The sequence below is a fragment of the Aurantimonas sp. C2-5-R2 genome (genome assembly GCF_036549495.1).
Taxonomy (GTDB): domain Bacteria; phylum Pseudomonadota; class Alphaproteobacteria; order Rhizobiales; family Rhizobiaceae; genus Aurantimonas; species Aurantimonas coralicida_A.
In genome coordinates this window covers 57,320-98,182 of sequence record NZ_JAZHLJ010000013.1, presented here as the reverse complement: position 1 = coordinate 98,182, position 40,863 = coordinate 57,320, and the positions used below count along the sequence as shown (strand labels likewise).

General features: G+C 64.4%; 37 protein-coding genes (1 of these 37 running past the window's edge). 15 read left to right on the top strand and 22 right to left on the bottom strand.

Features of this window, described 5'->3' with window-relative positions:
- Window positions 1–326 precede the first annotated feature (326 nt).
- Window positions 327–1,889 carry a trimethylamine methyltransferase family protein gene (locus VQ044_RS08855; RefSeq protein WP_442872888.1) on the bottom strand — a complete coding sequence of 521 codons (1,563 nt, stop codon included), beginning with the start codon at window positions 1,887–1,889 and terminating at the stop codon, window positions 327–329.
- 442 nt (window positions 1,890–2,331) lie between these two features.
- Between VQ044_RS08855 and VQ044_RS08850 the strand changes: the two genes are divergently transcribed.
- Window positions 2,332–2,973, top strand: a complete 642-nt coding sequence (locus tag VQ044_RS08850; protein ID WP_327646576.1) for a corrinoid protein — start codon at window positions 2,332–2,334, stop codon at window positions 2,971–2,973.
- A gap of 162 nt (window positions 2,974–3,135) precedes the next feature.
- Here the strand turns inward: VQ044_RS08850 and VQ044_RS08845 are convergent, their stop codons facing one another.
- Window positions 3,136–3,282 (bottom strand): hypothetical protein, encoded by a 147-nt coding sequence (locus tag VQ044_RS08845; RefSeq protein WP_327646573.1) that lies wholly within the window; start codon window positions 3,280–3,282, stop codon window positions 3,136–3,138.
- 90 nt (window positions 3,283–3,372) lie between these two features.
- Between VQ044_RS08845 and VQ044_RS08840 the strand changes: the two genes are divergently transcribed.
- From VQ044_RS08840 to VQ044_RS08795, 10 genes are all read left to right on the top strand, one after another.
- A complete protein-coding gene (locus VQ044_RS08840) occupies window positions 3,373–4,035 on the top strand; it encodes a DUF1638 domain-containing protein (protein WP_327691005.1) in 663 nt (220 codons plus the stop codon).
- Between the two features lie 244 nt (window positions 4,036–4,279).
- Complete coding sequence (locus VQ044_RS08835; RefSeq protein WP_327626349.1) at window positions 4,280–4,924, top strand: exopolysaccharide biosynthesis protein; 645 nt, start codon at window positions 4,280–4,282, stop codon at window positions 4,922–4,924.
- Between the two features lie 234 nt (window positions 4,925–5,158).
- Complete coding sequence (locus VQ044_RS08830) at window positions 5,159–5,458, top strand: virulence factor (protein WP_327625108.1); 300 nt, start codon at window positions 5,159–5,161, stop codon at window positions 5,456–5,458.
- Window positions 5,455–6,354, top strand: a complete 900-nt coding sequence (locus VQ044_RS08825; RefSeq protein WP_327625107.1) for a methylenetetrahydrofolate reductase — start codon at window positions 5,455–5,457, stop codon at window positions 6,352–6,354. Before VQ044_RS08830 ends, VQ044_RS08825 begins: the two co-directional genes overlap by 4 nt.
- Window positions 6,355–6,406: 52 nt before the next feature.
- Window positions 6,407–7,360, top strand: a complete 954-nt coding sequence (locus VQ044_RS08820) for a methyltetrahydrofolate cobalamin methyltransferase (protein WP_327646569.1) — start codon at window positions 6,407–6,409, stop codon at window positions 7,358–7,360.
- A gap of 175 nt (window positions 7,361–7,535) precedes the next feature.
- The gene (locus tag VQ044_RS08815) at window positions 7,536–7,895 is read left to right on the top strand and encodes a hypothetical protein (RefSeq protein ID WP_327646568.1); all 360 of its coding nucleotides are present in this window, start codon (window positions 7,536–7,538) and stop codon (window positions 7,893–7,895) included.
- Window positions 7,896–8,012: 117 nt separating this feature from the next.
- Window positions 8,013–10,082, top strand: a complete 2,070-nt coding sequence (locus VQ044_RS08810) for an ASKHA domain-containing protein (protein WP_327646566.1) — start codon at window positions 8,013–8,015, stop codon at window positions 10,080–10,082.
- A gap of 106 nt (window positions 10,083–10,188) precedes the next feature.
- Window positions 10,189–10,557: a DUF6481 family protein gene (locus VQ044_RS08805; protein WP_327625103.1), complete on the top strand. Its 369-nt coding sequence runs from the start codon at window positions 10,189–10,191 to the stop codon at window positions 10,555–10,557.
- Between the two features lie 21 nt (window positions 10,558–10,578).
- Entirely contained in the window at window positions 10,579–10,773 is a 195-nt protein-coding gene (locus VQ044_RS08800) for a hypothetical protein (protein ID WP_327646565.1), read from the top strand.
- 368 nt (window positions 10,774–11,141) lie between these two features.
- Window positions 11,142–12,137, top strand: coding sequence for a GlxA family transcriptional regulator (locus VQ044_RS08795; protein ID WP_327625101.1), 996 nt, complete (start codon window positions 11,142–11,144; stop codon window positions 12,135–12,137).
- A gap of 26 nt (window positions 12,138–12,163) precedes the next feature.
- Here the strand turns inward: VQ044_RS08795 and VQ044_RS08790 are convergent, their stop codons facing one another.
- The 13 genes from VQ044_RS08790 to VQ044_RS08730 form a co-directional block, all read right to left on the bottom strand.
- Entirely contained in the window at window positions 12,164–13,060 is an 897-nt protein-coding gene (locus tag VQ044_RS08790; protein ID WP_327625100.1) for a DUF1194 domain-containing protein, read from the bottom strand.
- 110 nt (window positions 13,061–13,170) lie between these two features.
- Window positions 13,171–15,684, bottom strand: a complete 2,514-nt coding sequence (locus VQ044_RS08785; RefSeq protein ID WP_327646564.1) for a GcvT family protein — start codon at window positions 15,682–15,684, stop codon at window positions 13,171–13,173.
- A 79-nt stretch (window positions 15,685–15,763) separates the two neighbouring features.
- Window positions 15,764–16,984, bottom strand: coding sequence for a hypothetical protein (locus VQ044_RS08780; protein ID WP_327646562.1), 1,221 nt, complete (start codon window positions 16,982–16,984; stop codon window positions 15,764–15,766).
- Window positions 16,985–17,048: 64 nt separating this feature from the next.
- Complete coding sequence (locus VQ044_RS08775; RefSeq protein WP_327646560.1) at window positions 17,049–18,503, bottom strand: aspartate aminotransferase family protein; 1,455 nt, start codon at window positions 18,501–18,503, stop codon at window positions 17,049–17,051.
- 17 nt (window positions 18,504–18,520) lie between these two features.
- Window positions 18,521–19,534, bottom strand: coding sequence for an NAD-dependent epimerase/dehydratase family protein (locus VQ044_RS08770; protein ID WP_327646558.1), 1,014 nt, complete (start codon window positions 19,532–19,534; stop codon window positions 18,521–18,523).
- Complete coding sequence (locus VQ044_RS08765) at window positions 19,531–19,968, bottom strand: transporter (protein ID WP_327625094.1); 438 nt, start codon at window positions 19,966–19,968, stop codon at window positions 19,531–19,533. Before VQ044_RS08765 ends, VQ044_RS08770 begins: the two co-directional genes overlap by 4 nt.
- A 181-nt stretch (window positions 19,969–20,149) precedes the next feature.
- Window positions 20,150–21,466 (bottom strand): FAD-binding oxidoreductase, encoded by a 1,317-nt coding sequence (locus VQ044_RS08760; protein ID WP_327625093.1) that lies wholly within the window; start codon window positions 21,464–21,466, stop codon window positions 20,150–20,152.
- The gene (locus VQ044_RS08755; RefSeq protein WP_327646557.1) at window positions 21,459–22,895 is read right to left on the bottom strand and encodes a UbiA family prenyltransferase; all 1,437 of its coding nucleotides are present in this window, start codon (window positions 22,893–22,895) and stop codon (window positions 21,459–21,461) included. The genes VQ044_RS08760 and VQ044_RS08755 overlap by 8 nt, the downstream gene beginning before the upstream one ends.
- A gap of 220 nt (window positions 22,896–23,115) precedes the next feature.
- Window positions 23,116–24,162 carry a histone deacetylase family protein gene (locus VQ044_RS08750; protein WP_327646556.1) on the bottom strand — a complete coding sequence of 349 codons (1,047 nt, stop codon included), beginning with the start codon at window positions 24,160–24,162 and terminating at the stop codon, window positions 23,116–23,118.
- A gap of 132 nt (window positions 24,163–24,294) precedes the next feature.
- The gene (locus tag VQ044_RS08745) at window positions 24,295–25,731 is read right to left on the bottom strand and encodes a coniferyl aldehyde dehydrogenase (RefSeq protein ID WP_327646555.1); all 1,437 of its coding nucleotides are present in this window, start codon (window positions 25,729–25,731) and stop codon (window positions 24,295–24,297) included.
- A 171-nt stretch (window positions 25,732–25,902) separates the two neighbouring features.
- Window positions 25,903–26,976, bottom strand: a complete 1,074-nt coding sequence (locus VQ044_RS08740; protein ID WP_327625087.1) for a DUF3618 domain-containing protein — start codon at window positions 26,974–26,976, stop codon at window positions 25,903–25,905.
- The gene (locus VQ044_RS08735; RefSeq protein ID WP_327625085.1) at window positions 26,973–27,368 is read right to left on the bottom strand and encodes a phage holin family protein; all 396 of its coding nucleotides are present in this window, start codon (window positions 27,366–27,368) and stop codon (window positions 26,973–26,975) included. The genes VQ044_RS08740 and VQ044_RS08735 overlap by 4 nt, the downstream gene beginning before the upstream one ends.
- A complete protein-coding gene (locus tag VQ044_RS08730; protein ID WP_327646554.1) occupies window positions 27,358–28,083 on the bottom strand; it encodes a hypothetical protein in 726 nt (241 codons plus the stop codon). The genes VQ044_RS08735 and VQ044_RS08730 overlap by 11 nt, the downstream gene beginning before the upstream one ends.
- A gap of 436 nt (window positions 28,084–28,519) precedes the next feature.
- Between VQ044_RS08730 and VQ044_RS08725 the strand changes: the two genes are divergently transcribed.
- Window positions 28,520–29,218 (top strand): CBS domain-containing protein, encoded by a 699-nt coding sequence (locus VQ044_RS08725; RefSeq protein WP_327625082.1) that lies wholly within the window; start codon window positions 28,520–28,522, stop codon window positions 29,216–29,218.
- A gap of 98 nt (window positions 29,219–29,316) precedes the next feature.
- On the opposite strand, the gene VQ044_RS08720 is transcribed toward VQ044_RS08725, so the two are convergent.
- Window positions 29,317–31,536, bottom strand: a complete 2,220-nt coding sequence (locus VQ044_RS08720; protein ID WP_327625080.1) for a RelA/SpoT family protein — start codon at window positions 31,534–31,536, stop codon at window positions 29,317–29,319.
- A 109-nt stretch (window positions 31,537–31,645) separates the two neighbouring features.
- On the bottom strand, window positions 31,646–32,056 hold the full coding sequence (rpoZ, locus tag VQ044_RS08715; protein ID WP_327646553.1) for a DNA-directed RNA polymerase subunit omega: 411 nt from the start codon (window positions 32,054–32,056) through the stop codon (window positions 31,646–31,648).
- 256 nt (window positions 32,057–32,312) lie between these two features.
- On the opposite strand from rpoZ, the gene VQ044_RS08710 reads away from it, so the two are divergent.
- Together VQ044_RS08710 and VQ044_RS08705 are read left to right on the top strand one after the other, a co-directional pair.
- Window positions 32,313–32,909: a LabA-like NYN domain-containing protein gene (locus VQ044_RS08710; RefSeq protein ID WP_327625076.1), complete on the top strand. Its 597-nt coding sequence runs from the start codon at window positions 32,313–32,315 to the stop codon at window positions 32,907–32,909.
- 35 nt (window positions 32,910–32,944) lie between these two features.
- Window positions 32,945–33,598 (top strand): uracil-DNA glycosylase, encoded by a 654-nt coding sequence (locus VQ044_RS08705; protein WP_327625075.1) that lies wholly within the window; start codon window positions 32,945–32,947, stop codon window positions 33,596–33,598.
- 37 nt (window positions 33,599–33,635) lie between these two features.
- On the opposite strand, the gene VQ044_RS08700 is transcribed toward VQ044_RS08705, so the two are convergent.
- The 3 genes from VQ044_RS08700 to dapA all read right to left on the bottom strand — a co-directional run bounded on the left by VQ044_RS08700 (window position 33,636) and on the right by dapA (window position 35,809).
- Complete coding sequence (locus tag VQ044_RS08700; RefSeq protein WP_327625074.1) at window positions 33,636–34,196, bottom strand: peroxiredoxin; 561 nt, start codon at window positions 34,194–34,196, stop codon at window positions 33,636–33,638.
- A 169-nt stretch (window positions 34,197–34,365) separates the two neighbouring features.
- Complete coding sequence (gene smpB, locus VQ044_RS08695; protein ID WP_327625073.1) at window positions 34,366–34,839, bottom strand: SsrA-binding protein SmpB; 474 nt, start codon at window positions 34,837–34,839, stop codon at window positions 34,366–34,368.
- Between the two features lie 88 nt (window positions 34,840–34,927).
- The gene (dapA, locus tag VQ044_RS08690) at window positions 34,928–35,809 is read right to left on the bottom strand and encodes a 4-hydroxy-tetrahydrodipicolinate synthase (RefSeq protein ID WP_327625109.1); all 882 of its coding nucleotides are present in this window, start codon (window positions 35,807–35,809) and stop codon (window positions 34,928–34,930) included.
- Between the two features lie 452 nt (window positions 35,810–36,261).
- Here dapA and VQ044_RS08685 point away from each other — a divergent pair, with 452 nt between their 5' ends.
- Window positions 36,262–38,316, top strand: coding sequence for a lytic transglycosylase domain-containing protein (locus tag VQ044_RS08685; protein ID WP_442872887.1), 2,055 nt, complete (start codon window positions 36,262–36,264; stop codon window positions 38,314–38,316).
- A gap of 725 nt (window positions 38,317–39,041) precedes the next feature.
- Here VQ044_RS08685 and VQ044_RS08680 read toward each other — a convergent pair.
- Together VQ044_RS08680 and VQ044_RS08675 are read right to left on the bottom strand one after the other, a co-directional pair.
- Window positions 39,042–40,412, bottom strand: a complete 1,371-nt coding sequence (locus VQ044_RS08680; RefSeq protein ID WP_331827662.1) for a porin — start codon at window positions 40,410–40,412, stop codon at window positions 39,042–39,044.
- A 193-nt stretch (window positions 40,413–40,605) separates the two neighbouring features.
- Window positions 40,606–40,863 carry the end of an AAA family ATPase gene (locus tag VQ044_RS08675; protein ID WP_331827661.1) on the bottom strand. The gene runs 2,385 nt beyond the window's last position, so only the last 258 of its 2,643 coding nucleotides appear in the window; the start codon falls outside the window, past its right edge; the stop codon is at window positions 40,606–40,608.

Sequence of the window (40,863 nt, the reverse complement as noted above, 5' to 3'; positions counted from 1 at the left end):
AACATCTGCGACCTGTTCGAGCCCGAAGAATGTTGGAACTACCTCAAGGCCGCTGGCTATGTTGCAGATTAATCGCCTGACGCTCTAGCCCAGCAGAAGGAAACGCTTGTTCACCGAGATCCCTGGAGCCGCCCGGTCAGCTTGCCGCCCGACGAACATAACCGATCAACGGTTCATCGCAACCGTTCCGTGTGAGCTTGTATAAGCATGGCTAAGGCGGGCCCAAATCAGCTCTGCAGCCCCTTCCAAACCGCACGGTGAATCGTCGCGCCAACTTTCGCGGCGGCGTTCGCTTCGCTTGCGGCGGCCGGGTCCGCCTGTCCCTTTCAGGCGAAGGCGTCGGGCTCGGACTCCTTGCGCTTGGCGATGAAGCCGGAAAGCGCCTCGGCGACGCCGGGATCGAGCGCGGGCGCCTCATAGGCATCGAGCCAGCGCCGGCAAAGCTGGTTGGCCCGGTTCTCGGCGCGCAACGCGCCCTCGGCCGACCACTGCTCGAAGGAATTGTTGTCGGCGATGGACGAGCGATAGAACGCCGTCTGAAAATTGTCCTGGGTGTGCTGGCAGCCGAGGTAATGGCTGCCCGGCCCGACCTCGCGGATCGCCGACATGGCCTGGCCGTTTTCGGACAAGTCGACCCCGCGCGCCATTGCCTGCATCATGCCGAGCTGATCGCAATCCATGACGAATTTCTCGTAGCAGGCTGCCAGCCCGCCCTCGAGCCAGCCGGCAGCGTGCAGCACGAAGTTGGTGCCCGCCAGCACCGTCGAGTTCAGCGTGTTGGCGCTCTCGTAGGCTGCCTGGGCATCAGGCACCTTGGACGCGCAGAGTGACCCACCGGTGCGGAACGGCAGGCCGAGCCGGCGCGCGAGCTGCGCCGCGCCATAGGAGACCAGCGCCGGCTCTGGCGATCCGAAGGTCGGCGCGCCAGACTGCATCGAGATCGACGAGGCGAAAGTGCCGAACACGACCGGCGCGCCCGGCCGGCAAAGCTGGGTGAAGGCGGCGCCCGCCAGCACCTCTGCGAGCACCTGCGTCAAGGTGCCGGCGACCGTCACCGGGCTCATGGCCCCGGCCAGGATGAAGGGCGTGACGATGCAGGCCTGGTTCGCCCGGGCATAGACCTTCAGCGCGCCCAGCATGGTGCCGTCGAAGGTCATCGGCGAATTGGCGTTGATCAGGTTGATGACAACGGTGTTCTGATCGACGAAATCCGAGCCGAACAGGATGCGGCACATCTCGATCGTGTCGGCGGCCCGTTCCGGCGCCGTCACCGAGCCCATGAAGGGCTTGTCCGACAGCGTCATGTGCGCATGCACCATGTCGAGGTGACGCTTGTTCACCGGGATGTCGACCGGCTCGCACACCGTGCCGCCCGAATGGTGGATCGACGGTGCCATATAGGCGAGCTTCACGAGGTTGCGGAAATCCTCAATCGTTGCGTAGCGCCGCACGCCGTCGAGGTCACGCACGAAAGGCGGACCGTAGACCGGCGCGAACACCGTGGCCTTGCCGCCGATCTCGACCGAGTTCTCCGGATTGCGGGCGTGCTGGGTGAAAATCCGCGGCGCTGTCTTCAACAGTTCGCGGCAAAGCCCCTTGGGAAAACGCACCCGCTCTCCGGACACGTCGGCGCCCGCTTCCTTCCACATCGCCAGCGCTTCCGCGTCGTCGCGAAATTCGATGCCGATCTCCTCAAGCACCGTGTCTGCATTCGCCTCGATCAGGGCCAGACCTTCCTCGTCGAGCACCTCGTATTCCGGAAGCGACCGGCGGATATAGGCAAGTTTTGGTCCCGACCCGGACTGGGTGCGGGCCGCGCGCCGAGCCGATGCGCCGCCGCCACCGCCGCGCCCGCGTCGTCCGCCCGCCGCACCGCTCTCGGCTTCCATCGCCTCGGGGGCCTGTCCGGTCACGTCGCTCATCCGTCGTCTCCTGGCATTGTCCGCTGGCGCCGGCCGGGCTCTGCACCCTCCCCGGCCGACATCCTCCCGCGAGCATACGCGGCAATCACAGCCGATTGTAAAAGGACAAATCCCGCTCGCCGTTCCGGATGCGAAGATCGGTGACGCGCGAAGGACAGTCGCCGGGCTGGCTCGGCAAGCGTATCCGTGGCGCGGACGTCGTTTTCGGCATCGGCAATGTCGCAGCCGGAAGATTTGTTTACCGCCCTTTGCCCTACTCTCGATCGTGATGCGGTGCGAAGCGCCCGACATGCGCCGACACCGTTCCCTAATAAGGCCTCGGGAGAGGCCGCTGGTGAGGAGTGCCATCACGGCGGATGACGACGAGATCGTACTGGCCGAGCTCTCCGACGACGACCTCGTCGCCCAGATGAAGGACGACCTTTACGACGGGCTGAAGGAGGAAATCGAGGAAGGCACCAACATCCTCCTCGGACGGGACTGGACACCCTACGACGTCCTGACCAAAGCGCTCGTCGGCGGCATGCAGATCGTCGGCGAGGATTTTCGCGACGGCATCCTGTTCGTGCCTGAGGTGCTTCTCTCGGCCAATGCCATGAAGGCCGGAATGAAGATTCTGCGGCCGCTGCTGGTCGAGACCGGTGCGCCGAAACAAGGCAAGATGGTCATCGGCACTGTCAAGGGCGACATCCACGACATCGGCAAGAACCTCGTCGGCATGATGATGGAGGGCGCCGGCTTCGAGATCGTCGACCTCGGTATCAACATCGACGTCGACAAGTACCTCGCCGCGCTCGACGAGCACCAGCCGGAATTCCTTGGCATGTCGGCGCTGCTGACGACGACGATGCCCTACATGAAGGTGGTGATCGATACGTTGGTCCAGAAGGGTCGCCGCGACGACTATATCGTCCTTGTCGGCGGCGCGCCGTTGAACGAGGATTTCGCCAATCAGGTCGGCGCCGACGCCTATTGCCGCGATGCGGCTATTACGGTCGAGATCGCCAAGGAGCTGATGGCGCGCAAGCACAATCAGCTGCGACCGGCATGACGCCGGTCATCCAGCCTGCCCCTCATGCCGACGCTGACACGGCGTGCATTGGCCGGCAATGAACAGGTCGGATATCTCGCCGCTCCCCGCTCGCACCGCCCATGAGAACGGCGCGGCGGCCCGAAGGCTCCGCGCCGGTTCATCGTCGCGCTCGCCGGCTGTCTACTCGGCGACGTCCCTCACAGCCGCCCCGGTTGCGTCGACGGTATTGCCAAGATCGCGGCCGACCCCGCGCACCGTGTTGGCGCAACCGGAAAGTAGAAGCGCCCCGACAAGAACCCCGGACAATATTACGATGCGTTGGGCCATGCTGTTTTCTCCGTTTCGAGAATGTGACGGAAAAACGGCTGAGACTTACGCCGGTTCCGCTCCCTCGCGACATTTTCATCTGGAAGGCTGATGTTCGACGGCCCCGCCCACGCCACCGCGCCCTCCCGTGACAATGTCGAGCGGCTCACGGTCATCGCCTGCGGCGCCATCGCGCGGGAGATTGTCGCCATCCTCACTGCCAACGGCCTCGACCATGTCGACCTCACCTGCCTGCCGGCCGTTCTTCACAACGCGCCGAAAAAGATCGCGCCAGCCGTCGAAGCAGCCATCCTCAAGGCCCGGAACCGGGGCGCGTCCAGGATTTTTATCGCCTATGCCGATTGCGGCACTGGCGGCCATCTCGACGCGGTCTGCGAACGCCAGGGCGTCGAGCGCATTGCCGGCCCGCATTGCTATTCCTTTTTCCTCGGCAATGACCGCTTCGCCGCCGAAGGCGATGCCAACATGACCACCTTCTGGCTTACCGATTTTCTCGCCCGTCAGTTCGACGCGTTCATCGCCAAGCCGTTTCGCCTCGACCGTTATCCCGAAATGACGGCGATGCTGTTCGGCAATTACGAACGCGTCGTCCACATTGCCCAGACCGACGACGCCGAGCTCGATGCCCGCGCACGCGCGATCGCCGATCGTCTCGGGCTCGCGCACGAGCGGCGCTTCGTCGGCTATGGCGATCTCGTCGACGCGATCGCCACCGCAGCCGGCGCCGCCCGGCCCCAGCTTGCGACGGGCTGACGCGGATCTCGCAAAGCGCCTCGAGGGGTATCGATTAGTCACATCGACATGGGAATCGGTTGGCGACCAGCCAACGCAGCCGCTTGATGTTTGCCAACGAAACGCCGATTTAATATCCACCCCGTCATAGTGTTTGCGGACTCCTTGATTAAGGGGGAGGCCGTGTCGGCGGTTTGGCATTGCCTGCCTCATGCCATTCAGCTCCGCGATCCGTTCCGCAAACCCAGTTTACCGAGTATCCACCGTGTCACCCGCCGCCTTCTCAAACATTCGACGATCGCTGCGGCGACGCGGGGTCAAGCGGCAACGACGCATCTCCGCCATTCTGCGGGGCTACACCCATCGCGACCGGACCGGTCCAACGCTGGGCGAATTGTCCCAGGCCTTCGATTCGCGAGCGTATGGGGCATTCTTCATTCTGCTCGGCGGGCTCAATCTGGTTCCGCTCCCGCCGGGCGCCTCGCTGCTCTTCGGGATACCGCTCATGCTGTTCGCCCTGCAGCTTGCGATCGGCCGCCACCGGCTCTGGCTGCCTGGCCGTATCCATCGGATCCGCCTCAGCGCCGACACGCTCGGCATGGGGATGCGCAAGATCGGACCGACGCTGCGCTGGATCGAGCGCCTCGCACGGCATCGCTATTGGCCCGAGCCTGAATGGGTGCTGCTTGTCGCGGTCGGCTGGTTCTGCTTTCTGATGGCGGCACTGGTGGCGCTTCCCTTTCCACTGACCAACATGGCGCCCGGCGTCGCTATCGCTCTCGCCGGAGTGGCGATCACCGCCCGCGATGGTCTCTGGCTGATTGCCTCCATCCTTCTCGGGGTGGCATCGGTCGCCGTTCTGGGCGGTGTCTACGGTGCCGCAGCCCTCGCGGTCATGCAGATTTTCTGACCGATCCGGCCGCATGGCGCGTGCCGGACAGGGTCGAATTTGGCACTGGTTGGGTCGGGGTCCTTGGCTAAGCAGCGGATGCGTCGATGCGGTCGAACGATCGCTCCCGATCCTCAAAAAATTCTCCAGATCGCCCGTCAGGCGCCGAATGTCGCAAAGCCGCCGCGCGTCGTCGCGTCCGGCATATCCTCCGACAGCGTCTCCCGGCACATTGCCGGGCGTGGGAGATGCGGCATGGCCGAAACGCAAATCGTCTATTGGCGGGATATTCCCGCCCAGGTGATCGTCCGCCAGGGACGCAAGGCGGCGCGTCGCGAATTGCCGATACGCTTCATCGAGGCGATCGACCGCTGCGCCATGCGCGTCGGCGCCCAGGATTCCGAGGCCTATCTCGCCGAATGGCGGCGCGAAAGCGCGGCCTGCGAAGCGGACGACCTCGAAGCCGAGGCCACGAACAGATTGTCCGAACTCGATCAACGCTACGACCGGGACCGCCTCGCGGCGCTGGTCGCAAACGAGGGGCGCGAGCCATGATACAGGATCTGCCGTTGCCGCGGCATCATATCCCCGCCTCGATCGAAGTCGCTCCCAAGCAGGCGCTGGATTCGCGCGAGCTGCCCGATCTGTTTCCCGCCGGAACCAAGGTCTATCTGACCGATGTCGGTGTCGACTCCGTCAAGGATTTCATCCGCGCGGTGAAACGAATTTCCGACCTCGGCTATGCGCCGGTCCCGCATATTCCGGCGCGCCGCATCCGCAGTCGCGACGAATTGGAGACCCGTATCCGGGCCTATGCCGAAGAGGCCGGCGTCGACGACATGCTGGTGATCGGTGGCGGCCTCGATCGTCCGGCCGGACCGTTCACCTCGACCATGGAGATTCTGGAGAGCGGCCTCTTCGACCGCTACGGAATCCGCGATGTCGGTGTCGCCGGCCATCCCGAGGGCTCGCCCGACTTCTCGGCCGCGACCGCCGAAGAGGCGTTGCGGCTCAAACGCGATTTCGGCGAGCGCACCGGGGCGCATATGCGCATCGTTACCCAGTTCGGTTTCGATGCGGACGAGTTCATCAACTGGTCGCTGGCCATCAAGGAAGCTGGCATCGGCCTGCCGATCCATTTGGGCGTCGCCGGACCCGCCAAGATCACCACGCTGATCAAATACGCCGCGATGTGCGGTGTCGGCAACTCCGTCGCCTTCCTGAAGAAGCGTGCGTTGGCGCTGACCGCGCTCGCCACGACCCATTCGCCGGAAGCTGTGGTCGGGCCGATCGAGCGGCATTGGCAGGCGACGCTGGACTCGCCCGTCCGGCAGATTCATGTCTTTCCCTTCGGCGGTCTGGTGAAATCCGCCGAGTGGCTGACCGAACGCGCCTCCTGGCCAAACCAGGCCTCGTCCTTCAGCCGCGACATCAAGCGCCAGCACGGCTGATCCCCAGCCGAACCGAATCATCCTTGAGCCCCCGTCACCCGAAAGACCGCCCATGACCCGTACCGTCGTCGCCTCCGCCAAGAGGGAGATCGTAATCGGCTTCGACGAACCATTCTGCGTCATCGGCGAACGGATCAATCCGACCGGGCGCAAGAAGCTCGCGGCCGAGATGGTGGCCGGCAATTTCGACACCGTCACCAGGGACGTGCTGGAACAGGTTGCCGCGGGCGCGACCATGCTCGACGTCAATGCCGGGGTCACGGCCGTCGACCCGAACGTCTCGGAGCCGCCGCTGCTGGTCCAGACCATCCGCCTCGTCCAAAGCCTCACCGATCTACCGATCTCGATCGATTCCTCGGTGTCCTCCGCCATCCGGGCAGCGCTGGAGGTCGCCGAGGGGCGGCCCTTGGTCAACTCCGTCACCGGAGAGTTGGAAAAGCTCGAGGCGATCCTGCCCCTGATCAAGAAATACGACGTGCCGGTCGTCGCCATCTCCAACGACGAAACCGGAATTTCCGAAGATCCGGACGTGCGCTTCGAGGTCGCGAAGCGGATCGTCCGGCATGCCGCCGACTACGGCATCAAGCCGTGCGACATCGTCGTCGACCCGCTGGTCATGCCGATCGGTGCGATGGGCACGGCGGGCCGGCAGGTCTTCGCGCTGGTGCGTCGCCTGCGCGAGGAGCTCGGCGTCAATACGAGCTGCGGCGCCTCCAACATCTCCTTCGGCCTGCCACACCGCCACGGTATCAACGCCGCCTTCTTGCCGATGGCGATTGCCGCCGGCATGACCTCGGCGATCATGAATCCCTGCCGGCCGCAGGAGATGGAGGCGGTTCGCGCCGCCAACGTTTTGATGGGCAACGATCCGTCCTGCGGAAGCTGGATCCGCAACTACCGCGATGTCCAACCAGCCGCGACGATGGTCGCAGCCGGTTCAGCCGCCGCGCCATCCGGCAGCGGCCGGCGACGCGGCGGTCGGGAAGCCCGGATGGCGCAGTCCTGATGGGGGCCGGCGGCTCGGCGAGCGCCGCATCAAAGGCTACGGACCGTCCGCGACCGGCGTTATTCTTTTCGCAAGTGCGAAATAAACTTGGCCGCTGCTGCGACTGTTTGGTGTCGCCGAACGTTTCTCGCGGGACAGTCCCGACCGAAGGGACACCCCGAAAGGAATTCGCTTGATGACCCGCCGCCGCCTGTCGCTTTCCGTTGCTCCAAAGAGCAGCTCCGAAATGTCGACGCTGATGATGCTGTCACCCTTCGTGATCGGCAACCGCATGATGCAATTCTGGATGTCGGCCGCTTCCCCGACGGCCACGGACCGCGATGAGATTTCGCGCATGGTCGGCGAGAAGGTGCAGGCGGCGGGCGAATCGCTTGTCGCCATGAACATGGCCGCGATGGAAGCCATCACCGAGGCCACGCTCGGCGCCGTGACGGGACGCGGCAGCCACTCCAACCATGGCGACGCGATCCTGTCCGCGGGCCTGAAACCCTATACCAAGCGCGTGCGCGCCAATCGCAAGAGATTGTCGAAGTGACATGTCCGCGGCTTTCCGGCGCTGATGGCGCGTCCGTCAGCGCCCTCATCCTGAGGTGCGAGCGCAGCGAGCCTCGAAGGGCGAGGGCCGGCACGGTTCCAGGCTGATGGCGGCACGATGACCCAGCAAGATCCCCTCGTCCTGTTCATGCCGTCCGGCCAGCGCGGCCGCTTCGCGAAAGGCACGCTGGTCATCGAGGCGGCGCGTTCGCTCGGCGTCTATGTCGATAGCGTCTGCGGGGGGCGCGGCATTTGCGGCCGCTGCCAGATCGAGGTCGCCGAGGGTATCTTCGCCAAGCACAAGATCACCTCGGCGGCCGATCACCTCTCGGCCTGGTCGGCCAAGGAAGAGCGCTATGCCGCCAAACGCGGCCTGAAGCCCGGCCGCCGGCTCTCCTGCTCCACCACAATCGAAGGCGACCTCGTAATCGACCTGCCGTCCGACATGGCGGTCAACGCGGCGGTCGTCCGCAAGGCGGTCGACACGCGCGAATTTCCGCGCGACCCGGCGATCAGGCTGCTTTACGTCGAGGTCGTCGAGCCCGACATGCACGCGCCGCTGGGCGATCTCGATCGCATTTTCGTGGCGCTGGAAAAGGATTGGGGCATCTCGGCGCCGATCGTCGATCCGGGGATTCTTCCCCATGTCCAGAAGACGCTGCGCGACGGCGCCTGGAAGGTCACCTGCGCAATCGCCCAGGATCGCGACGACGAACGCCCACGCCTGATGGGACTCTATTCCGGTCTCAAGAACGAGGCCTACGGCATCGCCGTCGATATCGGCTCGACGACGATCGCGCTGCATCTGTCGTCGCTCTTGTCGGGCGCGACCATTGCCTCGGCCGGCACGCCCAACCCGCAGATCCGCTTCGGCGAGGATCTGATGAGCCGCGTCTCCTATGTGATGATGAACCCCGGTGGCCGGCCGGAAATGACCAAGGCGGTGCGCGAGGCGATCCAGAGGCTGGTCGAGGAGGTCGCGACCGAAACCAACGTAGACACGGCCGACATCATGGATTGCGTCTTCGTCGGCAATCCGATCATGCATCATCTCTTCCTCGGCATCGATCCCACCGAACTCGGCCAGGCGCCCTTCGCGCTGGCCGTGTCGGGCGCTCTGGCCGTGCCGGCCAGCGACCTCGATCTCAGCCTGCATCCGGCGGCCCGCGCCTATCTCCTGCCCTGCATTGCCGGCCATGTCGGCGCGGACGCGGCGGCCGTCACGCTCTCGGAAGGCCCGCATCGCCAGGACGAGACGATGCTCGTCGTCGATGTCGGCACCAATGCCGAAATCGTGCTCGGCAACCGGCAGCGGCTTCTGGCCGCTTCCTCGCCGACCGGTCCGGCCTTCGAAGGCGCAGAAATTTCCTCCGGGCAGCGTGCCGCGCCGGGCGCCATCGAGCGCGTTCGCATTGATCCGGAGACGCTGGAGCCCCGCTTCAAGATCATCGGGGTGGATGGCTGGTCCGACGATCCGGGCTTTGCCGCCGCCGCGCAATCGACCGGCGTCACTGGCATTTGCGGCTCCGGAATCATCGAGGTGATCGCGGAAATGTTTCTCGCCGGCATCATCACCGAAGACGGAATCATCGACGGATCGCTTGCCGCCCGCTCGTCCCGCATTGTCCCGGAGGGGCGCACCTTCGCCTATGTCCTCCACGCGACGTCCGCCCGGACGATCAGCATCCTGCAAACCGACGTGCGCGCTATCCAGCTCGCCAAGGCGGCGCTTTACGCCGGCATCAAGCTGCTGATCGACAAGTTCGGCGCTGCAGGTGAGTCCGACACCATCGACCGCATCGCGCTGGCCGGCGCCTTCGGCTCCTTCATCGAGCCGAAATACGCCATGGTCCTCGGACTGGTGCCCGACTGTAACGTGGAAAAATGTGGCTCGGTCGGCAATGCGGCGGGCGCCGGCGCGCGCATGGCGCTGTTGAACCGGTCCTATCGCCGCGAGATCGAGGCGGTGGTCAAGCGCATCCAGAAGGTCGAGACCGCGCTGGAGCCCGCCTTCCAGGATCATTTCGTCGCCGCCATGGCGTTTCCGAACAAGCGCGACGCCTATCCCGAACTGGTCAAGGTGCAGAGGCTGCCCAACCGCGATGCCGAGGGCCGGCCGATCCGGCGCTCCGGCGAAGCCGAAGGTGACGCGCCCCGGCGCCGTCGCGGCGGTCGCCCTCCCCGTTGAACCAGACCGTTGCGATTGACGCGGCGCCGCTGGCGGCTTATCCCCCAAGGCGTCGACGCCCGAAAAACGAGCGAGCGAACCCTTTTCCACGAATTACGATTGGTCCATGTCAGTTTTGAAACCCAAGGGTGCGGATTTCGTCGAACGCCGCACAGCCGCGCAAGAAGCGAAAGCCGCCCTTCTCGAAAAGATGAAGGCGAAGCAGAACGACCCCGCCGCCGAAGCCCGCCGCGCCGAGCGCGCCGCCATCGTCGCGGCTCGCGAGGAGCGTCAGGCCAAGAAGCGCGCCGAGGCCGAAGCCAAAGCCCGCGAGGCAGCCGCTCGCAAGGCCGAGAAGGAAGCCGAGCGCCTGGCCGCGGAAGAAGCCGCCAAGGCCGAGAAAAACCGGCCGATGGCGCAGATGGTCGCCGACGAAGCCGCCCGCAAGGCGGCCCGCGACGCCAAATACGCCGCTCGCAAGGCCCGCAAGAAGTAGAGTAGCGATGAGGCTTTTGCCATGACCCTGCTGGGAGCATTGTCGAATATCGCGGCAATCCTCACGGCGACGGTCGCGGTATGGGCTTTTGGTCGATACGTGTGGGAACGCCGTCAGAAGCGTCTGCGCCTCGAGCAGTATCTGCCGACGAAAAGACGGCTGGCGGCGGTCAGGGCAAACGTACGCTCCTGCATCTCGTGGCTCATCTGGGAATGAGCGAATCCGAGCTCATGGACGCCGCCTTTCGCAGCAGATGTGTCAGGCGACGCCTCGGCGTCGATGCCCAAGGCCGCGCCGACCGATGCTGCTCGAATATGACAGCGGCAATCCCGAAGACGATCTGCCGGGATAATCAGCCCACCGACAATTTGGCTATGCTCCGGCCTGAAAGTGAAAGACGTCGCTTGCGCGCGGAAACAATCCCGCGCAATCTCGCGCGATTCGACCGCGTGGTCGCAATGTCGTGGAAGCGAGACCATCGCCGGTCGCGTTAGGGTCGGAGGCATTTGCCGATGAGGATCGCGTCAGCCCCGACTGGTCAGCCGCGCTTTGGGAGCGGCCAAACGACCAGAATTGACGATACGATGAGCGAGGCCGCGCCCAAGCGGACCATCGTGTTTCTGCTCGTTCCGAATTTCTCCATGATCGCCTTCGCGACCGCGATCGAGCCGCTGCGGATCGCCAACCGCATCGTTGACCGCGAGATTTATCGCTGGCGCCTCGCCTCGACCGACGGCGCGCCGGTGCGCGCGTCGAACGGCGTCGAAGTGGCGGTGACAAGTTCCGTGGAGGCTGAGCGCCGGGCGCTGCCCGGCGAAAGACGGCCATCCATGGTCTTCGCCTGCTCCGGCGTATTGGTCGAGGATTTCTCCGACAAGGCGGCCTTCTCCTATCTGCGCGAGGCCCATCAGCGCGGCATCTCTGTCGGCGGCCTGTGCACCGCCGCCTGGATTCTCGCGCGGGCGGGTCTCCTCGCCGACCGCCGCTGCGCCATCCATTGGGAGAACATGCCGGGCTTTGCCGAAGCCTTCCCGCGCGCCGACGTCTATGCCGATCTCTTCGAGATCGACCACAACATCTACACTTGCGCCGGCGGCACGGCCTCACTCGACATGATGCTCGCCCTGATCGGCGAGGACCAAGGCGAGGACGTGGTCAACCGGGTCTGCGAGCAGGCGCTGACCGACAGAGTGCGCGGCCCGCAGGACCGGCAGCGACTGCCGCTGCGCGCGCGGCTCGGCGTTCAACATGCCAAGGTTCTGCGGGTGATCGAAATCATGGAAGCCAATCTCTCCGATCCGCTGTCGCTGGTCGAGATCGCCCGCGCCGTCGGCCTCTCCCGCCGGCAGGTCGAGCGTCTCTTCGACAAGGAGATGGGCCGCTCGCCAGCGCGTTACTATCTGGAGATTCGGCTCGATCGAGCCCGGCACCTGCTGATGCAATCGCAACTGCCGATCGTCGAGATCGCCGTCGCCAGCGGTTTCGTCTCCGCGTCGCATTTTTCCAAATGCTACCGCGAACTCTATTCGCGCTCGCCGCAGCAGGAACGGGCCGGACGCGCCGCGCCATCTCCGGCCTGATCGGGGGCGCCTCCCCCGGCCCTGCCCTACTGGAAATCCTCGATCCAACGTTGCTGGCGCTGTTGCCACAGCCGTTCGCCGATCAGACAGTCGGCGGCCGAGGCGTTCTGCGCTGGAATAACGGTTGCTGGGTCATTCGCTTGATCGTCGGGCCAGTTGCCGGCGAGTTCGAGCACCAGTTTACGGCGCACCGCCTCGGGAAACTGCGACCAATCGTTGACCGGGATGATGAAGGCCGAGGGTCCCCCGATCACACAGTTCGTATAATAGCGGTCGAGATCGGGGATCGAACTCCAGCCGAAGCCGCCGCCTGACGTCATCAGCGGCAGGCCGTTGATCGTGATGCCGCGGGCGACCGCCGCATCGCGCGCGGCGGTGACCATGCGCCCCTGATTGTTCGGTCCATCGCCGGAAATGTCGACGACACGCCGGCGACCATCGAAGCCGTTGCGATCGAACAGTGGCGCGATGAAATCGAGCGCGGATGCGATGGAGGTTCGCCGCTGGCGCTCCGGCTCCTCGCTTGCCAGACGATAGGCGAACGCTTCAGCGCTCGCCTTGGAATCGATCAGCGTCCACGGCACGAGGATCGATTGGGAGAACATCCCGGCCCACTCTATATAGGTAACCGCGACCCGGCCGTAGCCGCCTTCCATGATCGCTCGCTGGACCGGCTCGCTACGGAATGCCGCGGCATATCCTTCCCGCTGGATCTCCTGCTCGCCATGATCCATCGACCATGAGACATCGACCGCGAGGACGAGTTCGACGTCAACTTTCTGGCCTTCTTGTGGTGCCCGTTGGTCGTTTGTACCCAAGTCGCCAAGGCTACGCAGTTGCGCCGTCGCCGACGCAAAGCCATCTATCCCCGCGATGACCGCGAGGAGGAAGACAGCGACGAAGGCGACGAGTCGGCAGCGCATGACGAAATCGTCACGCCAATTGCGCCATCGCGCAAGACAAAAAATTGTCACGATCCGCCCGACCTGTGCACCTGCCGGACTATCCGGTCCGACCGCGAGAGTGCCTGTGCTTATCCGCGCAGCCGCTCATTGTTCGGATCGAACGGGCTCTCGCCGACCACGGTCGCGTCATGCAGCGTACCGAGGATCTTGATCTGGAGCCGCGTCCCCTCGCCCGCGTGTTCCGGCTTCAGCATGGCCAGCGCCAGGCTCTTGCCAACCCGCCAGCCGTAGCCGCCATTCGTCGCCCGGCCGACCAGTTCCCCGTCGGCGTAGATCGGCTCCGAGCCGCGCGCGTCCGCGTCGCCGACGTCATGGACTTCAAGCGTCGCGAACTGCCAGCGCAGACCGGCCTCGCGCGCCTTGACCACCGCGTCACGGCCGATGAAGTCGCCCTTGTTTGGATGAACGAATCTCTCAAGACCGGACTCGAACGCATTGTATTCGATGGAGAGTTCGCGCGGCAATTGGCGATAGGATTTTTCCAGCGCCATGCTGCCCATCGCCCGGATGCCGAAGGGCCGGATTCCGAACTCCGCGCCGGCCTCCAACAACATGTCGTAGAGCGCGTTCTGCATTTCGATCGGGTGGTGCAACTCCCAGCCAAGCTCGCCGACGAAATTGACCCGCAGCGCGTCGAGGCGAACCGGCCCGACCGAGATGCGTTGGCCGGTCAGCCAGGGAAACGCCGCGTTGGTGAGATCCGTGCGCGTCAGCTTGGCGAGAACATCGCGCGAGCGCGGCCCGGCGATCACCAGGACGCCGAGGCGTGTCGTGGCCGGATACATCTGAACGCTGCCGTCGTCCGGCAGCGCCTTTTGCAGGATGTCGTGGTCGATGGATTCATAACCGCCGCCGGATACGAGATAATAGCTCTGCTCACCGGCCTTGAAGACGGTGAACTCCGAGCGCACGCCGCCTGCCGGCGTCAGTAGATGGCACAGCGCGATGCGGCCCGTCTTTTTCGGGATGCGGTTGGCGAGAAGGCCGTCGAGCCAACTCGCGGCGCCCGGCCCGGTGACGACGGCCTTGGCGAAGGGCGTCATGTCGAGCAGGCCCACTCCCTCATGCACCGCCCTCACCTCGTCGCCGACCAGCTCGAAATAGTTCGAGCGGCGGAACGACCAGCGTTCGCGAATCCGACCGGTGTGATCGACCGGCGCGTGGTTGTGCTTCATCAGGACATCGGCGCCGACGTCGAGTTCGGCCTCCGGCACCGCGTAGCCGTCCGGCGCGAACCAGTTCGCCCGCTCCCAGCCATAGACCGACCCGAACACCGCGCCGAGCGCCTTCTGACGCTCATAGGAAGGCGAGGTCTTCAACGGCCGCGCGGCGGCGCGTTCCTCATCGGGGTAGTGGACGGAGAAGACGTTGGCATAGGCCTCCTCGTTCTTGGCGCGGAGATAGCCCTCGCCCGCGTAAGGTCCGAAACGGCGCGGATCGACGCCGATCATGTCGACGGTCGGTTCGCCGTCGACGATCCATTCGGCGATCTGCCAGCCGGCTCCGCCGGCCGCGGTGATGCCGAAGGAATGGCCCTCGTTGAGCCAGAAGTTCTTCAGGCCCGGCGCCGGGCCGACGATGGGCGAGCCGTCGGGCGTATAGGCGATGGCGCCGTTATAGACCTTCTTGATACCGACCTCGCCAAACGCCGGCACACGCGCGATCGCGGTCTCGATATGCGGCATCAGGCGGTCCAGATCCTCCTGGAACAGTTCGTACTCGCTCTCCTTGTCGGGTCCGTCGAGATAGCAGCAGGGCGCGCCGACCTCGTAGGGGCCGAGAATGAGGCCGCCGTTCTCCTCGCGCATGTACCAGGAGGAATCGCTCTCACGCAGGACTCCCATCTCCGGCAGGCCCTGGCGCTTGCGCTCGACGATGGCGGGATGCGGCTCGGTGACGATATATTGGTGCTCGACCGGGATGACCGGCACGGCGAGCCCGACCATCGCGCCGGTCCGCCGGGCAAAGTTTCCGGTCGCCGAGATGACGTGTTCGGCGACGATCTCGCCCTTGTCGGTGGTGATCTTCCACTCGCCGGAGGCGAGTTGTTCGATGGCTGTGACGGCGGTGTTGCGATGGATGGTGGCGCCGAAATCGCGGGCGCCCTTGGCCAGCGCCTGGGTCAGGTCCGCCGGCTGGATGTAGCCGTCTTCGGGATGCTGTAGCGCTCCGAGGATGCCATCGGTCTCGCAGAGCGGCCAGACTTCCTTCAACTCGTCGGGGCTGAGCAGTTTCACGGGCACGCCGAGCGTCTCGGCAACCCCGGCATAATACATATACTCGTCCCAGCGGTCCTTGGTGCGGGCGAGACGGATGTTGCTCACATTGGAGAAGCCGACATTCATGCCGGTCTCCTCCTGAAGCTCACGGTAGAAGCGCACCGAATATTTGTGCAGCTGGCCAACCGAATAGCTCATATTGAACAGCGGCAGGAGCCCGGCCGCGTGCCACGTCGAGCCCGAGGTCAATTCCTTGCGTTCGATCAGAACGCTGTCGGTCCAGCCCTTTTTCGCCAAGTGATAGAGCGTCGAGACCCCGACCACCCCACCGCCGATCACCACCGCGCGCGCCCGTGAATTCATACCTGCCGCTCCGAGCTTATCCCTCACCGGCGGACACACCGCCTCTCGGGACAACCCTAGCGGAATGCTCCAGGCGGTTTCAGCCTCTTTGCGACATCCGCGATGCCGCGCGCGGCGGGGGCAACTCCGACAGACGTGGTTTCCACGCTTCAAGGAGGATGATCGCGAAGGCCGCAACGAACATGAAGTAGACCCGATCGTCCGGCAGCGGGAAGGTGACGAACTTGCCGAGGAAGCACAGGACGATCGCCGTCAGCATCATGGCGGCGCGGCGCGCCGGCGCGCGGCCGTTGAGGACGAGCATCAGCCATCCCAAGAGCAATAGCGCCATGATTGCCGGCCAGTTGTTCATGCGCAAGGCGACGCTGACACCGCGGACGACGCCGCGCAGATAATCGATGACGCTGAACGCCGGCGAAAAACCCGCCATGTCGTTTTGCAGCGCCACGTTGGAAAAATAGAAATGCGGCCACCAGCCGGGGTGGCCCGCGGCCTGTGCGATCAGCGGATAGGCGACGACCGCCACGGCGAAGGCGGCAAGTGCCGGCAGCCGCGCGTAGCCGAAGGCCAGGGCCGCCAGCAGCAGCGCGAACAGGAAGATGATCCCGTCTGGCCGCACGAGGTACATGGCGACAAGAAACGGCACCGAGGCCCATGGCCGGTTCTTGACCATGAGATAGATACCGACAAGGCCGAACGCGCCCATGTACATGTCCGGTGTCGCCAGCAGACCCATGTCGAAATAGCCGGCCAGCAGCAGGATCGGAGCAAGCAGCAGGCCGGATTCGGCAAATCCATGCCGAACCATCCAGAACAGGAGGAAGAGACCGACGGCAAGGGCGGAAAGGGAACTGACCAGGACGGTGGCAAAAACCGGATCGATGACGCGATCGAGCAAGCGGACCGTCTGCAGATAGCCGATCTTCACCCGGTACATCGGCAGTTGCGAGACGAAGTGGTCGGGGTTCTGCCACAGGTCGGCATTGTAGGCGTTGCCTTCGCTCAGCTCGTACCACTGCGCCTCGGACGCCCGCGCCTTGATGCCGGTCCAGGCCTGGCGGTGAAGTTCGACCGGATCACTGATGCGGTCCTCCAGCGAGACTGCGATGTAGGGTGCCATGTCCCAATTATATTCGGGCTTGACCAGCGCGAAGAAGGCCGTGGCCAACACGACCAGCGCGAACACCGCGATTGCCGCGGCCCCGACGACGCGCGGCGAGAGCATGGCGCGCAATCTCGAGCCGAGATGGCGCACGGGTTGCCAATCGACCGGCGTCGCGATGTTTTCGGCAAGGCTCATGGCTCAATCCCTCGCGGGTGCTGGAACGAAGATGGCGACGCCGCGCAAGCGCGGCGTCGGTTGGTCAGTTCATTTGCGACTTGATGAAGTCCTTGACGATCGCGACGATGCCGCGTGCCAGCAGCGCATCGAGCGCGTCGCAGAACTGGTCGACATGCTCCTCGCCGCAAATCAACGGTGGCTCCAGCCGGATGACGTTGCGGTTGTATTCGGTGAAGGCGACCAAGACGTCGTAGTCGCGCAGGAGCAACGCTCCGATGAAGCCCGACAGCGAGCCTTTGAGCTTTTCGTCGAGGATCGCCACCATCGGGCGCAGTGCCAGCGGCAATGTGCGCGAAAAATCATGGAACTCCAGGCCGACCATCAGCCCCTGGCCGCGCACGTCCTTGATGATCGAGGGGTAACGCGACTTGATCTCCTTGAGGCGGGCCAGCAGATGCGCCCCGACCTCGTCGGCATTGCCGATCAAATCGTCGTCGTAGAGGACATTGAGGCCCTCGATCGCGGTGACGCAGGCCTCGCCGATGCCGCCGAAGGTCGCCTGGGCGTGGATCATCGCCGTCTTCGGCGTACCATAGGCCTTCATATAGACCTCGCGCCTGGCGATCATCGCGCCCACCGCCGCCTTGCCGGCGCCGAGCGACTTGGCAAGGGCGGTGACGTCCGGCACCACGCCGTGATGCTCGAAGGCGTAGAAGCGACCGGTGCGCCCGTAGCCACACTGTACCTCGTCGGCGACCCACAGGACGTTGTGCTTGTCGCACAGCGCCCGCACGCCCTGCCAATAGGCGGTCGGGGCGCCGATGATGCCGCCGCCACCCTGCACCGTTTCCAGTACGACGACGCCGATGTCGGGATCGCTACGAATGGCGTTGGTCAGCGCCTCGAGATCGCCGAACGGGACTTTGCAGGTGTTGCCGACCAGCTTGAACTCACCCTGGTAGAGCGGCGAATCCGTCAGCGAGAGGACGCCCTTGGTCTTGCCGTGGAATGAATTCTCGGCATGGACGATCTTGCAGTTCTTGCGGCCCGAGGCGCGCTCGGCGACCTTGATCGCCGCCTCCATCGCTTCCGACCCGGACGAGCCGAGGAACACCATGTCGAGGTCGCCGGGCGAACAGGCAGCGAGGTTCTTGGCGAGCGCCGCCGCATATTGAGAGAGAAACGCGATCGCGATCTCGTGGCGCTTTTCGTTCTGGAAGCGCTGCCGCGCCGCCAGAATGCGCGGATGGTTGTGACCGAAGGCGAGCGAGCCGAAACCGCCGAAGAAATCGAGGATCTTCCGGCCGTTCTGGTCGATGTAATACATCCCCTCGGCGCTCTCGACCTTCACCTTGTTGAAGCCGAGCAGTTTCATGAAATGGAATTGGCCGGGATTGATGTGGTCCTTGAAGAGGTCGGCCATCGACTGCACGTCGAGCGCCTTGGCTTCTTCGACGGTCATGAGATCGGGTTTGGCCGGCCCGCGCCGAAAACTATCGTCGAGCGCGGGGGCGGTGACCGTGGGGCGATCGAGCATATCGGCTCTCCTGGTTCTTATTCGGCGGCTTGGGTGAAAGCGGTGGAAGGGGTCCGGCGGTCCTCGAACTTGGCCCGGTATTCCGAATAGGCGGCGATGAGCATGTCCTCGTCGCGATATTGCGGAATCCAGCCGAGATCGCGCTCGCCCTTCGACACGTCGAGGACGCAGAGCTCGTCGGCGATGAGATACTGTTCCGGATCCATCAACGGCACGTTCAACAGGTCGAGCAGGTCGAGCGTCCGCTTGACCGCAAAGCCCGGGGTCGGCACGAGAAGAGACTTCGAGCCGGCGTGCTTGACCAGATCGCCAAGCAGGCGCCGTACTGGCGGCGGGTTGAGGGAACCCAGATTATAGGCCTCGTTCGGCACGCCGGCCTTCCAGGCGAGCCGCGCCGCTTCGGCGCAGTCGAACACCGAGATGAACTGATAGGGATTCTTGCCCGATCCGATCATCGGCACCGGCAGGTTGCGGTCGATCAGCTTGAACAGCTTTTCCAGAATGCCGAGCCGGCCCGGCCCGATGATCAGCCGCGGGCGAAACAGCGTGATGTTCATGCCGCGTTCGCGCCATTCGGCCGCCAGATACTCGGTATCGAGCTTCGACTGGCCGTATTCGCCGAGCGGGGCTACCGGATGTTCCTCGGTCATCGGGTGGGTGACCGTATGGCCGTAGATCATGTCGGTGGTGAAATGCACGAGGTTCGGCGCGCCGACGGCATGCATGGCTTCGATGATGTGCTTGGTGCCGAAGAAGTTCACCGGATAGAAGAAGTCGTAGCGCTTGGCCCGCGGCATGATCGGCGACAGCATCTTGGCCGACAGATTGTAGACCATGTCGTCGGCGCCGATCGGCACGCGCCGGGCGGCGTCCGTGTCGGTCACGTCGGTCGCAACGAAGGTACAGTTGCGATAGTGGGCCAGATCGCTCTTGTGGATGTCGGCGACGACGACTTCCTCGCCGTCCTGCACGAGTTTTTCGGCCAGGTGGCGGCCGACAAAACCGTCGCCTCCGAACAGGATATGCTTCATCGGGAAACCTCGTGTGCGGAGTCTGTGGAAAGTGCGGCGATGTCGTCCTCGCCGTGGATCTTGGAGCCGCCCTGGGCGATGAACACCGTGCCGAGGCAGATCAGGGCGATGCCGCCGACGCGCATAGCGTTGAGGTCTTCGCGAAAGACGAAATAAGCGAAGACGGCCACCACAACATAGGCGAGCGACAGGAACGGATAGGCATAGGACAGCTCGACCTTGGACAGGACGAAGAGATGCGAGGCCATCGATATGACGAAGGTGCAAAGCCCGAGGAAGACCCAGGGGCTGAAGACGATCTGCAGGATCTTGATCACCGGATTGACGCCGGCGAACGATAGGGTGCCGAGCTGGATCATGCCGTATTTCAGCATCACCTGCGCCGCGGCGTTGGTGAACACCGTGAACAGGATAAAGGGAAGAAACTTCGCCATCGATGCCGCCTTCTCGGAATGAGCCACGTCTTCAACGCCGCCGCTAGAATGCTTCATAGTATAAATCTGTGAGATATGGGTTAAACTGGCTTGAATCAGGCGTATTTTGTGGAAATTCGCGATTTTTACGGTAAATATTTTATTGATACTGTCGGTGTAATTTTATATTTTTGTTGAGCGGTCAGCCGTCCCCTAGGGCAGCTCGCCTCCAGAAGTCCGAAACCATCGCTTGATCGCGGAGCGCTTCGAGTTCGCGCCAACGGGGAAAGCCGGCCGCGAAGGTTTCCGGCGACATGCGCGCGTCCTTATAGGGATTGACAGCGCCGCCGGCGTCGACGGTGATCCGGTCGAGCTCCGCCAACAGACGCAGCGTTCGCTCGCCGCGATGGGGAAAGTCGAGGGTGAGCGTGTAGCCTGCGCGCGGAAAGCTGATCAGCCCAGGACTGACCTGCTCGCCGAAGCGCTTGAGCACCGTGAGGAACGAGCCGTGATCGTGGCGACGGGCGCATTCGATCAGCGCACGGACGGCGTCGCGGCCTGTATCCGGCGGCACGACACTCTGGTGCTGATGCAGCCCGCCCGGACCATAAAGCCGGTTCCACCCGCCGATCCGGTCAAGTGGATAGAAGAACTGATCGAACGGTACGATCTGCTCGGTCGTCCCCTTCCCGGCCTTGCGGAAATAGGCTTCGTTGAAAGCGCGCAGAGCCAGCCCCCGAAGCGGACTGAACGGTGGCGTGAACGGGACGCCCGCCAACGGTCCGCGGGCGATCCCTGTCATATCACCCTCCGCCGCATGGTTGCCGGCGATCAAATGACCGCGGCCGAGCGAGGCGCCGCTGGCGAGCGAGTCGATCCAGGCGACGGCGTATTCGTGCCGCCTGTCGGCGTCCTCGGCGATCTCGAAATAGTCGTCCAGTCGATCGAAGCGCGTCGTCGTCTGGACGATCGACAGCGAAGGAACCTTGAGCAACCGGATCGTCGCGCGCCGGATCAGGCCGGTCAGGCCCATGCCGGAGATGGTCGCGGCGAACAGGCGCGGGTTGCTGGTCTTGCTGCACACGATGCGACCGTCGTCCGAGCGATCGAGATCGAAGGCCTCCACCCATTGGCCGAATGTGCCCCGGCGATGGTGGTTCTTGCCGTGAATGTCGTTGGCGATGGCGCCGCCGAGGGTGACGAACTGCGTTCCCGGCGTCACCGGCAGGAACCAACCTTGCGGCGCCACATGCCTGGTAATCTCGCACAGCAGCACGCCGGCATCGGCCGTCAGCAGGCCGGCGATCGGGTCGAAGGACTGGATGCGGCTCGCCGGGCGGCTGTCGATCAGCGTTCCGCGATCATTATGGCAGCTGTCACCATAAGACCGACCGTTGCCGAACGGCAGGAAGCCCCCGCCGTCGCCGCGGGCCGGAAGGCCCGGCAATTTCGCCGCGTCGACGGCAAGGCGCTTTGTCGGCCGCAGCCTGCCCCAGCTTTCGTAAGCGACATCAGACATAGGCGGCGGCCAGGAACATGATCGCGCCGAGCCCGATCATCAACTGACTGCGCCAATCCCGCAGGATGAAGACGACCGGGTCCTCGTGCATCTCATCGCGGCGGGCAAGAATCCAGATCCGCACGATGATGTAAAGAACCAGCGGACAGAGCGCCCAGGCCAGATAGGGCTCGGTGAATTGCCGCCGGACCTCCGCGCTGTCCACATAAAGCGCCAGGACCAGGACGGAGGCGAAGCCGGATGCGAGACCGGCCTGAGCCAGCGTTTCCAGATCGGCATCGACGTAGCCGCGGCCAGTTTTGGAGCGGTGCGCGCCGGAGCCGAAATCCTGAAGCTCGGTGAAGCGCTTCACCAAAGCGAGCGACAGGAAGAAGAACAGGGAAAAGGCCAGAAGCCAGAACGACGCCTCGACGCCCGAGGCTTCCGATCCGGCGATGATACGAAGCGTATAGAGCCCCGCCAAGACCAGGACATCGATCAGCAACATGCGCTTGATGAACAGTGAATAGGCGGTCGTCGTCACCAGATAGATGCCCAGGACGGCGAGAAAATGCTCCGGCAAAATCCAGGCGATCGCCAACGACGTGACCAACAGCCCCGCCGCCAGCTTCAGTCCGGTGGGGATCGGCAACGCCCCGCTGGCGAACGGCCGGTGCCGCTTGGACTTGTGCTTGCGGTCGGCGGTGAGATCGACGAGGTCGTTGCCGATATAGACTGCCGACGCTGCAAGCGAGAAGCTGACGAAGGCCAGGATAGCCCCGGCCAACATCTGCAGATTGAAGAATTCCTGCGACAGGGCCATCGGAACGAAGATCAGAAGGTTCTTCATCCACTGGTGCGGACGCAGTGCCTTGATGGCGGGCCTCAGCCAGCCGCCGTCTTCGTCGATGCGATGCGCGCCGCTGCGCTTCTGCCAGCGATCGGCCGCCCGATCGGGCGCGACCACGGTCGCTTCATCCGCCTTGTCGAGCAGGCAGATATCTTCATGGGAATTGCCGAGGTAATCGAAGCGGCCCTCGCCGCACTCGCTCATGATGCGGTCGAGCTTGCGTTCCGCCGTGAGATTGATCGTCGCGTCGGAGGCCATGACCGCGTCGAACACCCCCAGGTGATCGGCGACCGCATGGGCGAGCTTTTCGTTCGCGCCGGTCGCCAAAACAATGCGCCGGCCGTCCGCCCGCGCCTGACGAAGTTGCGCGACGACATCTTCACGATAGGGAAGCAGTGCCGCGTCGAAATCCACCGCAGCGGCAAGTTCGGCCTTGAGACGCGCCTTGCCGGCGGCCAACCAGCGCGGGAGGCGATAAAGGATCTGCGGCCTTTGACGTAGCGCGAGAAACAGCGTCTCCCAAAGCAGATCGCTGCGGATCAGCGTTCCGTCGAGATCGACGAAGATCGTATTGTCCGTCTGCGGTGCTCTGGCGTCCAACGATCCAGCCCTCCTGCCGCGCCGCGCGGACAAGATGGCGCGACGTTCTCGGGACCGTTATGCGCGGTCGCGGTTTCAACGCGGTGAATTCTTGGGGATTTGCCGCCAGTTACCAAGAAGAACTTGCGAAGACGGTAAACAACAATTCAAGGCCATACCGCAGAGGCAAGCCGCGTTTGATGCCCCCGTCGCGGCCCAGCCTAACGGCTGCCGCGATCGGTTATGCCGCTACAAACGCCGCCACGAAGGCAGGCGCCGCCTCGGCCACCGCCGCGAGCGAGTAGCCGCCCTCCTGGACGATCACGGAAGGCAGCTTCAGGCGACCAAGGACGGAGCCGATCGCCGGATAGGCGTCCGTCGAGACATCCAGCTTCGACAGCGGGTCGTCGCGATGGGCGTCCCAGCCGGCGGAGATGACCAGCGCCTGCGCCCCGAACCGGTCCGCCGCCTCGGCCATGCGCTCGACCGCCGCGACGAAAGCCGCATCGCCGGCGCCGAACGGCAATGGCAGGTTCAGGTTGAAGCCCTCGCCGGGTCCCTCGCCGTGCTCGTCCGCATAGCCGAAGAAATGCGGATAATAGGCCGACGGGTCGGTGTGGACAGAGCCGACGAAGACATCGTCGCGGGCGTAGAAGGTCGCCTGGGTACCATCGCCATGATGGGTATCGAAGTCGAGGATCGCGACCTTGGCGTAGCGTTGCCGCAGCTCCTGCGCGGCGATCGCCGCGTTGTTGAAGAAGCAGAACCCGTTCGCCCGGTCCGGATAGGCGTGGTGGCCGGGCGGCCGGCACAGCGCATAGGCGGCGGACTCCCCATCGGCGACAGCCCGGGCGGCTGCGACCGCGCTCCTCGCCGATGCCAGCGCGGCGTCGAAACTTCGCGCGGTCATCGCGCAGGACAGATCGCCGATATACCAGCCGGTCTGTCCCAGGATGCCCGTGGTCCTCGGTGCTGGCCGCGCTCCCAGCCGGGTGGCGCCCGAGAAATAGGGATGCACGTTGGGCAGGACTTCCGGCCCGGCATTCGGCAGCGCCTGAAATCGCGCGAAGGCGCCTTCGAGGAAGCTCACATAGTGATCCGCGTGAACGGCAAGCACCGGATCGAGACCGCAATCGCCCGGCGCCTCCGCCTCGGTCCCGAGGGTGCGCAACGAGGCGATCAGCGTCTCGCCGCGTTCGGGGTTTTCGAGCGGGCGCGCCAGCCGCCCGTGAACGCCGTACTGGGTCGGCTTGTGGCCAAGCTGATCGGGGGTGAAGAACAGGCGCATGGGGCGAATCCGGGATTTGCGGTGAGACCTAATACCAAGCTACGACAGATTGAAAATCTAGAAGCGAGCAGGCGCGGGTCCTTACCGTACAGAAACCCGAGTGCCCATCGCGCGGATCAGGATGTCGGAACGTCAGCGCCGGCTCAACAGCCGTGACGCCATCCCGGCGAGTTTCCCCCAAGGGGGGCCGAGACGTTCGAACACGTTGAAAGCGCCGACCTTGTAAACCGATCGGACGTGGCTCAGGCGGCGAAACCCGTCAAAGCCATGATAGGCGCCCATCCCACTCGTCCCGACACCCCCGAAGGGTAGGCTGTCCTGTGCAACATGCAGCAGCGTGCCGTTGAGCGTCACCCCGCCCGACATCGTACCGTCGAGCACCTTCGCCTGCGCGGATTTGTCGTCGCTGAAACAGTAGAGTGCCAATGGGCGATCCCGTGCGGCAACGTAGCGGATGGCGTCGTCCAGGCTGTCGTAGCCGACGATCGGCAACACAGGACCGAAGATCTCCTCTGTCATCAGCAGGCTCTCCGGCGCCGCGCCGAAGACCACGGTGGGACCAATCTTGCGGGCGGAATCCGCGCCGGTGTCCTCGTGCGACAGCACGGTGGCGCCCTCGGAGCGGACTGTCTCGACGGCATCGCGAAGCCGTTGGTAATGCCGGTCGCCGATGATCGCCGAATAGTCGTCATTGCCCGCGATCGCCGGATAGGCGCGGCGCGCCGAGGCCATGACGGCCTCCGCGAAGGCAGCGATCTTGTCGTTCGGGACAAGCGCATAGTCGGGCGCGATGCAGGTTTGTCCGGCGTTGAGGAACTTGCCGAAGGCGATGCTGCTGGCGGCCTTGTCGAGCGGATAGTCCGGGCAGACGATCGCGGGCGACTTGCCGCCGAGTTCGAGTGTCACCGGCGTCAGGTTTTCCGCCGCCGCCTGCATGACCTTTCGTCCGACGGCGGTGGAGCCGGTGAACAGGAGGTGATCGAAGGGCAGGCTCGAAAAGCGCTGCGCCGCCTCGACGCCGCCGATCACCACGGCGACTTGCTCGGGGTAGAAACGTTCGGCGATAAGGCGCTGCAAAAGATCGGCAAAGCGCGGCGCCAGTTCCGACGGCTTCACCATGACGCGATTGCCCGCCGCCAGAGCGTCGACGAGCGGCGATAGGGCCAGCAGCAGGGGATAATTCCATGGCGCGATAATGCCGACGACACCCAGCGGCTCATGCCGCACCCAGGCGCTGGCCGGTTGGAACGCCAGATCGACATGCCGACGCTGCAGCTTCATCCAGCCGGCGAGCTTGCGTCGGGCATACCGAATGGCCCCCAGGGTGGGAACGACCTCGAGCATGTCGGTTTCGTCGCGCGACCGATTGCCGAAATCCTGCGAAATCGCTTCTGCGATCGCGGACCGGTTGTCCGTCACCATGCCGCGCAGACGACCCAACGACTCCTGCCGCGCCTCCAAATCCGGGGCCGCTATCCGCCGGGATGCCTGACGCTGACGTTGGAATACAGCGTCCAAGTCACGGTCGGGAACGGCCCCGTCGGCGGTTGCTTCGGCATCCTGTGACATGGCGGGTCCAGCGTGTTCCGGTCGCGGTTGCTCCCGGTTTTATAACGGGAAAGGCAAAGCGCCAACCGCTACCATAGACCGGCGGCCCTGTGCACAAGACGCGACCGGCCACGTCGCAAGGACGTGGCCGGTATCGGCATCAGCAGCCTTCTTGGCAGCCCGATATAGCGATCAGGACAGGCCTTCCTTCTTCGCTTCGCTCTTGGCTGCGTCAGCCGCGGCCTTGGCGATGCCGGAGGCTTTCTCGGCCAATGTCTCACCGGCAGCGCCGCCTTTCGGCATCAGGCCCTTCTTGTCGGCCTCATTGCTGGCAGCCTCGTAGGCCTTCTCCGCGACATGTCCGGCACGCTCGACCGTGTCCTGGCCGTAGGCATAGGCCTCGTCCCGCATTTTGTCGCGGGCCGAGCCCATCAGCTCGTCCTCTCGGCGTGTCGAGGGAAGCGCAGCACCCACTGCAGCGCCGAGCGCAAGGGCAACGCCGCCCATGATCAGCGGCTCCTCGTAGAGCGTATCGAGGAAGGTGCGCCGCGCGCTGCGACCGGCACGGTAGATGCCGCGACCTGCTTCGCGGGCGCGCCGGGCCGCGGCTTCCTCAGCCCTCCAGGCGGCCTCGGACGCATCATGGCCAAGCCGAGCGGCCGTATCGCGAGCCGAACTGGCGGCATCGGAGATAGACGAGCCGGCGCGGCTCGCGGCATCGGAGACGCTTGCGCCCGCGCTGGACGCCGCCGCTTTGGCCTTATCCGTCATGCCCGGACCGTCCGATCCACTGGTGCCACTGCCTCCTACGGATGGCCGCGAAGCTCCCCCGGTAACCGGATAGGGATTCGGTCGAGGCGAGCCCGATGACGTCCCCCGCGACAATGGCTCCGACGTGCCCGCACGGTAGCCGCCGGCCGGCTGCGAACCGCCCGAAAATGCCCCGTCGAAGCGTTCGTCGTAGTCTCGGTCGTCGCGCCATTGATCGTAGCGCCCCTTCAAATGGCGACCCTCGGCTCGGGCACTATCACCGGTAAACAGCCAGGCGATGCCAGCGCCGATCAGGCCAAGGGCCAGCGGATTGTCGCGCACCTGGCGCCCCAAATTCCGCGCCATGTCGGAACCCTGTCCTTCCTTCAGATAGCTCGACACCTCGTCGACAATCTGGCCGACCGAGAATCGGTCGCGCAATTCGTCGAGGGTCGAATCCACCCGCGAGCGGTGGCTTTCGGCTTCGTGTTCCAATCGATCGGTATCGTTGCTCATCGGGTCTGCTCCTTCACGAGCTGGCCATCCTTGCGCAGCTGGCGGGCCGTGCGGTCAGGCGTAAGATTAGCGGGGCTGAGGTCATTCCGCCCCTTGAAGAGTAGCGCCACGCCGATACCGGCGATGACCACGCCAACGAGCAGCGCGGCCCAGGCATCGCCCATGAACGAGCCGAGCGCGACGATGAGGGCTTGCGCGAGGACGAAGAGCGCCACGAGCAGGCAAATCGCCCCGGCTGCGATCGAGCCGCCACCGATTTCCACCTGGGTGATCTTGTCGGATATTTCCGAGCGGATCAGCTCTCCCTCGGTCTTGAAGAGATCGGTGGTTTCGCGCAGCAGATCCGACAGCAGTTCAGGCACGGACCGGTTGTCTCTGGGTTCAACGGCCATGATTGCCTCCGCTGGTGTTGGTGGATGTCGTGCCGGACGGCGTCCGGGTCTGCGTCCCGCCGAGCGGTGCGGTGCTGGAAGAGACGCCGGCCGAAGACGAGGCCGTCACGCCGCAAGCTCCGACCGACGCGGCGGAGGCGGACGGTGACGGGCGCGCGCCCATTGTACCGGCCGGACGTACAGCAGTGGGAACCGGCCGCCCGACCGGACCCCGGTCGTTCGCGCCGCGATCGTCGTCATGCTCATGTTCGCTGGAGGCCCGGGCAAACCGTCCCAGAGCGACCCCAGCTAAAGCGGCGCCAACCAGAAAAGCCGTCGGCTGACGTCGGGCAAAGCCGGCGACAGAGCGGGTGAGATCCTGGACACTACGCCCATGCAGGGAGCGCGACGCATCCTCAAGACCGGAGGCGACTTCGCGGACGACCTTCGCGGCCATCGACTGATCGCGACCGCCGAGTTCGTCGGAGGCCTTGCGCACGGCGGCGGCGAAATCGTCCATGCTCCCGGCCACGGCTTCCTTGCCTTGGTCGGCGCTCTCGCTCGCCCGCTGCTTGGCTTTCTCGGCAAGGTCGGACGCCTCGTCGCGAATACTTTGGCCGGCTTTCGCTGCCTCGTCCCGCACCGATCGCGTCTCCCGATCGATCGCGTCCGCTGCGCGGTTCTTGTCGTCTTCCGCCTTGGCGGGTAGCGACGGTTTGTTGATATCGGATGTCATTGGGAGATCCTTATGCAAGCCCGAGGAGGGAGAGGATGACGAGGACCACGACGATCAACCCGACAAGATAGATGATGCTGTTCATGACAACGGTGTTTCCTTCCTGAGGGGCGGCCGCGAAGGCGGCGTCAAGCCTTTACGTGCCCGTGTTCCAGTCATGTGGCGATAAGCTTGATAACCACGTTTCGGTTCCATGATCCGTGGCTGGCTTCGGAAATCCGACATGTCTGGCCCCTCCCCACATCCCCGCTTCGTCGCCGAGGCGGAATCGGGCGCGTGGATGCCTGGTTTGATCCAGGACAACTCAAGCGCTGGCGCCGGTCGCTATATTGACGGTGCTTCGTTCATCCCGATGCTTCTCGCCGAAGAATAGGCGGCGCGTCCACGGGATCGGCGAAAAGCGCAGCCGATGACGAGAAGGATGGAGAGCTTGCCCATGCTGACGGCGAAGGACGTCATGACCGCCAAGGTATTCACCGTGGCGCCTGACGATACGGTCCGCAACGTCGCGACCCTACTGACCGACCATGGCGTGAGCGCCCTTCCCGTGGTCGATGGGGACAAACTGGTCGGCATCGTCAGCGAGGGTGATCTCATGCGCCGCGAGGAGCTCGGCACCGCCGCCCGCCCGCGTTCCTGGTGGCTGAACATCTTCACCGACTCAGCGGCAACGGCCGCCGACTACACCAAGGCGCATGCCAGACATGTCGTAGCCGTGATGACGAAAAACGTCATCACGGTCGAGGAAGACACGCCGCTGGCGGAGGTTGCCGATCTTTTGGAAAAACGGCGCATCAAGCGGGTTCCGGTCGTTCACGAAGGCAAGCTCGTTGGAATCGTCAGTCGCGCCAATTTGATCCGGGCATTGGCGACGGCGCGCGACAGCCAGCTCGCCGCCACCGCGGCCGGCGACAGCGGCATACGCGAGGAAATTCTGGAGAAACTGCGCCAACAGCCCTGGGCTTCAGTCGGCGCCTGGGATGTCACCGTCACCGACGGAACCGTCGCCTTCTGGGGTCGATACCGAACCGAGGAAGAGCAGGAGGCCTCGCGCGTTCTGGCTGAAAACACCCCGGGTGTCCGCTCGGTCGAGGACCATCGCATCCCGATCGAGGTCTATTACGGCGCCATCTAGCGCGCGCCAACCGACCGGAACGGACCGCAGCGTGAGCGCAGCGTAGCATCATCCAGCGCCTGGTCGACTTCGAAGCCGCCTGGAAGAATGTCCCGGCGTCACCCGTTGACGCGCACGACCTCGGACACGCAGGGCTTGCCGCGAAGCTGGTTCAGCGTCTGATTGAGGTGGTTGAGATCCCAAACCTCCAACTCGATGACCATCTTGGTGAAATCGGGCGCCGTCGTCACCATCGACAGATTGTGGATATTGGCGTCGTTGGCCGCGACCGTCTCGGCGATCTCGGCGAGTGAGCCAGGCTCGTTGATGGCGGAGATCATGATCCGGGCGGGAAAACGTTCGTTCAGCGCCTCGTCGATGTCCCATCTGACATCCACCCAACGGTCCAACTGGTCATCATAGTCCATCAGGGCCGGCGACTGGATCGGATAGATGGTGATACCCTTGCCGGGCTCGATGATGCCGACGATACGGTCGCCCGGCACCGCACCGTCAGGTCCGAAATGCACTGGCATGTCGTCACGCGCGCCGCGGATCGGGATAGCGTTCCGGTCCTTCTTCTGCTTCGTCTTCGAACGCCCCGGCATGCGGAAGATCATGCCGGCGGCGGTTCTGAGGTTGAACCAGCCCTCCTCTTCCCGACGCGGCGAGCGTCTGGTCACGCGGCTGTCCTGAAAGTCCGGGAAAACCGCCTTGAGGACATCGGAGGAGTTCAGTTCGCCTCGGCCCACCGCGGCGAGCGCGTCCTCGATCTCGCGCTGGCCGAGCTTACCGAGCAGCGGCTTCAGGATATCGCGGCTGAACGTCTTGCCCGACCGGGCGAAGGTCCGCTCGAGGATCTGCTGGCCGAGACCGGAATATTGCCGGCGGATCGAGATTCGGGCCGCCCGCCGGATCGCCGAGCGCGCCTTGCCCGTCACCGCGACGTTCTCCCAGGCCTGCGGCGGCGTCGCGGCCTTTGACCGGATGATCTCGACCTCGTCGCCATTGGCGAGTTCGGTGACCACCGGCATGATCCGCCCATCGATCTTGCAGCCGACGCAGGTATCGCCGACGTCCGTATGGACGGCATAGGCGAAATCGATGGGGGTGGCGCCGCGCGGCAATGCGATCAGCCGCCCCTTCGGCGTGAAGCAGAACACCTGATCCTGGAAGAGCTCGAGCTTGGTGTGCTCCAGGAACTCCTCCGGATTGTCGCCCTCGGCGAGCAACTGGATCGTCCGGCGCAGCCAGCCATAGGCGTTCGAATCCTTCGACAGATGCACCTTGGCGTCGCCATCCTCGCCGAGATCCTTGTAGAGCGAGTGGGCCGCGACGCCGAATTCCGCGATCTCGTGCATCAAGGATGTGCGGATCTGCAGCTCGACACGCTGACGCGACGGCCCGACGATGGTGGTGTGAATCGAGCGGTAGTCGTTTTGCTTCGGCGTCGAGATGTAGTCCTTGAAACGACCGGGCACCATCGGCCAGGTCCGATGCACGATGCCGAGCGTGCGGTAGCAATCCTCTTCCGTGGGCACGACCACGCGGAAACCGAAAATGTCGGAGAGCTGCTCGAGCGACAGCGCCTTTCGCTGCATTTTCGAGAACACCGAATAGGGCTTTTTCTGCCGGCCGGTGACGGTCGCCTCGATGCCGCTGTCCTTCAGGCGCGCGGTCAGGTCCTGTTCGATGCTGGCGATGCGCTCTGCGTGCCGATCCCGCAATTCGTCCAGCCGCGCGGTAATGGTCTCATAGGCTTCGAGATTAACGTGTTTGAACGCGAGGTTTTCCAGTTCCTCGCGCATGTCCTGCATGCCCATGCGCCCGGCAAGCGGTGCATAGATGTCCATCGTCTCCTGGGCGATCCGGGCCCGCTTGTCCGCCGCCATGTGACCGAGGGTGCGCATGTTGTGCAGGCGGTCGGCGAGCTTGACGAGCAAGACGCGTATGTCGTCGGCGATGGCGAGCAGCAGCTTGCGCAGGTTCTCGGCCTGCTCCGCCTTTTTCGAGACGAGGTCGAGCCGCTTCAGCTTGGTCAGGCCTTCGACGAGCTGGCCGATCTTCGGTCCGAAGAGCTGGTCGATCTCCTTGCGGGTCGCGTCTGTGTCCTCGATCGTGTCGTGCAGCAGCGCCACCGCGACCGTCGCCTCATCGAGGTGCATCTCGGTCAGGATCGCGGCGACCTCGAGCGGATGCGAGAAGTACGGATCGCCGCTGGCGCGCGTCTGCGCGCCATGCTTCTGCATAGCGTAGACATAGGCGCGGTTGAGGAGCGCTTCGTCGACATCGGGCTTGTAGGCCGCGACCTTCTCGACGAGTTCATATTGTCGCATCATTTGGCTACGGCGACGATCCTAATGTGAAAAGGACGCCTCCCCAATCGGGAAGGCGTCCTTCAATATAGGACTGTTACGGGCGCCGCCGAAAGTGCGGCGCAAACAAAACTCAATAATCGTCTGTCCGCTCCGGCGGGACGAGCCCCTCGATCCCGGCGAGAAGCTGTTCTTCCGACATGTGATCGAAGGAGACCTGATCGTCGCCCTCCTGCGCGCCGGTCGCCTGCGCTGCCGCCGGCTGGCCGGCAATGCCGCGCGGCTCCGGTGCTGGTGCAGGCTCGGGCTCGTCCACCTCGACGTGCTTTTGCAGCGAGTGAATCAGATCTTCCTTGAGATCGCCGGGCGACAAGGTCTCGTCTGCGATCTCGCGCAGTGCGACGACGGGGTTCTTGTCGTTGTCGCGATCGATGGTGATCGGCTGCCCCTGCGAGATCTGACGCGCCCGGTGGCTGGCGAGCAGAACCAGCTCGAAGCGGTTCTCGACCTTATCGACGCAATCCTCTACGGTGACGCGGGCCATGCCTGTCTCCTGGCTGTACGAATTCGATGAGATTAAGCGGCCCGCATAGACCGTTTGGCGTCGCGGGACAAGGGCTTATGGAAACGCGGTCGCGGTTTTCCGAATCTGATAATGCCCGTTGTGCAGCTCGCACGCGCCGATTATGGTCGCGCGAAATTCGTCAAACGCCTCGATAACCGTCGATTGCGCCCCTGGGTCCCGACGGCCAGAACAATTGCCATCACCGATTTGAGCGCTACCGAAAGCTGCATTCCCGATGTTCGACCAACGTGAAAAAATCGCCCTCCTCATCGACGGCGCCAATCTCTACGCCGCTTCCAGAAGCCTCGGCTTCGATATCGATTACAAGAAGATGCTGGTCAGCTTCCAGAAGCGCGGCTACCTCTTGCGCGCCTACTATTATACGGCCCTGATCGAGGACAGCGAATATTCGTCGATCCGGCCGCTGATCGACTGGCTCGACTACAACGGCTACCGCGTCGTGACCAAACCGGCCAAGGAGTTCACCGACGCGGCGGGACGGCGCAAGATCAAGGGCAATATGGACATCGAGCTGGCGGTCGATGCCATGGAGCTGGCCGATACGGTCGATCACTTCGTGCTGTTTTCCGGCGACGGCGATTTCCGCTCCCTGGTCGAGGCGCTGCAGCGCAAGGGCCGCAAGGTCTCGGTGGTCTCCAGCCTGACCACCTCCCCACCGATGATCTCGGACGATCTGCGCCGGCAGGCCGACCATTTCATCGATCTGGCGAGCCTCCGGGCGGAAATCGGCCGCAACCCGGCCGAGCGCGAAAACCGGATATCCCGTCGCACCGAGGTCGACGAAGCCGACGCTTCCGACGAGGACTATTGAGCTGGCCGCTCGCCCTCGCTAGAGAGCCCGTCGCAATGTCCACCCTTCCATCGGAACCGGCGCGCGATTGTCCGCTCTGCCCGCGGCTGGTCGCCTTCCGCCACGAATTGCGCGCGAGCGAGCCCTCCTGGCACAACGCGCCGGTGAAAACGCTGCTGCCTGCTGCCGGAGCCAAGCCCGTTCGCCTGCTCGTTGTCGGATTGGCGCCGGGGGTGCGCGGCGCCAACCGCACCGGGCGCCCGTTTACCGGCGACTATGCCGGCGACCTGCTCTACGCGACGCTGTCGCGCTTCGGCTTCGCCAACGACCAGTTCGCCGCCCGCACCGACGACGGGCTTGAGCTGTTTGGGACGGCGATCACCAACGCCGTCCGCTGCGTCCCGCCGCAGAACAAGCCGGTCGGCGCGGAGATCAACCACTGCCGTCCGTTCCTGACCGCGACCATCGCCGACTTTCCCGAACTTCGCGCCATCGTGACCCTCGGCAAGATCGCGCACGAATCGACGGTTCGCGCGCTCGGCGGCCGTCTGGCGAGCGCGCCATTTAGCCACGGGGGCGAGCACCAGCTCGGCGGTATTCAGCTGTTTTCGAGCTATCACTGCTCACGCTACAACACCAACACGCGCCGCCTCACCGAGGACATGTTCGTCGCCGTGTTCCAAAGGGTGCGGGATTATCTGGATGGTTGAGGGCGACGCCGGGATAGCATCTGTTCGTCGGTGACTGTCAGCGTCCGACGGAAAGATACGCGATCACGTCCGCGGCGTTCCGGTCGGGCGGGAACACCGGATAGAAAACCTTCGCGATTCGCCCCTCGTCAATGATCAGCGTGGTCCGCTTGAGGTAGACGCGCCCGCCAAGTTCGAAGGCCGGGAGTCGCAGCGCGCGGCGAAAGGTACCCTCTTCGTCCGACAACAGCGCGAAGGGCAGATGCAGGCGCTCGGCGGCTTCCCGCTGGTCGTCGGACGATTGGCCGGACAGGCCGAACACGGCATCGACGCCAAGGGAGCGCAATTCGGCGAAATGGTCCCGAAACGCGCAGCTCTGTGGCGTGCAGCCCCGCGCGCCGGGCATCTCGTTCCAGCCTTGCGGTAGGTCGACGCCGGGCGTGCCCGTCATCGGATAGACATAGAGAACGATGCGACCGCCGATCGCCGACAGATCGATCGTCCGGCCATCGGTCGCTTCGAGCGCTACCGAGGGAAGCGCCATGCCGGCAAGATGCTCCGCCGCCCCGTCGGCGGCGGGTGGGGTCAGATCGTCGGGAAGCAGCGCGAAATCGGTCATTTGAGCTCACCGGTCTCTAGCCACGCGATATCAAACCATATGAAACGGAAAAGGCCCGGCCCTGCGCCGAAACGCAGGACCGGGCCGTCGAACGCCTGGAGGTCGGCGCTTATTGCAGAAACTTCGTAGGATCGACCGGGGCGGAGTTCTTGCGCACTTCGGGGCGGCCCTACCCTTCCTTCAAGATCCGTTGCTTTTGCCGGTTCCAGTCGCGCTCCTTGATGGTCTGGCGCTTGTCCGGTGCATTCTTGCCCTTGGCGACAGCGAGTTGAAGCTTGGCCACCCCGCGATCGTTGAAGTAGATTCGCAGCGGCACCAGCGTCATGCCATCTTTTTGCACCGCACCGGCGAGCCGGTTGAGCTCGGCGCGATGCACCAGCACCTTGCGACGCCGTTTCGGCTCGTGATTGAAGCGGTTGGCCTGGAGGTATTCCGGCAGGTTGGAGTTGATCAGCCACAACTCGCCGCCTTCTTCGGTGGCATACGACTCGGCGATCGACGCCCGGCCGGCGCGCAGCGACTTCACTTCCGTACCAGTCAGTGCCAAGCCGGCCTCGAGCGTATCCAGAATCTCGTAATTGTAGCGGGCCTTGCGGTTTTCCGCCGCGACATTCGAGCCCGTCGTCTTTTTCTTCTTGGCCATCAACCACCTCGCGCGCGCCCGATGCGCGCGCCCCTCACACGGCCGATATAGTCACGGGAACGCCACGGCGCGACGGACGGCGGAAAATTCAGTTCAAGAGCCCGGCATGGCGAAGGGCGGCATCGATGGCCTCCTCGGTCTCGCGATCCACCGGCACGAGCGGCGATCGCAGCCGGTTATCGACCTTGCCGAGCTTCGATAGCGCGTATTTCACGCCCGTCGGGTTCGGCTCGAGGAAGAGCGCCTTGTGCAGCGGCATCAGCCTATCCTGCAGGACAAGGGCGGCCGCGTAATCGCCCGCTTGGCACGCCGCCTGGAAATCGGCGCACAGGCGCGGCGCGACATTGGCCGTCACCGAGATGCAGCCGTGCCCGCCATGGGCATTGAAGCCGAGCGCGGTGGAATCCTCGCCCGAGAGCTGGATGAACTCCGTGCCGCAGGTGATGCGCTGTTCGGAGACGCGGTCGACCTTTGCCGTCGCATCCTTGACCCCGACGATATTGGGATAGTCCGCCGCGAGCCGGCCCATCGTTTCCGGCGTCATGTCGATGACCGAGCGGCCAGGAATGTTGTAGATCAGGATCGGCAGGGACACCGCCTCGGCAACCGCCGAAAAATGCGCGTAGAGTCCCTTCTGGTTTGGCTTGTTGTAATAGGGCGTGACCACCAGAAGACCATCGGCGCCAGCCTGTTCGGCGAATTGCGCCAGGTCGATCGACTCTGCGGTGTTGTTCGACCCCGCTCCGGCGATGACCGGAACCCGGCCCTTCGTCACCTCGACGCAGATTTCGACCACACGCTTGTGTTCGTCGTGGCTCAGCGTCGGGCTCTCGCCGGTCGTACCGACCGGCACGAGGCCGTTCGATCCTTCAGCGATCTGCCAGTCGACGAAGGCGCCGAACGCCGCTTCGTCGAGCGAGCCGTCCGCGGCAAAAGGCGTGATCAGCGCCGGCATCGAACCCTTGAACATGCTTTCCGTCACTCCCACAATTTTCCCTCGGCGCTGGCGTGGTATCGGCACAGCCCGCCGATGTCAGTCCCCCGCCTCGTCCGGACAAGAGCGAGCGACCGCAATCCCGCCCCAGAGCGGTGCTACAAACGCGGCACCATATTGAAGCGCCGACAGCGAAACAAGCCGATCCGGGGGCGGCCTGCAAGAGCGTCTCGACCTTGCCTCGGTAACCGCGCTTTAATCGTGTCCGTGAGAGATTTGCAAACCAATCCGGCCAGCCGACGAGCCGCCGGAACCGGATTGGGCGCCGAACCATTGGCGCCGAGGACTCCAAAAGGTTGGCCATGACGGCAAAGCTTTCCACCCGACGAATTTTGATCAGCGTTCTGGCCGTCTCGATGCTGCCGGTATCGAGCTTCGCCGACGAGGCGATCCTGCCACTGACGGGTCCCAAGCCGACGATGCGCCCGATGGAACGCGCCGCAGGCATCGCCATCGATCCCGCCCGTTTCGGCGGTGCCGTTCGCGCTCCGATGCCGAACCCGGTTCTGCGATCGGCCGCAGCCCCGGCGCTGCCCGTTGCCGCCGGCGCCTTCACCGCGTCGATCGCAGCAATGCCCCGGATCGCTTCGGTTCGGCCCATGCAGGGCGAACTCAAGGACGGTCTCCAGGCGCTGTCCGACCGCGACCCGGTCAAGGCACGGGCCATTCGCGAGGGTATGATGCCGGGCTCCCTGGACAGGGACATTCTGGCCTGGGCGATCGCCCTTCAAGGCGGCAAGGACGTCCCCGCGGTCGAAATCGCCCGCACGGCGACCGATCTCGCCGACTGGCCCGGCATGATCACGCTTCGCATCAACAGCGAAAAGGCGCTCTATCGCGAGCGGCCGCCGGCTGGCGACGTGATCCGCGCTTTCGCCGGTGGCCAGCCGGAGAGCCCCGAGGGCGCCATGGCCTTGGCCAGAGCCTATATCGCCGCCGGTGACGCGGGCAGAGCGAGGGCTCTTATCGCGACGGTCTGGCGCGAGGAGCGGCTCGACAAGGACATTGAACGCGCGCTGCTGGCCGACTTCCAGACACTGCTGTCGCGCGCCGACCACAAATATCGCATGGACAAGCTGCTCTATAGCGACCGTGTGACCGACGCGGGCCGTGTCGCGGGACTCGCCGGAGCCAAGGAACTCTACGCCGCTCGCGCCGCCGTGGTCCGCGGCGACGGGAATGCGGGAAAGCTGCTGGCCGCGGTTCCGAACGCCCAGCGCGGCGATTCGGGCTATCGTTTCGCGCTGGTCGAATACAATCGCAAGAAAGGCAAGATCGACGAGGCGGCCGATCTTCTCGTGGGAGCGCCACGCGATTCCGCCTCGTTGGTCGATCCGGATGCCTGGTGGAACGAGCGGCGCATCGTCGCCCGCGACCTCCTCGATCTCGGCCAGCCGAAACTCGCCTATCGGGTGGCAAGCAGTCATTCCGCCGAGAGCCCCAGCGAGGCGGTCGAGGCCGAATTCCACGCCGGCTGGATCGCGCTCAGGTTCTTGAACGATCCGCGCACGGCATCCCAGCATTTCGCGCGCATCGCGCAATTGTCGAACAAGCCGTTGTCGCTCTCGCGCGGCTATTACTGGCTGGGTCGCGCCGCGGAGGCGGGCGCCGGCGGCAACGCGGCAAACCATTACGCCACCGCAGCACGCTACGGCTCTACTTATTATGGGCAGCTTGCCGCCGCCCGGCTCGGACGGCAACCGGCGGCGATCGCCTTCCCACGTCCGAGTGACGCCGATCGCCGCCGCTTCGAGCAGCGCCGTGCCGTGCGCGCCATCCAGCGCCTGCAACAGATCGGATCGGATTGGCGGACCGACAGCCTCTACCGCGCGCTGGCCGGCGAACTCGATAGCCCCGGCGAACTCGCGCTGTTGTCGGTCATGGCCGAACGACGCGGCGATCACGCCCTGGTCCTCCAGGTCGGCAAGCTCGCCAATCGGGGCGGCGTCGACGCGCCGGCCCTGGCCTTTCCGATCGGCGTCATCCCGGCGAGCGCCAACATTTCCTCCGCCGGCAAGGCCCTGGCCTACGCCATCGCCCGCCAGGAGAGCGCGTTCAATCCAAAAGCACGCTCGCCCGCCGGCGCGCTTGGCCTGTTGCAGCTGATGCCGGGGACGGCCAAGAGCGTCGCGCGCAAGGCCGGTCTGCCCTACTCCGCCGAGCGGCTGACCAGCGACCCTGGCTATAACGCCACGCTCGGCGCGCGTTTTCTCGGCGAGCAGATCGCGGATTTCGGCGGCTCCTATGTCCTGACCTTCGTCGCCTACAATGCCGGGCCTAGGCGGGCGCGCGAGTGGATCGAGCGCTTCGGCGATCCCCGCGGCAAATCCTTGGACGCGGTGATCGACTGGGTCGAGCGCATCCCCTTTACCGAGACGCGGAACTACGTCCAGCGCATCATAGAGAACTATCAGGTCTACAAGATGCGGCTCGGCGCGAGCGTCGACGTCGAACGGGATCTGCGTTTCGGGCGGACCGGTTGACACTTGCTCTGGAGACCCGTTGCATCAGCGACGGGTCTCAGGACGCCGGCTATCCCTGATCGCGCGCGGACTTCCACGCCGGCTTACTCCCCCTTCGCGCCCGACCCGCCCGGCAAAGCTGACCTTCAGCTCGATCCAGTCCAAGTCGGCCGCGCTCCAGCCGGCGATCTGGTCAAAATGACAGCTGCCGTGCTCCAGCAGCAATCGCTCGACTTCCGGTCTCTGGTTTCTACACCGCTCCTTTCGTGGAAGCAGTACCGTCTCTCGCCAAAGGTTTAGCCGGCATGGCCCTCGCGACTCGGCAACATACCCTGCTCGCTTGAGCAGCAGGCGAACGGAATTTCGGCTTTCAATCTTTTGGCTTGAGAGGAGACGTTGCGGCGGACGGATCGACGTCCTCATACCCGGAGTGCGGCCCTAACCCCGGTCATCCCCGTATCGGCAATGTCTCAGCCTGACTGCCCTGTTTCGCGAGACCATCGCCCCCGCCATGCCTTGCCGGCGGCAATGGCGCCGAGCCCGAGCGCTCCCCACGAGCAGGAGGACCTGCCTGACGAGAGGCCAACAGGTTTGGCGCTGCGCGCTGGCGGCATGGCCAACCTACAGTTCAGCGGGCGCGGCTCGCTCGGCAACAGGTCCGGCGGACGCATCTATCCGCGCAAAAATCGACACAAAAAAGAGCCCGGCGCGAACGCCGGGCTCCCTTATCTGCAATGCTCGATCGATTAGAAAGAGCGGACGAACTGCAGGAAACCACCCGTCATGTTCGCATTGTCGGAGCCGAAGGCAGCGATAGCGGCAGGCGAGTTGTCGAACTCGAAGTCCGAATACGTGATCTCAGCCAAAACGTCGAAGTTGTTGGTGATCTCGTAACCGACGTTACCGACGATCTGGTAGAACTGCGCGTTGCCCGGGAGCGGCGCGCCATAGGCCAACCCCGTGTTGCCCTGCGACAGGTCGAAAGTCTCGCCGTAGATGCCGGAAACGGCCACGCCGAGCTTGCCGAACGCCTGTGCGTAACCGGCGCCAGCCGACCACTCAACCGGCAAGGTCCGAGCGAACGGGCCAGTGCCAATAACACCGATGGTCGAGTAAGCTGACGGATCGAATGCATAGCTGCCTTCGATCTTCAGCTCGGAGTCGGTCATCACGAGGTCCTTGAGCGACAGGCCGCCCTTGACCGCGAATGCGCCATCGCCGCTGCTCGCAACGATGAGGTCATCCATTTCGTAGTTGGCGATGTTCGCGAGATAACCACTCAGAGCGAGAGGACCGACCACCGAAGCCGGAAGCAGAACTTCCTCATCGTACGAGCCGGCGATGTAGATCGAGCCCCAGCCACCGGAGTAGTCCAGCTTGCCGACCACGTCCGGAGCGAAATCGCCGGTGGAGTCGTCTTCGAGCGAAACCGCGGCCGAGAAGCCGTTCGCGGCGTAGGTGTAGGACACCCGGTTGACCGTAAGGTCGCCGATCGACAGGTCGGTGTCGGTCAGCAGGCCATCACCTTCGGCCCAGAGCGAGTCGAGGTAACCCATGGTCAGGCCACCGAGCTGGATGTAGCCATGATCCATGTAAAAGTTGCCGTCGCCATCGGCTACGTTATCGGCCTGAACGCGGAGGAAGCCACGCAGGGTGCCAAGTTCGGTCTCTTCGCGAGCGTCGAACTGCAAGCGGCCACGAACCCTGCTACGGGCAAGGTAGTCGTCGCCTTCGGCGTTGGTACCGTCGAACGCCGGGGCCAAGCCCGTCGTGTCGAGATCCTGAACGATGTACTTGAAGCGGACATAACCGCTGACCGACAGGCACGTCTCGGTGCCCGGGATGTAGTAGAAGCCGGTGCCGTAAACGTCGCAGACGCGGACGTAGTCAGCAGGCTCGGCGGCGACCGGTACGATAACGTCCGCAGCGCGGGCGCCGGAGACTGCGACGAGTGCCGCAGCGGAGCCGAGAAGAAGGCTCTTAATGTTCATGTTCTGACCTCCAGTCAAATTATAGGTTAGGGTTGGGCCTTGTTTATGAAGGACAGCCTTCCCTGCCCCATCCCCTTCTGCGAAAGTCCGAAGCGTTTTGTCCCCGCGATCTTTCTGACGCGACATTATCCAGCGCCGGATCGGATGCAATCGCCTAATTGCCACAATGGGTCGGATGGGACGCTTTGGACACACCCCTGTTGCGGCGATGCCACTTTTTCGTTTACCCGCCGTTAAGGAATTGGCGAAAACAGCCAAAATGAGCGCCAAATAGCCCCGAAAAACGGCGTGGGGGCCGAATCGGCTCGGCTCGCCGCCTTCAGATTCTGAACAACGGCGCCCCAAGTCCGCGAAAATCCCGTTCCCGACAGGTCAGGACGATAATTTGCAGGTCTTCGGCAGCCTTTTGCAGCACCAGATGCATGCGCTCGAGGCGCTTTTCGTCCGTATTGACCAGCGCATCGTCGAGAATCACCGTCGCCGGATGGCCGCCCTTCTTCAGAACCTGCGCCAGCGCGATTCGTGTGACCACGGCCACCTGCTCGCGCGCGCCGGCTGAAAGGCGTTGGAAATGTTC

What these genes read in the sequence shown, in the direction of transcription:
- VQ044_RS08855 (WP_442872888.1), bottom strand. Translation starts at nt 1,889, where the DNA reads ATGGAAGCCGAGAGCGGTGCGGCGGGCGGACGACGCGGGCGCGGCGGT.
- VQ044_RS08850 (WP_327646576.1), top strand. Translation starts at nt 2,332, where the DNA reads ATGAAGGACGACCTTTACGACGGGCTGAAGGAGGAAATCGAGGAAGGC.
- VQ044_RS08845 (WP_327646573.1), bottom strand. Translation starts at nt 3,282, where the DNA reads ATGGCCCAACGCATCGTAATATTGTCCGGGGTTCTTGTCGGGGCGCTT.
- VQ044_RS08840 (WP_327691005.1), top strand. Translation starts at nt 3,373, where the DNA reads ATGTTCGACGGCCCCGCCCACGCCACCGCGCCCTCCCGTGACAATGTC.
- VQ044_RS08830 (WP_327625108.1), top strand. Translation starts at nt 5,159, where the DNA reads ATGGCCGAAACGCAAATCGTCTATTGGCGGGATATTCCCGCCCAGGTG.
- VQ044_RS08825 (WP_327625107.1), top strand. Translation starts at nt 5,455, where the DNA reads ATGATACAGGATCTGCCGTTGCCGCGGCATCATATCCCCGCCTCGATC.
- VQ044_RS08820 (WP_327646569.1), top strand. Translation starts at nt 6,407, where the DNA reads ATGACCCGTACCGTCGTCGCCTCCGCCAAGAGGGAGATCGTAATCGGC.
- VQ044_RS08815 (WP_327646568.1), top strand. Translation starts at nt 7,536, where the DNA reads ATGACCCGCCGCCGCCTGTCGCTTTCCGTTGCTCCAAAGAGCAGCTCC.
- VQ044_RS08810 (WP_327646566.1), top strand. Translation starts at nt 8,013, where the DNA reads ATGACCCAGCAAGATCCCCTCGTCCTGTTCATGCCGTCCGGCCAGCGC.
- VQ044_RS08805 (WP_327625103.1), top strand. Translation starts at nt 10,189, where the DNA reads ATGTCAGTTTTGAAACCCAAGGGTGCGGATTTCGTCGAACGCCGCACA.
- VQ044_RS08800 (WP_327646565.1), top strand. Translation starts at nt 10,579, where the DNA reads ATGACCCTGCTGGGAGCATTGTCGAATATCGCGGCAATCCTCACGGCG.
- VQ044_RS08795 (WP_327625101.1), top strand. Translation starts at nt 11,142, where the DNA reads ATGAGCGAGGCCGCGCCCAAGCGGACCATCGTGTTTCTGCTCGTTCCG.
- VQ044_RS08790 (WP_327625100.1), bottom strand. Translation starts at nt 13,060, where the DNA reads ATGCGCTGCCGACTCGTCGCCTTCGTCGCTGTCTTCCTCCTCGCGGTC.
- VQ044_RS08785 (WP_327646564.1), bottom strand. Translation starts at nt 15,684, where the DNA reads ATGAATTCACGGGCGCGCGCGGTGGTGATCGGCGGTGGGGTGGTCGGG.
- VQ044_RS08780 (WP_327646562.1), bottom strand. Translation starts at nt 16,984, where the DNA reads ATGAGCCTTGCCGAAAACATCGCGACGCCGGTCGATTGGCAACCCGTG.
- VQ044_RS08775 (WP_327646560.1), bottom strand. Translation starts at nt 18,503, where the DNA reads ATGCTCGATCGCCCCACGGTCACCGCCCCCGCGCTCGACGATAGTTTT.
- VQ044_RS08770 (WP_327646558.1), bottom strand. Translation starts at nt 19,534, where the DNA reads ATGAAGCATATCCTGTTCGGAGGCGACGGTTTTGTCGGCCGCCACCTG.
- VQ044_RS08765 (WP_327625094.1), bottom strand. Translation starts at nt 19,968, where the DNA reads ATGGCGAAGTTTCTTCCCTTTATCCTGTTCACGGTGTTCACCAACGCC.
- VQ044_RS08760 (WP_327625093.1), bottom strand. Translation starts at nt 21,466, where the DNA reads ATGTCTGATGTCGCTTACGAAAGCTGGGGCAGGCTGCGGCCGACAAAG.
- VQ044_RS08750 (WP_327646556.1), bottom strand. Translation starts at nt 24,162, where the DNA reads ATGCGCCTGTTCTTCACCCCCGATCAGCTTGGCCACAAGCCGACCCAG.
- VQ044_RS08745 (WP_327646555.1), bottom strand. Translation starts at nt 25,731, where the DNA reads ATGTCACAGGATGCCGAAGCAACCGCCGACGGGGCCGTTCCCGACCGT.
- VQ044_RS08740 (WP_327625087.1), bottom strand. Translation starts at nt 26,976, where the DNA reads ATGAGCAACGATACCGATCGATTGGAACACGAAGCCGAAAGCCACCGC.
- VQ044_RS08735 (WP_327625085.1), bottom strand. Translation starts at nt 27,368, where the DNA reads ATGGCCGTTGAACCCAGAGACAACCGGTCCGTGCCTGAACTGCTGTCG.
- VQ044_RS08730 (WP_327646554.1), bottom strand. Translation starts at nt 28,083, where the DNA reads ATGACATCCGATATCAACAAACCGTCGCTACCCGCCAAGGCGGAAGAC.
- VQ044_RS08725 (WP_327625082.1), top strand. Translation starts at nt 28,520, where the DNA reads ATGCTGACGGCGAAGGACGTCATGACCGCCAAGGTATTCACCGTGGCG.
- VQ044_RS08720 (WP_327625080.1), bottom strand. Translation starts at nt 31,536, where the DNA reads ATGATGCGACAATATGAACTCGTCGAGAAGGTCGCGGCCTACAAGCCC.
- rpoZ (WP_327646553.1), bottom strand. Translation starts at nt 32,056, where the DNA reads ATGGCCCGCGTCACCGTAGAGGATTGCGTCGATAAGGTCGAGAACCGC.
- VQ044_RS08710 (WP_327625076.1), top strand. Translation starts at nt 32,313, where the DNA reads ATGTTCGACCAACGTGAAAAAATCGCCCTCCTCATCGACGGCGCCAAT.
- VQ044_RS08705 (WP_327625075.1), top strand. Translation starts at nt 32,945, where the DNA reads ATGTCCACCCTTCCATCGGAACCGGCGCGCGATTGTCCGCTCTGCCCG.
- VQ044_RS08700 (WP_327625074.1), bottom strand. Translation starts at nt 34,196, where the DNA reads ATGACCGATTTCGCGCTGCTTCCCGACGATCTGACCCCACCCGCCGCC.
- smpB (WP_327625073.1), bottom strand. Translation starts at nt 34,839, where the DNA reads ATGGCCAAGAAGAAAAAGACGACGGGCTCGAATGTCGCGGCGGAAAAC.
- dapA (WP_327625109.1), bottom strand. Translation starts at nt 35,809, where the DNA reads ATGTTCAAGGGTTCGATGCCGGCGCTGATCACGCCTTTTGCCGCGGAC.
- VQ044_RS08685 (WP_442872887.1), top strand. Translation starts at nt 36,262, where the DNA reads ATGGAACGCGCCGCAGGCATCGCCATCGATCCCGCCCGTTTCGGCGGT.
- VQ044_RS08680 (WP_331827662.1), bottom strand. Translation starts at nt 40,412, where the DNA reads ATGTCGCGTCAGAAAGATCGCGGGGACAAAACGCTTCGGACTTTCGCA.